Below are 57,671 nucleotides of genomic sequence, written 5' to 3' on the forward strand. Positions count from 1 at the left end.
CGGACGCTTCCTTTGTACTCACCCGAGAGACTCTCTCAGGCTTTCCTCCGGGCGCTTCCCTTCGGTCTTGCGTTTCCGACTCTATCAGACCGTTTCCCGATCCGATTTCCTCGGTGCTTTCCAGGCCCCCGCTTTTCCTTCGCGGTTTCCTTTCCGGCGGTTCCGACTTTATCAGAAGTTCTGAGTCGGTTTTCCCGGCCCCTCCCGGTAGGCGGTCCGGCGCACAAGGCGTGGGGCGCTTCCCGTTCAGGCGGAGCCGTAAACGTACTGGAGCGGGGCGCCCCGATGCAAATCGAGGTGCCCCGCCCCAGGTTGACGCCTGTTCGGCGTCGTCCGACCGTCAGACCTCCACGACGACCGGGAGGATCATCGGCCTGCGCCGGTAGGTGTCGGAGACCCACTTGCCCAACGTGCGGCGGATGAGTTGCTGCAACTGGTGGGGCTCGACGACCCCGTCCTGGGCCGAACGTTCCAGAACCTCGTTGATCTTCGGAACGACGGCTCCGAAAGCGGAGTCGTCGATGCCGGACCCCCGGGCCTGGATGTGCGGACCGGCGGTGATCTTGCCGGTCGAGGAGTCCACGACCAGGAAGACCGAGATGATGCCTTCGTCTCCCAGGATCTTCCGGTCCTTCAGCGCCGGCTCGCCCACGTCGCCGACCGAGAGGCCGTCGACGTACACGTAACCCGCCTGGACCTTGCCCGAGATCCTGGCCCTGCCCTGGACGAGGTCGACGACGATGCCGTCCTCGGCGATGACGATGTGGTCGTGCGGGACGCCGGTGAGGGCGCCCAGCTCGGCGTTGGCGCGCAGGTGGCGCCATTCGCCGTGGACCGGCATCAGGTTCTTCGGCCGGCAGATGTTGTAGAAGTACAACAGCTCGCCCGCGGAGGCGTGGCCCGAGACGTGCACCTTGGCGTTGCCCTTGTGGACGACGTTGGCACCCCAGCGGGTCAAGCCGTTGATCACGCGGTAGACCGCGTTCTCGTTGCCGGGGATGAGCGACGACGCCAGGATCACGGTGTCGCCGTCGACGATGCGGATCTGGTGGTCGCGGTTGGCCATGCGGGACAGGGCCGCCATCGGTTCGCCCTGGGAGCCCGTGCAGACCAGGACCACCTCGTGGTCCGGGAGGTCGTCCAGGCTGCGGACGTCCACCACCAGGCCCGGCGGGACCTTCAGGTAGCCCAGATCCCGGGCGATGCCCATGTTGCGGACCATCGAGCGGCCCACGAAGGCGACCCTGCGGCCGTACTCGTGAGCCGCGTCCAGGATCTGCTGGATGCGGTGGACGTGGCTGGCGAAGCTCGCCACGATGATCCGCTTGCGGGCGTTCGCGAAGACCGTGCGCAGGACGTTGGAGATGTCGCGCTCGGGCGGGACGAAACCAGGGACCTCGGCGTTCGTCGAGTCGGAGAGGAGAAGGTCGATGCCCTCCTCGCTGAGCCGGGCGAACGCGTGCAGGTCCGTGAGGCGGTTGTCCAGCGGGAGCTGGTCCATCTTGAAGTCGCCCGTGTGGACCGCCATGCCGGCCGGGGTGCGGATGGCGACCGCGAGGGCGTCCGGGATGGAGTGGTTGACCGCGATGAACTCGCAGTCGAACGGACCGATGCGCTCGCGGTGTCCCTCCGCCACCTCGAGGGTGTAGGGGCGGATGCGGTGCTCCTGGAGCTTGGCCTCGATCAGGGCGAGGGTCAGCTTGGAGCCGATCAGCGGGATGTCCGGCTTCTCCCGGAGGAGGTAGGGGACGCCGCCGATGTGGTCCTCGTGGCCATGGGTGAGGACGATGCCCTCGATGTCGTCGAGACGGTCCCGGATGGACGTGAAGTCCGGCAGGATCAGGTCGATTCCCGGCTGCTCCTCCTCTGGGAAGAGCACTCCGCAGTCGACGATCAGCAGACGACCGCCGTACTCGAAGACCGTCATGTTGCGGCCGATCTCGCCGAGGCCGCCGAGCGGGGTGACCCGCAGGCCTCCCTCGGGGAGCGGCGGAGGCGGGCCCAGTTCGGGGTGCGGATGACTCAAAAGATTCTCCTCAAACACGCGCGCCACGTACCGGTCGGGCACGTGGCGCGCGTGACGTTCGTGCAGAAGCAGTTGTCGATGGGCGCAGGCACCGGTGGCCTGCCGTATTCAGTTGTGAAGTCTGGTGTCAGAGCTGTACCCCGCCGGCGGCAAGATCGATCTTGAGCTGGGCGGTCTCTTCCGCGCTCAGTTCCACCATGGGCGACCGCAGCGGGCCCGCGGGCAGGCCCTGGAGGGTGAGCGCGGCCTTCGTGGTCATGACGCCCTGAGTGCGGAACATGCCCGTGTAGACCGGGAGCAGCTTCTGGTGGATCTCCGTGGCCTTCTGGACGTCCCCCGAGGTGAACGCGTCCACGAGGGCGCGCAGGTCCGGGGTGACGATGTGACCGACGACGGAGACGAAGCCGACCGCGCCCACGGAGAGGAGCGGCAGGTTCAGCATGTCGTCGCCGGAGTACCAGGCCAGTCGCGAGCGGGCGATGGCCCAGCTCGCGCGGCCGAGGTCGCCCTTGGCGTCCTTGTTGGCGACGATCCGCGGGTGCTCGGCCAGGCGGACCAGCGTCTCGGTGCTGATCGGCACGCCGCTGCGACCGGGGATGTCGTAGAGCATCACCGGCAGCTCGGTGGCGTCGGCGATCGCCGTGAAGTGCCGGTGGAGGCCCTCCTGCGGGGGCTTGTTGTAGTACGGCGTCACGACGAGCAGGCCGTGTGCGCCGGCCCGCTGGGCCGCGCGTGCCAGCTCGATGCTGTGGTGGGTGTCGTTGGTGCCGACTCCGGCCACCACGTGGGCCCGGTCTCCGACGGCCTCCAGGACGGCCCGCACCAGATCCGATTTCTCCGCGTCGCTGGTGGTGGGCGACTCACCGGTGGTGCCGTTGACGATCAGGCCGTCGTTGCCCGCGTCCACCAGGTGGGTGGCGAGCCGCTGTGCGCCGTCGAGGTCGAGTGCGCCGTCCGCCGTGAAGGGCGTGACCATGGCGGTGAGGACCCGCCCGAAGGGGGTCTGCGGAGTGGAGGTCGGAGCCATGGGGAACACGCTACTCGTTGCTCAGGGCGGGGTCTGCCCTCGGGGCGGACGACAAGTGGTGACAAATGCGGAGCCCGGCACTGCCTGCTCGGGGGTTCAAGCAGTGCCGGGTCCGTTTGATCAGGCTAGATGAACTTCCCTAAATGCCGCAATACGGACACTTCAGGCGGATGATCCGCACATACGTCTCCGTCGCGGAGCGGCTTACGGGGCGACCCTGCCGTTGGCGTTGAAGGCCGCGTGGGTGAGGGGCATGAGCTTCGCCCACTCGGCCTCCATCTTCTCGCCGACCATCTCGATCTCCCGCTGCGGGAAGGAGGGCACCTTGGCCAGTTCGTGCTGGGTGCGCAGGCCGAGGAAGTGCATCAGGGAGCGGGCGTTGCAGGTGGCGTACATCGAGGAGAACAGACCGACCGGGAGGACCGCGCGGGCGACCTCGCGGGCGACGCCCGCGGCGAGCATCTCCTGGTATGCGGAGTAGGCCTGGCGGTAGGAGTCCTCCATCGTGCGGTTGACCAGTTCCTGCTGCTCCTCGCTGCCCTCCACGAAGACGTACTTGCCGGGGCGGCCCTGCTGCACGAGCTTGCGGGAGGCGTCCGGGACGTAGAACACCGGCTGGAGCTCCCGGTAGCGGCCGGACTCCTCGTTGTACGACCATCCGACTCGGTGCCGCATGAACTCGCGGAAGACGAAGATCGGGGCGCTGACGAAGAAGGTCATCGAGTTGTGCTCGAAGGGGCTGCCGTGGCGGTCCCGCATCAGGTAGTTGATGAGCCCCTTGGAGCGCTCGGGGTCCTTCTGCAGCTCCTCCAAGGACTGCTCGCCGACGGTCGAGACGCGGGCGGCGAACAGCACGTCGGCGTCGGACGCGGTGTGCTTGACCAGTTCGACGGTGACGTCGCTCCGGAAGTCGATCTTGAACTCGTCGTCGGGGGTGGGGGTCACGGTTCGGGGGTCCTTCCATCGCGTCTTCGGAGCGGCGTCAACTTTACGACGGCCGGAGAGCCCGGAGTTCACGGGCGCCGCGGGATTCCCGGGTGACGTCTGCCGATATGGGGCACGTTTTCGGGCACTCGCTCGTCTGTACCGGTGACGACGACAACGTCACGTGAAGTCCAGCAGGAGGAAGCACCCGTCATGTTCCGCCGGCGCGAGCCCGTACCCTTCGCCTTCCTCGCCGAGGCCGAGGGGTTCCGTAGCAATGTCGCTCCCCCGCCCCCGGAGCGGTCCTCTCTCGGGCAGCTGGCCGGGCGCTGGCTGCTGGGGCTCACCATCGTGGCCGCCCTGGTCGGCTCGCTGGTCATCGGGATGCCGGCGCTGTCCGCGGACCACTCCGTCCCCGACCAGCAGTCGCAGGCCGCCCAGGGCCGCTGACCTCATCCGGACCCCCGGAGGTGGTGAGCGGGGACACAGGCGGATAGCCTCACCGGCACAGCCCACGCATGGACGAGTGAGGACCAGCCGTGCCCCTGCCCTTCCTGACGGCCGACCGCGCATTCGAGGCAGCGGACGAGGTCGCGCTGCCCTTCGACGACCGTGAGCACTGGCGGCGGCCCTACCGGCCCGGCCCGTGGCGGGTCGCGGCGGCCGCGCTGTGCCTGCTGCTGGCGTCGTACGTGCTGTTCGCGGCGGTGATCATCGCGTTGACCGGCTCGGTGTCCGAGGCCGGGATCGTCTTCGGTCTGTCGCTGCTGGTGATCGGCGGGGCGCTGCGGATGCTGCGGATGGGGGTGTGGGTGAGCGCGCGCGGGGTGCGCCAGGTGAACTTCCTCGTCACGCGGACGGTGACCTGGAACCGCGTCGTGGCCGTGCGGACCGTGCAGCAGCCCGTGCGCTGGATGGGGCTGCCGCGCACCGTGCAGGGCCAGGCGCTGACCCTCGTACGGCGGGACCGGGCCGCGGAGGGCGCGATGCCGCTGCTCACCACGCACGGGGCCGACTTCCTGGCGCGGCCGGAGGCGTTCAACCGGGCCGCGGACTCGGTGGAGACGTGGGCCGACGAGTACCGGCGGCCCTGACCCCGGGGACACGCGTGAGGAGGCCCGGTCCGGATGTCCGGACCGGGCCTCCTCACGTCCGCCCTCATCGGGCCTCCTCGTGCACGGCCCCGGGGCGAGTGCGGCGCCTCGGGAGGAGTGCACGGCCTCAGGACGGGGCGGGGGCCTCAGGGACGGTGCACGGCCTCAGGAGGAGGCCGGGTGGTGTGGGGTGCCGTGCAGGCTGATGGCGCGCTGCATGGCCTTGCGGGCACGCGGGGTGTCCCGCGCGTCGTGGTAGGCGACGGCGAGACGGAACCAGGTGCGCCAGTCGTCGGGGGCCGCTTCCGTCTCGGCCTTGCGCCGGGCGAACACCTCGTCGGCCGAGTCGCGGTCGACGCGGCCGCTGGGCGTGCGCTTCAGCTCGTCGACGGGCAGGCCGCCCTCGGCGTCGAGTTCGGCGGCGAGCTGGTTGGCCCGGCGGACGAACTGGGTGTTCTTCCACAGGAACCAGACGCCGATGACCGGCAGGATCAGCACCGCCACGCCGAAGGTGACGGTCAGGAGTGTGCCGGCCTGGATGAGCATGACGCCGCGGCTGCCGACCAGGACGAAGTAGAAGACCAGGACGGCGGCCGTGAGGGCGTAGGAGAGTTTCGCGCGCATGGCAGTCAGGGGTTCAGTTCAGGTCCAGGAAGTGTTCCAGGCCGAAGGTCAGGCCCGGGGTCGTCACCACGCGGCGGACGCCCAGCAGGATGCCCGGCATGAAGCTGCTGTGGTGCAGGGAATCGTGCCGGACGGTCAGGGTCTCGCCCTCGCCGCCCAGCAGGACCTCCTGGTGGGCCAGCAGGCCGCGCAGGCGGACGGCGTGGACGGGGACGCCGTCGACGTCCGCGCCGCGGGCCCCGTCCAGGGCCGTCGTCGTGGCGTCCGGGGCGGGGGCGCAGCCGGCGGCGCGGCGCGCCTCGGCGATGAGCTGGGCGGTGCGCGTGGCGGTGCCGGAGGGGGCGTCCACCTTGTTCGGGTGGTGCAGCTCGACGACCTCGACCGACTCGAAGTAGGGCGCCGCGATCTGCGCGAACTTCATGGTCAGTACGGCCCCGATGGAGAAGTTCGGCGCGATGAGCACGCCCGTTCCCGGGGACCGCTCCAGCCGGCCGGTCAGCTGCGCGAGGCGCTCATCCGTCCAGCCGGTGGTGCCGACGACGGCGTGGATGCCGTGCCGTACGCAGTAGTCGAGGTTGTCCATGACCGAGGCCGGGGTGGTCAGTTCCACCGCGACCTGGGCGCCGGTCTCGGCCAGCGTCTCCAGCTTGTCGCCCCGGCCGAGGGCGGCCACCAGCTCCATGTCCTCGGCGGCCTCGACCGCCCGGACCGCTTCGGCGCCGATACGGCCCTTGGCACCCAGGACCGCCACGCGCAGCTTGCTCATCTGTTGCTTCCTTTACGGGAGGGATCGGTGCCTGTCCGGCGGGTCGTGCCGGACAGCCCCTAGGCGACGGCCTCGTGCAGTCGGGACGCCTGCTTGTCCTTGAGCGGGCCGATGACCGACAGCGACGGGCGCTGTCCCAGGATGTCGCGGGCCACCTCGCGGACCTCGTCCGGGGTCACGGCCTCGATCCGGGTCAGCATGTCGTCGACGGACATCTGCTCGCCCCAGCACAGCTCGCTCTTGCCGATGCGGTTCATGAGCGCGCCGGTGTCCTCCAGGCCGAGGACCGTGGAGCCCCGCAGCTGGCCGATGGCGCGGCCGATCTCCTCGTCGGAGAGGCCGTGCTCGGCGACGGTGTCGAGTTCGTCGCGGCAGATCTTCAGCACGTCGTGCACCTGGCCGGGCCGGCAGCCGGCGTAGACGCCGAACAGTCCGCAGTCGGCGAAGCCGGAGGTGTAGGAGTAGACGCTGTAGGCCAGGCCGCGTTTCTCGCGGACCTCCTGGAACAGCCGGGAGGACATGCCGCCGCCGAGGGCGGTGTTCAGCACGCCGAGGGCCCAGCGGCGTTCGTCGGTGCGGGGCAGGCCGGGCATGCCGAGGACGACGTGCGCCTGTTCGGTCTTGCGGCCGAGCAGTTCGACGCGGCCTGCGGTGCGGATGGTGCGCCGGCCGTCGCGCGGGGCGATGGGGGTGGCGTCGGTCTCCTTGAGCGCGCCGGCCTTCTCGAAGGCGGCGCGGACCTGCCGTACGACCTTGTTGTGGTCGATGTTGCCCGCGGCGGCGACCACCAGGTGGGTGGGGTCGTAGTGCTTCTTGTAGAAGCGGCGGATGCGGTCCGCGGTGAGGGCGTTGACGGTGTCGACCGTGCCGAGGACGGGGCGGCCGAGGGCGTTGTCGCCGAACATCGTGTGCGCGAACAGGTCGTGCACGCAGTCGCCCGGGTCGTCCTCCGTCATCGCGATCTCCTCGAGGATCGCGCCGCGCTCGACGTCGACGTCCTCCTCGCGGATCAGGGAGCCGGTCAGCATGTCGCTGACGACGTCGATGGCGAGCGGCAGGTCGGTGTCGAGCACGCGCGCGTAGTAGCACGTGTACTCCTTCGCCGTGAAGGCGTTCATCTCGCCGCCGACCGCGTCGAGGGCGGAGGAGATGTCCAGCGCGGACCTGCGCCGGGTGCCCTTGAAGAGCAGGTGCTCGAGGTAGTGGGTGGCGCCGTTCAGTGCCGGGGTCTCGTCGCGGGAGCCGACGTGTGCCCAGATGCCGAAGGTCGCGGAGCGGACCGAGGGGAGGGTCTCGGTGACGATGCGCAGGCCGCCCGGGAGGGTGGTCTTGCGGACCGTGCCGATGCCGTTCTCGCCCTTGATGAGGGTTTGGGTACGGGCGACGGCCCGCGCCTCCGAAGAGGGGCGGGCCGTCACCTGGGAGCTACGGGACGTCACTGCTCGGCGTCGTCCTTCTTGTCGTCGTCGGACGCTTCGCCCTCGATCACGGGGATGAGGGAGAGCTTGCCGCGGGAGTCGATCTCGGCGATCTCGACCTGGACCTTGGCGCCCACGCCGAGGACGTCCTCGACGTTCTCGACACGCTTGCCGCCGGCGAGCTTGCGGATCTGCGAGATGTGCAGCAGACCGTCCTTGCCCGGCATCAGCGACACGAACGCGCCGAAGGTGGTCGTCTTCACGACCGTGCCCAGGTAGCGCTCGCCGACCTCGGGCATCGTCGGGTTGGCGATGCTGTTGATCGTGGCGCGGGCGGCCTCGGCGGACGGGCCGTCGACGGCACCGATGTAGATGGTGCCGTCGTCCTCGATCGTGATGTCGGCGCCGGTGTCCTCCTGGATCTGGTTGATCATCTTGCCCTTGGGGCCGATGACCTCGCCGATCTTGTCCACGGGGATCTTGACGGTGATGATCCGCGGGGCGTTGGGGGACATCTCGTCCGGCGTGTCGATCGCTTCCATCATCACGTCGAGGATGTGGAGGCGGGCGTCACGGGCCTGCTTGAGGGCGGCGGCCAGGACGGAGGCGGGGATGCCGTCCAGCTTGGTGTCGAGCTGGAGGGCGGTGACGAACTCCTTGGTGCCGGCGACCTTGAAGTCCATGTCGCCGAAGGCGTCCTCCGCACCGAGGATGTCGGTGAGGGCGACGTAGTGCGTCTCGCCGTTGATCTCCTGGGAGATCAGGCCCATGGCGATGCCGGCGACGGGGGCCTTCAGCGGCACACCGGCGTTCAGCAGCGACATGGTGGAGGCGCAGACGGAGCCCATGGACGTCGAGCCGTTGGAGCCGAGGGCCTCGGACACCTGGCGGATCGCGTAGGGGAACTCCTCGCGCGTCGGCAGCACCGGCACGATGGCGCGCTCGGCGAGGGCGCCGTGGCCGATCTCGCGGCGCTTGGGGGAGCCGACGCGGCCGGTCTCGCCGACGGAGTACGGCGGGAAGTTGTAGTTGTGCATGTAGCGCTTGCGGGTCACCGGGGAGAGGGTGTCCAGCTGCTGCTCCATGCGGAGCATGTTGAGGGTGGTGACGCCCAGGATCTGGGTCTCGCCCCGCTCGAACAGCGCGGAGCCGTGCACGCGCGGGATGGCCTCGACCTCGGCGGCGAGCGTACGGATGTCCGTGACGCCGCGGCCGTCGATCCGCTTCTTCTCCTTGATCACGCGCTCGCGGACCAGCTTCTTGGTGAGCGAGCGGTACGCGGCGGAGATCTCCTTCTCGCGCCCCTCGAACTCCGGCAGGAGCTTCTCGGCGGCGAGCGCCTTGACGCGGTCCAGCTCGGCCTCGCGCTCCTGCTTGCCCGCGATGGTCAGCGCGGCGGAGAGCTCCGGGCGGACGGCGGCGGACAGCGCCTCCAGGACGTCGTCCTGGTGGTCGAGGAAGATCGGGAACTCGCCGGTCGGCTTGGCGGCCTTGGCGGCGAGGTCGGCCTGGGCCCTGCAGAGAACCTTGATGAAGGGCTTCGCGGCGTCCAGACCGGCGGCGACGACCTCCTCGGTCGGCGCCTCGGCGCCGCCCTCGATCAGCTTGATGGTCTTCTCGGTGGCCTCGGCCTCGACCATCATGATCGCGACGTCGCCGTCCTCCAGGACGCGACCGGCGACGACCATGTCGAAGACGGCGTCCTCGAGCTCGGTGTGCGTCGGGAACGCGACCCACTGGCCGCGGATCAGCGCGACGCGGACGCCGCCGATCGGGCCGGAGAAGGGCAGGCCGGCCAGCTGCGTGGACGCGGACGCGGCGTTGATCGCCACGACGTCGTACAGGTGGTCGGGGTTGAGCGCCATGATGGTGGCGACGACCTGGATCTCGTTGCGCAGGCCCTTCTTGAAGGACGGGCGCAGCGGGCGGTCGATCAGGCGGCAGGTGAGGACGGCGTCCTCGGAGGGGCGGCCCTCGCGGCGGAAGAAGCTGCCGGGGATCTTGCCGGCGGCGTACATCCGCTCCTCGACGTCCACCGTGAGGGGGAAGAAGTCGAGCTGGTCCTTGGGGTTCTTGGAGGCGGTGGTGGCCGACAGCACCATGGTGTCGTCGTCCAGGTAGGCCACGGCCGAGCCGGCGGCCTGGCGGGCCAGGCGGCCCGTCTCGAAGCGGATGGTGCGGGTGCCGAAGGTGCCGTTGTCGATGACGGCTTCGGCGTAGTGGGTCTCGTTCTCCACTAGTGTTTTCTCCTCGTCTTCGTCCCCTGGGCTGCCCGTGTGGCAGGGGGACGGTGGCGGAGAGGCGCTCCGTGCAGTGCGGGCCGGTCTTCGATCGAAGCACCCGGGGCTCACTGTCTCCCGGGGGCCACTACCGAGGACCGGCGGCGGCTACGCGCGCCTCTCCTCGTCCGTGTCGTGCGTATTGCGTTCTGCTACCACACTACAAAGCGTGGGTGACACTCCGCACGTTTGCGTACGTACGGCAAAGGGAGCGGTCCCCGATGACGACGGGAACCGCTCCCTTCACGGCGTCCTACTTGGCGCCGCCGGCCGCACCGCGGCGGATGCCGAGGCGGTCGACCAGGGCGCGGAAGCGCTGGATGTCCTTCTTGGCCAGGTACTGCAGCAGCCGGCGGCGCTGACCGACCAGGATGAGCAGACCACGGCGGGAGTGGTGGTCGTGCTTGTGCGTCTTGAGGTGCTCGGTCAGGTCGGAGATCCGACGGGAGAGCATGGCGACCTGGACCTCGGGGGAGCCGGTGTCGCCCTCCTTCTGGCCGAACTCGGCGATGATCTGCTTCTTCGTAGCGGCGTCGAGCGACACGCGTACTCCTCGTAGTCTTCGGTGGGCCACCGAGTGCCCCCGGTCTGTGTCTCGGGGGAGCTTCCGTTACTCGGGAGGCGGGGATCCGCTGGGCGCGGCCTCCAGGGCCATCGGGGTCTCCTGGGGAGGGTCTCCTGAGGGCGGTCCGGGGGCGCGTACACAAACGGCCGTCCATCAGGGTACCAGGAGGTGGCGGGGGCTCCGGCCGCGGTCCGCGAACCCCCGAGGGGGCGCCCGGGCGGCCACTAGGGTGAGCGCTCGGATCGTTCTTTCGTCGGGTACGTCGGGAAGTCGGGAAGGGGTCGCTGCGGCATGGCGGAGACGGCAGAGGAGACCAAGGCGCGCAAGGAGCGGGAGAGGGACGAGCTGTACGCCCTCGACATCTCCGGTGTCGAGTGGCACAGCGCGCCGGGCACGGAGGAGCACGAGGAGCGGGTGGAGATCGCCGATCTCCCCGGCGGTGCCGTGGCGATGCGGTCGTCGCTCGACCCCGGCACCGTGCTGCGCTACACGGAGGCGGAGTGGCGTGCCTTCGTCCTGGGCGCGCGGGACGGCGAGTTCGACCTGGAGCCGGCGCCGCACGACGGCGGGCCGGCGGAGCGGTAGGCGGCGCGCGTCCGCGCCGTCGTCACCTCCCCGCCGCCGTGCCCTGCAGGCCGAGGACCAGGTAGGTCCACTTCGGCCGGCCGGCGGCGGGGCCCTCGGCCTTCTTGGCGCCGAAGAAGAGGCGGCCGTTCTGGACGACGACGTCGTTGTGGTCGGTCATCGTCATCAGCTCGGCCTCGGCCGGCAGGTCGAAGTAGAAGTACGGCGTCTCGCGGCCGGTCTCCGGGTCCAGGGCGATCAGCGCGTTGGGCGCGATGTGGTCGGCGCTCACGCGTACGGCGAGGAGCCGGCTGCCGCTGGTGCGCACCGGGTAGAGCAGGGAGCCGGGTCCGGAGTCGAACTTCTCGGTGGTGTTCCCGGTGGCCAGGTCGAAGCCGATGATCCAGTTGGCGTCGGCCCGGTCGCCCGTCTCCTTGCTGCGCAGGAAGACCTGGCCGGCGCCGACGGCGATGGTCGGGCAGTCGTCGACGACCAGGTAGTCGTCGTAGGAGCACTCCCCCACGTAGGTGCCGTTCTGGAGGCGGATCGTGGCGCGGTTCCTGCCCTTGTCGTCGAGGGAGAGCATCTCGGAGATCCCGATCTCGCCGGCCTGGACGGCGAGGACGGCGGGTTCGGCGGAAGGGATGTGCAGGTCCCGGACGCCCTTGGCGGCGGAGTGGGTCCACAGGACCTCGCCGGTTTCCGGGTCCACCTTGCGCGCCTTGTAGGCGAGGCGCTCCAGCGAGTCGACGGGCAGGCCGTCGTCGTCGTTCCAGCACTGCTGGCGGACGATCAGCGCGCGTCCGCCGGCGGCACCCATGTCCTGGCAGGCGCCCGTGGACGTGGTGCGCCACAGGCGTCTGCCGGTGTCCATGCCGTACGCGTCGGTGCCGCCGCCCCAGGTCACGACGACCGTGCCGTGGGTGAGGGTCACGCTCGGGGTGTCCTGCTCGTCGCCGCTCCTGGGCAGGCCCGGGGAGGCGGCGTACTTGGAGTAGGGGAAGTCGCTCTCCCAGACCTGTCGGCCGTCGTCGAGATCGAAGAAGGCGACGTGGTTGCAGTAGGCGCCGCCGCGGTCGTTCGCGCGGAAGAGGACGGCGGTGCGGTTCTCGCCGGTCACATGGCGTGTGTAGCCGCAGATCGGGCCGTCGAGGGGGAGCTTCCACCTCTCGTCGCCGGGTGCGGCGTCGGTGCCGAGGGAGAGGCCGACGACGGTCTTGTTGATGCCCTTGGCGAGGATCTTGTCGGTGGCCCACATGCCGGGCATCTCGTACTGCTCACCGGGGCCCATGTCGTCCACGGAGAAACGGAGGGCCATGGTGCCGACGGTGCTCGCGGGCGGCTTCTCGACCGTCTCGCGGACGTCGAGGCGACCCTGGGCGGAGGCGGTGCTTCCGTTCCCTCCGGTCCGGCCGCCGTCGCCGTCGCCGGACAGGAGGAACCAGCCGCCCGCGCCCAGCGCGACGGTGAGCACGACCGCGAGGGACCGTCCCAGCAGCCTGCGGCGGCGCTTCGTCCGGGCGGTCGTCGCCGTCACGGAGGACTGGGTGTACACGGACGGGGGCGGGCCGAAGCTCACGCTCGACGTTCCTTTCCTACGGTTGCTGCGGCGGCTGCGGCTGCGGCTATGACGCGGCTGCGGCTGGGGTGATGGTCGGACGGCCTGCGATCCGGTGGCCCGAGGCCCGGCCGCCCGAGGTCCGGCGACCCGAGACCTGATGATCGGACGGCCCGACGGTCGGACGACCCGACCACCGGACGGCCCGATGACCGGACAGCCCGACGGTCGGACGACCCGACCACCGGACGGCCCGATGACCGGACAGTCCGGTCGATCCGACGGCCGGACCATCGGGTCGTCCGGCGATCCGATCACCCGACGATCCCCACACCGGACGATCCGGTAGCCGGACGATCCAGCGGTCTGACCGTCCGACGGTCTGACCGTCCGACGGCAGTGGCGGCCTGCGGCGTCCCGGAGGGGCGAGTCCCGCGGTGCCCGGGCGGGCGGCGGAGGGCGGCGCCCCGGCGGGGTGCCGTGACGGCGGCCGGCCGGCCCGGTCAGCTCGTCATCGCGCGGGCGGCCGCGTAGACGTCGAAGACGGCCAGCGCCAGGGGCACCAGGGTGAGCAGGACGAAGCCTTCGGCGATCTCCGTGAACCGTCCCCAGAACGGCGTGAGACCGCCGCGCGAACCGATCAGGCCGATCGCGGTGATGAGCGCGGACGCCGCCGCGATCGCCGCGACCAGCCAGATCGTCCGCACGTCCAGGTCGGTGCGGTCGCCCATGAGGGCGTCGCGGAACACCGACACGGGCGGGTTGAGCGCCAGCCCGAGGCCGAGCAGCACCAGGGAGGCGAGGCCGGCGGCGAGGACGGGGGCGACCTGCGCGGTGTAGCGGAAGAGGTGGGCGCGCATCAGCAGGGCGACGCCCACGGCCAGGGCGAGCAGCTGGGCCCAGAGGTCGTCGGAGAAGCCGAGGACCGAGCAGGCGCCGACCGTGATCAGGGCGCAGCCGCCGACCAGCCCGACGAGCAGTTCGTGGCCGCGGCGGGCCTGGGCGGTGATCCGCTCGACGTCGACGGGTTCCTGGGGGGCGGGATCGGCGCCGTACGCGCTGCGCCGGGTGGTGTCGGGGGCGTCGAAGCCGATCGGCAGCCGGGCGAAGCGCATGGAGAGGCCGGGCAGGAAGGCGAGCGCGCCCACGGCGACGGGCGCGCACAGGGCGGCGGTCTCGGACGGCGTCCAGTGCGCGAGGATCGCCGCGAACACCGCCGCGAGGCCGGCGCCGGACGCCACGACGAAGGCGACGAACGGGCCGTCCCCGCCCGGTGAGCACAGGGTGAGGAGCACCGCGGCCAGCAGGACCGCCGCGCAGGCCAGGAGGAACTGGAGTTTGCCGATGCCCTGGCCGTCGGCGAGCGGGAGGAGCCCGGAGCCGGCCACGCCGACGTTGGGCAGCGCGCCGAGTCCGAGGGCGACGGCCGAGGGCCGGTCGTCGTAGACGCGGGCACGGACGCAGGCGAGGGCGACCAGCAGGACGCCGACGACCGCGGCGAGGACGCCGGGCAGGGAGTGCATGTCGTGCCGCGGGTCGCCCGTCCAGGCCACGAAGGCGAGCAGGACCGGCAGGACGCCTCCCCCGACCAGGCCCGCGGCCCGGGTCAGGTCGCCGCCCCACAGGGCGTGTTCGCGGGTCACGGCCGCGGCGACCGCCTCGGAGACGTCGTCGAAGACGGCGGGCGGCAGCGACTCCGAGAAGGGGCGCAGCGTGAGGAGTTCGCCGTCGAGGATGTGCTGCGCGGCGAACGAGCGGGAGCCGTCGAGGACGGTGCCGTCCCGGCGTACGAGGTGGTAGCCGACCGGGGCGCCCTCGGCGGGGCTCTGCCGGGAGAGCCGGAGGATCTCCGGGTAGAGGTCGACGACCGGGATGTCGTCGGGCAGCGCCACGTCGATCCGGCTGTCGGGCGCGACGATCGTGACCCGGCAGAAGCCGAGGCCCGTCCCGGAGGCGCCGCCCGATCCCTGCCCTCCTCCAGTGGCTGCCGCGGAGGCCGTGATGCTCACCTGCTGCTCCCCCTCAGTGATGGTTCCGCGTCGGCGGTGTGAAAATTTCCGGTCCGTGCCGTGCCGCGTGGGATGGGGCGGTCCGGCCGGGCGGCGAAACGGACGCCGCCGGGCGGCCGGAGAGCGCCGAACCGTTCCCGTTCTCACGGAATGTCCCGGCTCACCCGGACCGGGTCGCATGTGCTCACGCGAACATCCGGCACCCTACCGCCCCCTCGTCGCGCGAGAAGTCAGTAGGATCACGCGGCGGCCCGCGTCCGCCTGACACGGGGTGGCGGACGGTACTTTCCCGGGGCCGGCAAGGGAATTGGTGAGCAGTGAGCCACATCGTCGTGAAGCGCCCTCCCCGGGCCCTGCCGTCCGAGGTGCCCACGGGCGAGATCGCCGTGCAGCCTCCGCCCGAGCTGCCGCGGGGGCATCAGGAGAGCGTGCTGATGCAACTGCTGCCCACGCTGGGCATGGGCGGTTCGGTCGTCTTCTTCTTCACGAGCGGCCAGCCGTTCATGCGCATCATGGGCATGGTCATGATCGCCTCGACGGTGGCGATGTCCATCGCGATGGTGGTCCGCTTCCGCCGCGGCACGCAGGGGCAGTTGGCGGACCTGCGCCGCGACTACCTGAGCTACCTGGCGCAGACCCGGCTGACGACGGTCGCCACCGCGAAGGCGCAGCGGGACGCCCAGTACTACCTGCACCCCTCCCCCGAGCAGTTGTGGGCCCTGGTCGCCGAGGGCAGCCGGGTGTGGGAACGGCGGCCCGGGGACGAGGACTTCGCCCAGGTCCGCGTCGGCCTCGGCGCCCAGTCGCTGGCCACCCCGCTCGTCAGTCCCGAGACCGGCCCCGTGGAGCAGCTGGAGCCGCTGACCGCGGGCGCGTTCCAGCGTTTCCTCGCCGTCCACGGCACGCTGGACGCCCTGCCGATGGCGGTGTCGCTGCGCGCCTTCTACCACGTCACGGTGAGCGGCGATCCGCAGTCGGTGCGGTCCTGCGCCCGTGCCATGGCCGGTTCGCTGGTCGCGCTGCACTCGCCCGAGGACCTCGTGCTCGTGGTCGCGGCGGGCCGGGACGAACTCCCGCACTGGGAGTGGGCCAAGTGGCTGCCGCACGTGCAGGCGCCGGGCACGGTGGACGGCGCGGGCAGCCGCAGGCTGATCGGCGGGGACACGCGCGAACTGGAGAACCTGATCGCCCCCCGGCTCAGCGGCCGGCCGCGGTTCCACCCGGACGCGGCCCCGCTGCCGGAGGAGCCGCACATCGTCGTCGTCCTGGACGGCGTCTCGCTGCCGCCCGACTCGTTCCTGGCCAACCCCGAGGGGCTCCAGGGCGTGACGGTCCTCGAGGTCGTCCCCGGTGAGCCGACCGGGCCCGGCGGCGAGCTGTCCATCGTCGTGGAACCCGGGATGCTGCACCTGGAGTCGGGGCACGGGACCGTCTACGAGGGGACGCCCGACGCGCTGTCGTACGAGTCCGCCGAGGTGCTCGCCCGGCAGCTGGCGCCGCTGCGGATGGCCTCCGGCGGCGACGACGACGAACCGCTGCTGGCCAACCTGGAGTTCACCGACCTGCTCGGTCTCGGTGACGCGGCGTCCGTGGACCCGAGGCGCACCTGGCGGCCGCGTTCGCTGGCCGAGCGGCTGCGGGTGCCGATCGGCGTCGGCGAGGACGGGCGTCCGGTGATGCTGGACCTCAAGGAGGCGGCGCAGGAGGGCATGGGCCCGCACGGTCTGTGCGTCGGCGCCACCGGCTCCGGCAAGTCCGAACTGCTGCGCACCCTGGTGCTGGGCCTGGCCGTCACCCACTCCTCGGAGACCCTGAACTTCGTCCTCGCCGACTTCAAGGGCGGCGCGACCTTCGCGGGCATGGCGCAGATGCCGCACGTCGCGGCCGTGATCACCAACCTGGCGGACGACCTGACGCTGGTCGACCGGATGGGCGACTCGATCCGCGGCGAACTGAACCGCCGCCAGGAGATGCTGCGCGACGCGGGCAACTACGCCAACATCCACGACTACGAGAAGGCGCGCGCGGCCGGCGCTCCGCTCCAGCCGATCCCCTCCCTCGTCCTGGTGATCGACGAGTTCAGCGAACTGCTCACCGCCAAGCCCGACTTCATCGAGATGTTCGTGCAGATCGGCCGTATCGGCCGGTCGCTCGGCGTGCACCTGCTGCTGGCCTCGCAGCGTCTGGAGGAGGGCCGGCTGCGCGGCCTGGAGACGTACCTGTCGTACCGCATCGGTCTGCGCACCTTCTCTGCGGCCGAGTCGAGGGCGGCGCTGGGCGTGCCCGACGCGTACTCGCTGCCCAACGTGCCGGGTTCGGGCTTCCTGAAGTTCGGCACGGACGAAATGCTGCGGTTCAAGGCGGCGTACGTCTCCGGCGTCTACCGCTCCGGACCGCAGCGGGCCGCGTCGGGTGGCGGTCGGCTGCCGGTGGACCGGCGGCCGGTGCTGTTCACGGCGGCCGAGGTGCCGGTGCGGTACGCGCCCGTGCCCCGGCAGCGTCCCGACGGGGACGATCCCGAGGTCGACGAGGCCCTCGCCGACACCGTCCTCGACGTCGTCGTGCGCCGGCTGGAGGCGCAGGGCCCGGCGGCCCACCAGGTGTGGCTGCCGCCGCTGGACAGTCCGCCCTCGCTCGACGCGCTGCTGCCGGGCCTCACGGCGGTGCCGGGCCGCGGGCTCACCCAGCCCGGTTACGAGGGCGCGGGCCGCCTGGTCGTCCCGGTCGGCCTGGTGGACAAGCCGTTCGAGCAGCGTCGTGACGCCCTGTGGGTGGACTTCTCCGGCGCCGCGGGCCACATGCAGATCCTCGGCGGCCCGCAGTCCGGCAAGTCGACGCTGCTGCGCTCGCTGATCTCTTCCTTCGCCCTCACCCACACCCCGCACGAGGTCCAGTTCTACGGCCTCGACTTCGGCGGCGGCGGCATGGCCTCGCTGGCCGGGCTGCCGCACGTCGGCGGGGTGGCCTCGCGGCTGGACCCGGAGCGGGTGCGGCGCACGGTGGCCGAGGTGTACGGCGTGCTGGTCCGCCGCGAGGAGTACTTCCGCTCCGCGGGCATCCCCTCGATCACCGAGTTCCGCAGCCGGCGGGCCCGGGGCGAGATCTCCGTCACCGACCAGCCGTGGGGCGACGTCTTCCTCGTCATCGACGGCTGGGGCAACTTCCGCTCCGACTACGAGGCGCTCGACCAGGTCATCCACGAGATCGCCGCCCGCGGTCTCGGCTACGGCATCCACCTGGTCCTGACGGCCTCCCGCTCCATGGAGGTCAGGGCCGCCCTCAAGGACCACCTGATGAACCGCCTGGAGCTGCGGCTCGGCGACACGATGGACTCCGAACTGGACCGCAAGGCCGCCGCGAACGTCCCGACGGGTGTTCCCGGCCGGGGTCTGTCCCCGCAGAAGCTGCACTTCATGGCGGCGGTGCCGCGCATCGACGGCCTCGCCTCCGACACCGACCTCGCCGACGCGACCCAGGCGCTGTCCGCCGAGGTCTCCCGCCACTGGGAGGCGCCCGGTGCTCCCGAGGTACGGCTGCTGCCCCGCGAGTTCCCGGCCGGTCAGCTGCCCGCGGGCGACCGGTTCCCGCGGCGCGGGGTCGCCTTCGCCCTCGACGAGGACAACCTCGAACCGGTGTACCTCGACTTCGAGCAGGACCCCTTCTTCCTCGTCTTCGGCGAGAGCGAGTCGGGCAAGTCGAACCTGCTGCGCCTGCTGATCAAGCAGCTCTCGGAGCGGTACGCGGGCGACGCGTGCAAGTTCTTCGTGGTCGACAACCGGCGCTCCCTGCTGGATGCGACCCCGTCCTCGCACCTGGCCGAGTACATCCCCATGTCCAACGCGATGGACCACCACATGTCCGCGCTGGCCGACCTGATGAAGCGCCGCTCCCCGACGGCCGACGTGACGGCACAGCAGCTCCGGGACCGCAGTTGGTGGCGCGGACCGACCGTGTTCGTCGTCGTCGACGACTACGACCTCGTCGCCACGTCCAGCGGCAACCCGCTGGCGGGACTGACGGAGCTGCTCCCCTTCGCCCGGGACGTCGGCGTCCGCTTCATCGTCGCCCGCTCGACGGCGGGCGCCGGCCGTGCCTCGTACGAGGCGTTCATGCAGCGCATCAAGGAACTCGGCGCCCAGGGCGTGGTGCTGGCCGGCGACCCCGGGGAGGGCGACCTCCTCGGCGGGGTACGGCCGCGTCCGATGCCCGCGGGCCGGGGCATCTTCGTGTCCCGACGGCGGGGGAAGCCGTTGGTCCAGGTGGGGTTGATGGCGGACCCGACAAGCTGAAGTTCCTTACGGAGAGCCGGATTGACCTGCCCGGTGCGGCCGGGGTGTGGTGTCTGGCATCGGAAGGGGTGCACTGATGGCCGGCGTGGGAATGATCATGCTCTTATCGGCTCCGGTGATGATCGGGCTCGGTTCGGCCGACCAGCGGGCGCTGTGGTGGCGCTTCCAGGCGAAGCGGTTCCGGGACCCGGCGGCGAACGAGCCGTCGGACTCGGCCTACCGGTCGCAGCGGGTCGTGGCCTTCCTGTGCGCGGCGCTCATGGTGGGCATGGCCATCTGGACGTTCTCGCTGGCCGCCGAGATGTGAGACCAGGCCGGTACGACCACGGGCCGCGCGCACCCCGTCGAGAACCACCACCACGAAAGGTGTTCACGTATGGCGTGGGAGGAATGGGAACAGCTGAAGGCGGAGACTGCCGCGGGTGGCGCACCCCACATGCGGCTGAACCAGCTGGACCCCGGCAGCGGCCCGGTGCGCCCCGCGCCGGATCCCGGTCAGTACGGCGAGTTGAGGGCGGGCCAGACCGACCTGGCGAACATCGGCAGCCACGCGTTCGATCTGTACAACGACCTCTGGGACAAGGGGCGTCGGGCTGTCCCCACCAGCGAGAGCGCCGCCGCCGGGCTCACCGGTGACGGGTTCTCCCTGGGCGGCGCGCTCCAGCACGTCGCGCTCCGCTGGGACGAGCAGTTGGGCTCCCTCCGGGACGCGTGCGCGCACATCTCGAACCACATGACCGTCACGAAGAAGCTGCATTCCGAGGACGACCACTACATCCGCCGCCAGATGAGCAGCATCGACCTGTTGGACGCGGGCTTCGACGAACGCGTCGGTGTCCCGGGCGAACCGAACCCGGTGTACGGCGAGAAGGACGACAAGAAGGGCGAGAAGGACTGATGGACCTCGACGCCCTGCGCAAGGCCGACTTCACTCTGCTCGACGACGCCGTCGACGACTGGTCGACGATGGTCGGGGACCTGGAAACGTTGATGGAATCCGCCGAGAAGGGCCTGCACGCTGCCGCGAACAAGGCCGACTGGGCGGGGTACAACGCCACGGTGTCCAGGGAGTTCATCGGCAAGACCGCCGGCGAGTTCGCCGACGCGCACAGCCAGGCCTCCTCCATCCACAAGATCCTCGCGGACACCCGGGACGAGCTGAAGCTCTACAAGGGGCGGCTGGCCGACGCCATCGAACGAGGTCGGCGGAAGAATCTCACGGTGATCGGCTACGAGGGCGGCTTCACGGTCACCACGAACGTCCCGCCGGAGGGCCGCTCCCAGGAGGACCGGGAAGACAAGGGTGACATCACCGCGCTGCGCGACGAGATCCAGGGGATCCTGGACAAGGCCACCGAGAGCGACACCACGGCCGGCAGCGTCCTGACGGCCATCGCCGACCGGAGCAGGCTGGGTTTCTCGGACGTCGACTACTCCGACCGGGACTCCGCGGCCAAGGCGCTCAAGGACGCCGAGGAACTGGCGGATCTGGCGAAGCAGAGCCCCGAGGACCTGTCACCCGAGGAGTTCGACCGGCTCGGCAAGGGTCTCAAGGAGCACGCCGGCGACGGACTGTTCGCGGAGCGCTTCGCCGACCGCCTGGGTGCGCGGGGGACTCTGGACTTCTGGACCGGCCTCAGCGACCCGCACAGCGCTTGGAGGGTCGGACAAGCGCGGCTCGACCAGTACGACGACCTCCAGAAAAACCTCGGCCTCACACTCGCCACGGCCACGCAGAGCGACAACGCCGCCATGACGACGTGGAAGTCGGACATGATCGACCTCGTCGACAAGCCGGTCGGCCGCGGCGGCGGCTTCCCGCTCGGCGGTCAGGTCATGTCCAACCTCATGCGCTGGGGCGACTACGACGACCGCTTCCTCGTCGACTACGGCGAGAAGCTGATCGAGACGGAGAAGAAGTTCACGGGCAACGGCCGCCACGGCGCCTGGGGCCGCGGCGGTGGCGACCCGCTGCTCAACCGCACGGGCACCGACTCCGGCTGGGACCCGATGACGGGTTACCTCAAGGCCCTCTCCAACAACCCCGACGCCGCGACGGACTTCTTCAACGGCACCTTCGTCACCAAGGACGAGGACCACGACTTCACCCACGACACCGACGGCGACGGCAAACAGGGCCGGCGGACCCTGAGCAACTTCGACTACCTCTTCGAGGAGCGGGACTGGCCCCAGGACCAGGACAGCAAGGGCGAGGAGAGCATCGCCGGGCGGAACTACCTGGCCGCGGCGCTGGAGGCGGCCACTACGGGACATCCGGCCGGGGAGATGCCCACAGCGGACACGCCTGCCCACAACGCGGGGCAGACGAAGCTGTTCGAGAACATCGTGGCTTCCGTCTCGGAGGACACCGGACGCCTCACCGATCACAGTTACATGTCCGACAGCATTGGTCAGATCACGTCGGAGTATCTCCCGGACATCAATCGGGCAATGACAGACGACGCCGATGAAGACACAAACAAACTGTTCCCCGTGGGCGGAACAGCCGCCTCGCTCAATCATCGGGACGTGGCGGCGCTCCTTGTCTCTGTGGGGCAGAACCCCGAGGGCTATGCGGCCGTAGAGGTAGGGAACAAGGCCTATATGGCAAACCTGATGGATTACCACATGAACCCGGATCTGGCAGCGGACGACCGGTACTCCCAGGACACACATTTCACCGTCGAACAGCTTGCTCACGGTTCGGGTGAAATCTCGGGCACCCTCGCCATCGGACGTCAGGAGGCGGTCGCCGGCCCCGCCAAGGAATCCGACGACGCCTACGACGAGTCCGTCTCGCAGTGGAAGAACGCCGTCTCGGGCGGTGTCGGAACGGGTATCGGCGTCGGAGTCACGTTCATCGCAAGTCCGGTCGGCGGCGCGGTGGCCGGCGGCGTGGCCAGTACGGTCAGCAGCATGATCCTCGAGGAATTGTTCCAGAACGCGAAGGGCCATGCGCAGGATGACGCCGGAGCCGTTATGGGTGAGAAGTGGGAGAGCGGCCTCGAAACGAACGCGGCGTACACCGAGCGTGCTGCCGAACTCGCGGCGAAAACTCATGGCCGCGCCGACCTGTTGGACCACAGCATCGACGAAAAGGCGCGTGCAGCGACGCAGCAGGGCTTCCGGGACGCAGGAACGAACACCGAGTACATGGCGCCGCATCTAAAGACCGACATCTGACCTACGCGAGAGGGCCTCTTTTTGTTCCAGCTGCGACCGAACCATCCCGCACGAATCGCCCGAGCGTCGGCTTATGCCACCATGGCGCTTGCTGGGGCACTGACAGTTTCTTCATGCTCAGGCGGAGGGGAAAGCGGAAAAGAGGAAAGAAAGTATACGACGCCCAGCGCCCTCTGTGGCGTTTCAATGGACCCCGAACTGCTCGACGCTTTCCTCCCGGGAGGTGATTCCATTTCCGTGAAGCCTTCGTCTCCCAACGGGGGGACGAAACGCTGTGACCTCGCTGTCGATGGCGATGTCTCAGTTCGGCAGACCCGGACGTGGTGGAGCAACGGGGAGAGCGCATCCACTGTCGCCACCGCGTACGACAAGATGGATGACGGCCAAGTGACCGACGACAGCCGCTATCTCTACTCAGGTACGGGTGCCGTGGGGAAGACCACGACGTCGTGCAAGTCCTCGGAGCACCCCGGTCAGAACCTTTACGCCGTGATCCAGGTGTTTACCCCCGACCGATCCGACTCCGGCGCGATGAAGAAACTGATCACGGCCTACACGAAGGCGCTCGAAGACTCCGATGAGTGCGGCTGATCGCTTTACCCTGCCTCTCGCCACAATGCGCGGCGGAAGCGTATATCAACCTGAAGTGACGCTATACAGCACCAGGGTGGGCACCTCCCGTGCGTGCCCACCCTGGTGTCGTGTCTGCGCGTTCCCCTACTGGAAGTAGCTCGCGCCCTTCAGGTCGCCGCCGCGGTAGTCGCCGCCGGCGGTGTGGACCTTCTGCGAGATCTGGACCAGCGCCGCGTGGATGCCCCGCGCGTGCTTGTTCCACTCCTCGCTCTTGCCCTGGAAGGTCTGGAACGCCTCGCCGCCCCAGCCCGCGGACACGTTGAGCACGGCCTGCCTGAGGGCTTCGAGGTCCTCCTCGAGCTTCTTGGCCTGGTCGCCGAGCTCGGTGGCGAGCGCGTCCATGGTGCCGTACGTGACGGCGAGGTCGTCGTAGTGGGCCCCGGTCATGTTTCCTCGTTTCCTTGAAGGTTCCCGCCGGACTGCTCAGCCCGGACAACGGTGCGGCTCAGTGCCGCCACCGACCCGTCAGTAGCTGTTCAGCGCCGACGTCTTCCCGCCCAGGTCCTCGACCGAGATCTGCTTGAGGTCGGCCTCGATCTGGTCTTCGAGGTTGCGCTTGTCGGTCTTGTTCATGTGGATGCCCTCGAGGAAGTCGTCGAGCATCTTGCCGATCGCGACCATATGGCCGTTGATCTCGGTCTGCTTGGTGTTGAACGCGTTGGCGCCCTGACCCGTCCAGGCCTTCTCGATCATGTCGATCGTGCCCTGCAGCTTCGCCAGCGAGGCCCGGATGTTGTCGTACCGGTCGATGACTTCCGTCTGGAGCTTCTGTACGTCGCCGTCATTAAGCTTGCGGTCGACCATTTCGGCACCCCTTTTCGTATGAGCTGTGGTTCGTTTCCGCGTGCGTCACCGCACCGGAACGGTTGTGTGTGGCTGGTGGTGGTACGTCGTCCGTCACGCGCCGCGCCGTGAACGCACCACCGCGAAGGCGCCGCCGCCGATCACCAGCACGGCCGCCGCGGCTCCGAGGGCCATCCACGTCGTGGTGTCGTCGTCGGAGGAGTCCGCGCTCGATCCTGCCGCCGAAGTCCGGCCGCCTGAAGGGTTTTCCGAGGGCTGTGACGAGGTTGATGCGGACGGGGAGGTCGAGGTGTCATCGCCTGTGACGCCCACCGTGTTTTCCCTGGCGAGGGGGTCGGTGTCGGCCGCGCCGGGGTTGAAGTTCTTGTTCTCCAGCACCTTGCGGGGGCGGATCAGTCCGTAACCGAGGTACGTGCTCGGATCGTCCTTCGCCCAGTCGCGGCCGGCGGTGTCGATCAGGCTGGCGAGGACCTGGTTCGCGGTCCAGTCGGGGTGGGCGGACCAGATCAGGGCGGCAGAGGCAGAGGCGATGGCGGTGGCTTGGCTGGTTCCTTGGCTTGTGCAGTAGGAGCGGAAGGTGTTGTCACACCATGTGGGGACGTTCAGTCCAGGGGAGGCCAGATCCACATAGTTGCCGTATTCGGAGAATTTGCCGACAGTTCCCTTTTCGTCCGAGGCTGCGACTCCGACGACGTATGGGTAGGCGGCCGGGTATCCGATGCGGTTATTCTTCTCCGCATCGTTACCGGTGGAAGCCAGCATCAACTTTCCCTTTGATTGGGCATACTTGATGGCAGCAAGCACGTCTGGTCTTTCAACGGACTCACCGAAAGACATGCTAATTATCTTGACGTCGCTGTCGGCGATTTTCCTGATCACATTCGGAAGGGTCGGAGATTTCGCTTTCTCGCCCTCATCCTTCATGCTCTTCATGCCGATCCGATAAGGAACAATCTTCGCTCCCGGAGCAAGACCCTTCAAGCCACCACCAGCGCCTGTTCCGGCGATAAGTTCTGCCATGCTCGTCCCGTGGCCCAGGTAGTCTTCAGTCGCCTTGTAGCCGACAGCTTTCGATACCTCGTCGGTAAGTACCTGTCCCTTCAGCGAAGGCGTGTTCGGGTTGACCCCCGTATCGACAACGGCGACCTTGACACCCTTGCCAGTACTCACCTTCCACATTTCCTCGGTCTTCATCGCCGACAGGTACCACTGCTCTGACTGAACGTCAGTGGCCGATGCGCTCGGAGCCAGACCTGCCGAGAGAACCGCCAAGGCGCCTAGCGCTGAACAGACGGCGGACACCCGTCTCCCGTTTCGCCCTGCGGAGGACGCGCTTCGCTCGCCGCGCCGGCTGATCCCTGCCACCATGCCTCTGCCTGTCCTCGCTCTTGTCGGTCAGTCGGTCGACGACGCGTCATCGCGCCGCTGGTCCTTGCGCGAACGCTTATCGCCGGAACGCTGATTGCGTGCGGCAGCACGGATCCCGACCGGACCACCGGATGTGTTTCCACCGCCCCTGCTGCCGGGATTTCGGCCCTTCGGCGTTCCGACCACGCCATCACTGCTGCCAACAGGGCGTCGAGCCGCTTGTCCCGAACCCGTACCCGCCATCGGGCCGGGCTTCCCGATCACCCCGCGCTGGCCGGGCTTCTCGCCCATGGCGCGCGAGGTCGCCGCACCTTCACCGCCGACGACCGTGCCGCGCGGCAGTCTGGAACGGTTGGTGCCGGAAGCGCCACCCGTCACGGGTCTTCCGCCGACGACGCCATCGCCGGTACGCCCGGCCCCGGTACGTCCGGCCCCGGTGCGCCCGGGATTGATCGCACCTGTGCCGGTGACCGGGCTCCGGGGAACGCCCGCGGTACGTCCGGCTGCCTGCTCGCTGGCTTTGGGTACTCCACCAACAACGCCGCGCCCCATAGGGCCCGTGCTGCGTCCGCTCGCTTGACCTGGCGTGGACGTACGTCCCGTCGGCCCCATGGGACCTGTTGCCGTACGTCCTGCCGCGGCGCCGCCCGGCGCACCACCGACCCGGCCCTGGGCCGAGACAGGAAGCTTGTTTGCCGGGACACCTCCGAACCCCGACGCTCGCCCCGCCTGTCCTCGGAGGGTCGGAGGAACCCCAGCAGGGCTGAAGGAAGGAAATGCTCCCGCTGTAGTCCCGTTCGTGCCTGCCACCGAGGGTGGTGCGACGGTTGCCGGTTTTACGGCGTCCTGAGGCGGCAGAGTACCGACACTGTCGATCTCCGTGCCCACGTGACGTTCAGGAGTCACCACAGGAACATCCACGCCCCTGTGGGATGTCGGCAATTCTGCCGCTCGCGGTCGTTCCGTCCCGGTGTCTGCAGACTGACGATGGGCGAATCCTGAATTGTTCGTAGCCTGTAGAAGAGTTTTCCCCTCTGGCTCTTCCCTAGGGTCAAAGCCCGGCGGTGGCGGAGGCACCCCCACATCCGGCATCTTAGGAAATACCGGCTCCTCCGCCAGTTGCATCATCCCGCTCGACACCGTGTAGAACGACGCCAGTCGGTACATCTGGTTGATCGCCTCTTGGCGGTCCTTCTCGGCCTTGACCGCTGCCGCGTAGTCCTTGTTGGAGTCGACCTGGGCGGGTACCGGGAAGTCGTCGGCCGTCTTGCGGACGGTGCGGGTGTCGCGCGGCGGCATGGACTTGCGGACGGAGGCGAGGCCGGAGCCTGCCGCCAGGACCTGCGTGCCCACCTCGTCGGCGTAGCCGGCCAGGGCCAGGGCCGTGGTGGTGAGGTCCATGCCCCAGGTGTAGAAGGCGGTGTGGGCCTCGCCCTCCCAGTCGACGGCGCCGAGGTTGCGGCTGAGTTCGTTGGCGGCCTCGTTGATCGCGTCCCGCGCGTCGACGAGGGCCTTGGCCGCGCTCTCCAGCTTCTCCGGGCTCGCCGACTCCACGATGTCGATCATCTCGTTGAGGTCGTAGCCCTCGAAGCTGGTCCTGCCGAAGTTCACGGGAGCGCCGACGTAGAACGGGCTGACCGCGGCCGCCACGTTGCGGACGGTGTCCACGGTGGAGTTCTGCTGGGCCGCGTCCTGGCGTTCGGTCTGGTAGTGGTCGGGCTTGCCGTTGCCGCCGCTCATCAGTACCCCGCGTCCGTGTGGTCGGCCTCGTTGTCGCGCTTGAGGTGCTCGTTCAGCATCTCGGTGCGGTCCCGGTTGACCTCGGTCCGGATCTCGTGGAACCGGTAGCGGAGGTCGTCCTCGAGGTTGTCGAAGGTGACGTCCACGCCGTGGACGGCGATCTGCATCGCCTCGAGTTGGAGGCCGAGCGACTTGGAGAGCGTCGTGATGCGCTCGTGGACGCGCTCGTACTCCAGGTGGAGTGTCTTCGCTTCCGGGAAGTTGCCCGTCCCGAAAGCGGTCTCCGAAAGGCTGTGCGACGCCACCTTGGACGAGCCGCCCGCCGAGTCCTCGAAGGCGGTCAGCAGGTCGTCCACGCGCTTCTTGAACGTCGAAAGCGCCATCAGGCCACGCCGTACGTCGGCGGCACCGCCGCCCATGTCTGCAGGAAGCACGAAGCCATCCCTCCCCGTTCCCCGTTGTCGGCGGCCGTCCTCGGGCAGCACACGCTCCTCAGGCGTTCATGACCGCAACGTGTCCACTGTAATGACTTCCTCCGACAGCCCCAACTGTCATATGAAACAGCCCTGCTACTACCCGACAGGGCTTCACCGATTCTTCACGGCCGGCACCCGGCCACCGGCACCCGGCGACCGGCCACCGGCAACCGGCCACCGGCGCGGCCCGCTACCGCGTACCCGCGACCCTCCGTGCCCGGCGCCGTGCGTCGCGGATCGCCACCGCCGTGCCGCCGAGGCCCGCGACGAGGACCGCCGCGGCCACGGCCACGTACGTGGCGAGGCGGGCGTTGCGCTCGTCGGGGGTCTCGCCCACCTGGAACTTCGCGGCCGTCGGGGCCTTGGCCCGGGTGAGGCCGCCCTGGGGGCTCGGTGATTCGATCGGGTGATCGTCCTCCGTCAGGGCGCGGACCGGGTCGACGACGCCCCAGCCGACCAGGCGGTCGTGGCCGTCGATCGTGCGTTCGGCGGTCTGTTCGATCTGGGCGACGACCTGGGCGGCGGTCCAGTCGGGGTGCCTGGCCTTGATCAGGGCCGCCACGCCCGCGACGTACGGCGCCGAGAAGCTCGTGCCGTTGTCGGAGCAGTGGCCGCCCTGCGGGACCGTGGAGATCATGTCGACGCCGGGCGCCGCCACGCCGACGAAGTCGCCGGACTGCGAGAAGGAGGCGCGCTCGTTGTTGCGGTCCGAGGCGGCGACCGCGAGGACGCCCTCGTAGGACGCCGGGTAGGTCTTCTTGGTGTTGCCGCCGGCGCCGTCGTTGCCGGCCGAGGCCACGACCACGACCTTCCGGGCCAGCGCCTCGTCGATCGCCTTCTTCAGGTCGGGGTCGGGCTCGGCCGCCTGGGAGGTGTCCTGGGAGATGTTGATGACCTGGGCCTCGGCCTGGACGGCGTAGCGGATCGCGGCGGCCAGGGTCCCCGTGTCGCCGTGGCCCTCCGCGTCGTTCTGCTGGATCGGGATGATCGTCGCCTCGGGCGCGAGGCCCACGAAGCCGCTGCCGGCGACGGGGCGGGCCGCGATGATGCCGGCGACCTTGGTGCCGTGGCCGACGGTGTCGGTCGTGCCGTTCTCGGCGCCGCGTTCGATCGGTTCGCCGTCCTCGTCCTTGAGGTTCTTCGGCAGGAGGTTGCGGCCGCTCTTGGCGTCGACCGCGGCGGTGAGCTGCGGGTTCTTCACGTCCACGCCGGTGTCGACGACCGCCACCCGCACGCCTTCGCCCTTGGAGCGGCTCCACAGCTCGTCCAGGAGGACGCGCTGGAGGGACCAGGGGCGCCCCGGGTACAGGCCGTTGGGGAAGCTGCACTGGTCGGAGTAGGGCAGTTTGCCGGCCGCCTCGGCGGGGGGTGCGAGGACCGTGGCCGTCGTCAGGAGCGTCGCGGCCGCCGCCAGCGTCGTACGAAGCACTGCCGTCCCTCTCCTCACGAGCCCTGCGGCTGGCGTGCCGCGGCCGTCGACAGGCGCGGGCCCGTCGGCAGGAACTCCGACCAGGCGACGGGGACCGGCGCCGGGTCCACGTCCTTGTAGCCGAGCCGGTTCTGGGCCTGCTGCGCCTCGCGCTGGAGCTGCTCGCGTTCCTTGGCCGTGGTGCCGATCCCGGCGTCGTCCGTGGCGCTGTCGGCGTTGGACTGCAGGACGTAGCGCAGGCCCGTGTCGGTGACGAGGAACACCGGGCCGGTCTTGGTCTGCTCGCCCTGGAACTGGCGGTAGAGCTGGCCGGAGCCGGGGGTGACGTAGGCGCTGGAGGCTCCGGTGGGCAGCTTGGCCGGGTAGTCCGTGCCCGCCCAGGTGCTCAGGGTGGTGGCGCCCGAGCCGGCGTCCACGTCGCGCAGGACGTTGCAGATCGTGCTGCGGCTGCCGGAGGCGGCCGACGCCTCGTTGACGGGCGCGGGGTCCCCGGTCGGCCAGTTGTGCTCGGTGCCGAACGCCTGGCCCGGCACGATCGCGCCGGGGCTGACCTCGTGGGCCTGGCCGGCCTGGCCGAGGGGGGCCAGTTCCTCGCTGAACAGGAGCAGTTGGGCGATGAAGGCGGAGACCGGGGCGACCCGGCCGGGCAGGACGACGTAGTACTGCTCGGTGTTGTTGTCGAACGCCTTGAGGACCATGCCGACCTTGTCGACCGACGCGTCCAGCTGGCCCGGCGCCCCGGCCGCCGCGCCCGGCTGCCCGGTGATCGCCGGGAAGGTGACCGCGTCGCCCGGGTGCAGGGTGGCCAGCCACTCCGCGGAGACCCGCTGGGGCTCCCGGCCGGAGCCGACCACGGCGCGCAGCAGCAGTTCGTCGCTCTTGTCGACGGGGTAGACGGCGCCGCCCGCGTCCACGACGTAGTGCTTGCCGTCCGGGTCGGCGACGTAGAGCAGCTGGCCGCCGTGCAGGCGCCCCTTGCCGTCGGTGAGCTTCATGTCGCGCGAGGAGAGCACCAGCGCGGCCTTCTGGACGGAGCCGTCGCCGCCCGCGCCCGGACGCTCGCAGACCACCCAGCGCTTGCCTGTGCCGGCCTCGGACGCCGGGGGCAGCCGGTCGGGCGCGTACGGGATGCCGATGGTGACGCCGTGCGGGATCCTGCCGTTGTCGAGGACGGACTCGGCGACGGTCACGACGTCGCCCTGCCCGTCGGCGAGGAGCAGTCTGGCGGAGGCCATGTTGAGGACGGGGTGGAGCTGGACCTGGCCGTCGGTCTTCAGGACGACGTACCGCGTCGTGGACTTGCTGGCCACGATCACCTTGGCGTTGGGCTCGTCCCAGCCCTTGGGCGCGGTCGGCTTGAACATGCCCCACGCCCCGAAGACCGCCATGACGATCACTCCGACGACGATGCCCGGCAGGACGGAGCGCAGGGGGCGCGGCGCGCCCTCCTCCGAACCGTCGGGCGACGACTGCAGGAAGGCCGCGAGCATGCGGCGCTTCGCGAAGGTGTAGGCATTGAGCTGATCGCGCCGGGATGCCATCTGTCTGTGTCTCTCCCCGTTTTCCGTCCGGGCCGCACGCGCGGGTGACGCGGTCCCCCGCCCCCCATGTCGGAGCGGCCCCCTACTATGCCTGGTATCCGCGGGGACTTGGGGAGCGGGTAGGGTTCCCGGGCCGCCAAGTGCCCTGTGGGGTGCTGATTTACGGGCGAGTCGTGAGCAGAACGGGGAGATGGAGTGATGGCTTCGGGAACGCGCGTGCGCTCCGGTGGCCGGTCACGGACGCGGGGCTCCTCGCCGTCCGGGCCGCGGCCGCCGCGACCCCCGCGGGCGGCGCAGCGGTCGGCGGCGCCGGGGACGCTCCACCTCAAGGCGCGTTCGGGGCACGCCGGGGCATTCCGGCTGCAACGCCTCGTCCTGTGGGAGACCGCGGCCGCCGTCCTGCTGGTCGGCTGGGTGATCGGTCCCGTGGCCCTGGGCGCGGCTGGTGTCGTCGCGGCGGTGCTGGTGGTGCTCTCCGTGGCGCGCCGCCGGGGCCGTTCCCTCCCGGAGTGGCTGGCCACCGCGCGGGCGCTGAAGGTACGCCGCCGGCAGGCCGCCAGGCTGGAGGTACCGTCCGGGACCGAGCCGGGGTTCGCCCCGGCCCTGGAGTGCGACCCGAGCCTGCGCACCCACGAGTACGGCAGCCGTGACCGGCGGCCCGTCGGGATCGTCGGCGACGGCACGTTCGTCACCGCCGTGCTGCAGGTCGAGGCGGACGCCACCGCGCTGCGGGCCGAGCGCGGCCGGCAGCCGTTGCCGCTCGCCCTGGTGCACGACGCGCTCGACGTGGACGGCATCCGTCTGGAGTCCGCGCAGATCGTGCTGCACACCCAGCCCGCGCCCGCGCTGCACCTGCCGCGCCAGTCCGTGGCCGTCGCCAACTACGCGCCGCTGCAGGAGCAGACCGGCGCACCGGCGGTGCGCATCACGTGGATCGCGTTGAAGCTGGATCCGGAGCTGTGCCCGGAGGCGGTCGCCGCGCGCGGCGGCGGTCTCGTCGGCGCGCAGAAGTGCGTCGTGCGGGCGGCCGACCACCTGGCGAGCCGGCTGACCGGTGCCGGGTTCCGGGCGACCGTGCTCGACGAGGAGGGGCTGACGGCCGCCCTCGCCACCTCGGTGTGCGCCAACCCCCTGGTGACGGCGGAGGCCGGACGGACGGGGGCGGTGGACCGGCGTACCGAGGAGTCCGGCCGGAGCTGGCGGTGCGACAACCGGCGGCACACGACGTACTGGGTGCGCCGGTGGCCCGCGCTGGGCGGTGGCGGCGGTCCGTCGCTGCCGCAGTTCGTCGCCCTGGTCACCGCGGTCCCGGCGCTGGCGACGACCTTCAGCCTCACCCTCGCGCGCGGCGAGCGGCAGGAGGTGTCCCTGAGCGGCCACGTCCGGGTGACGGGACGCAGTGACGACGAACTCGTGGCGGCCAGGCGCGCGGTGCAGGGCGCGGCCCGGCACGCCGGCGCGGGGCTCGCCCGCCTCGACCGCGAACAGGTGCCCGGCATCCTGGCCACGCTGCCCCTCGGAGGTGTTCGATGACGGCGACGACGGCACGGACCGGCGCACCCGAGCCTTCTTCCGGCGACCCGGGGCCGCGGTCGCCGCGGTCCCCGCGGTCGCCGCGCGCCGGCTTCGGGCTGATCGGTCCGCGGCACGGCCGGCACTCGGTGTCCGTGGACCAACTGGAGTCGCTGGCACTGCCGATCGGGGACGACGGCGTCGTCATCGGCGTGGACGCCGAGGGGCGGCCCGCCGTCCTGGGCGTCAACCGGCCCACGCCCTACGACGTCGTCCTGATCGGGGGTCTGTGGACCGCCCAGGTGCTCGCGCTCAGGGCGGCGGCCACCGGAGCGCGGGTGGCCGTGGAGACGGGCCGGCCGCAGGCGTGGGCGCAGATGGTGCACGCCATGGGCGGCGGGCAGAACGGCCTGGCGGTGCACGAGGTCGGCCGGGTGCCCCCGCAGGGCGCGTCGGCGGGCACCCCGGTGCTGGTGGTGCGGGACTGCGGGATGCGTCCGCCGCGCGGGCGCGTCGCCTCCGGGCCCTGGCAGGCGGTGCTGACCCTGCTGCCGTACCTCTCCCCGGTCGCCCCCCGGCTGCTGCGGCAGGCGCGGCTCGTCGGCGTGCAGCGGATCTCGCCGGACGAGTCGGCGGAGCTGGGCCGCACGCTGGCGCTGCCGCGCGCGGACGTGGAGGCGCTGCCGACGCTCGCCGACGGCCTCACCCTGTGGTGCGCGGACCGCGACCGGCAGTACGTGATGACGCAGCCCACGGACGCGGAGATCGGGTTGCTGGGCACGCCCCGGCGCATGGACTGAGCCGGTCGCCGGATTCCCCGCCTCGCCCCTTTCCGGCTTCCCGGTACGGCAGTTGCGGGGTTATGGCCGTTTTGCGGGCGGGGGGCGCGCGTGAGCACACTCGTCGGGAAGCCGGTGACGTGATGGACTGGCGCCGAGGGTGGACGGGCCTGCCTGGGCGGGGCGTCCGATGATTAGGCTGGTGCCGGGCGCGATGCCGGAAAGCGTGGGGTGGGCGTCGGTGTCCCGGGGGAGAGCCGGCACTCGAGGCGCCCCCGGACGGCCTCGGACCACCGCGTACGACGAGAAACGGTCGCCCCGGCACGGCTTGAGGGTGCTCGACCACACCAGGAGGAACTGTGAGCAGCGATCGGGACGGGATCCGCGGGGGCTGGGCCACACCCGGCGATGACCAGACCGACGCGGAGTCCGCCGTCGACACGACGGGCGAGTTCACCATCGACTACGCGCCGCCCGCCTGGTACACGCAGAACGCGGCGGGCGATTCGGGGTCGGGGACCGAGACGGGCACCGGATCGGCGGCGGGTGCCGGCGGGCCGGTTCCGCCGCCCCCCGCGCACGTGACGCCCGGGGCGCCGTACGCGCCTCCGGGCCCGCCGGCGGCCGGGGCTCCCTTCGTCCCGCCAGCGCCGACGCCCGCGTCCGAGTCCGCGTCCTCGTCCTCGTCCTCGTCCTCGTCCGAACCGGCGGCCGGGGGCGGAGCGCCGTACCCGCCGCCCGTGGCTCCCGCTCCGGAAGCGCCGTTCGCTCCGCCCGCCGCTTCGCCGGCTCCCGTCGGCGAGCCGGTCGCCGTGCCCCGGCTGCCGGCGGCCGCCGGGTTCGAGCCGCAGCAGCCGGCCGCGGTGCCCGCCGCGGCGGAGGAGGGCGGTTCCGGGAACGGTGATCTCGAGAGCGGCGCGACCATGCGTTTCTCGGCGGTCGCCCTGAAGCGGCAGATCGAGGAGCGGGCCGGGGCGGACGACAGCGGGGCCGGGGCGGACGCCGCGGTCCCGGCGGACGACGCCCGGACCGACGCCGCGAGCGACGAGGTCCGCGAGGGCTCCCCCTCCGGGGCGGAGGCCGAGGGAACGAACGCCGGAACCGCGTCGTCCCCGGCGTCCGGGACCGCGTCCGAGGGCACCGTGCCCGAAGGAGCCGTACCCGAAGGAGCCGTGCCCGAGGGCGCTGCTCCCGACGCGGCGGACGGGGGCCGGCAGGACGCCGGACCGGCCGTCGGGGACGACGCGGCTCCCGCGGCCGTGTCCGCGGTCACGGCGGACTCCGTCACCGGGCCCGCCGACGCGGAGTACGAGGACGGGGGCCCCGCGGACGAGAACGCCGCGGACGAGAACGCCGCGGACGAGGCTCCCTCGGACGACGTGCCCGCCGGGTCGGACACCCCTGCGGAAGCCGAACCGCCGGCCGCCGCGCCCGCGGACGCGGTACCGGTCGTCCCGCCGTCGGACGCCGTCCTGCCGGACGCGGCCGCTCCGCAGGACGCCCCGCCGATGGGCCCGCCCGCCTGGACTCCCCCGCCGGCCCCGCAGAGCGGGCTGCCGCCGCTGCCGCCGTCGTACCAGCCCGCCGCGCCCGCGCCGGCGGCCGAGTGGCCGGCGCAACCGCTGCCGCAGCCGCCCGCGCCGCCGCAGACCCAGCCGCCCGCGCCGGCGGCCTGGACCCCCGCTCCGCCCGCCGCACCGGCAGCGGGGCCCACGCCCCAGCCTGCGTACGGTTTCCCCCAGCCCTCCGCCCCGCAGCAGCCGGGCACCCCGCCCGCGCCCGCCTCCCAGCCGGGCTACGGCTTCCCCCAGCCCCCGGCCCCCGTACCCGGCCCCCCGGCCGGTTACGGCTTCCCGCAGCCCCCCGCCCCTGCCGCCCCGCAGCAGCCGGGCACCCCGCCCGCGTCCGGCCCTCAGCCGGGTTACGGCTTCCCGCAGCCTCCCGCGCCCGGCTCCCAGCCGGGCCAGGGGTTCCCGCAGCCCCCCGCGCCCACGCCTCCCGCCGCTCCCGGTGGTCACGGCTTCCCCCAGCAGACCCCGGCCGCCCCGGAGCCGCCCGCGCCCGGCCCTCACCAGGGACCGGCCCCTCACTCCCCGCAGGCGCAGACCGCCCCGCAGGCACCGCCCGCTCCCGCCGGTCACGGCTTCCCGCAGCCGCCGCAGGCCCCCGACGCACCGCGGACACCGCAAGCACCGCAGCCCCTCCAGGACCCCCAGGCCTTCCAGGCCCCCCAGGTCCCGGCCGGTGTCCCCCACCAGGCGGGCGGCCACCCCCGGGCCGCCACGCCCCAGGGGTTCCCGCAGGGCTCTCCTCAGGGTTTCCCCGGACAGCCGCCGCACGCGGCACAGGCGGCCCAGCCCCAGGACGCTCCCGCGCCCCAGCCGCCGCAGGCCCCCGTCGACCCGCGGGCCGGCGCCGCCTGGCCGCAGCCGATCCAGCACGACCAGCGGCAGCCGGTCAACCCCGGTGCCGCACCGCTGGGTTACACCGCGGCCGTCGAACTGTCCTCGGACCGGCTGCTCAACAACAAGAAGCAGAAGGCGAAGAGCAGCCGCCCGACGGCCGGCGGCAGCCGGTTCAAGATCGGCGGCAAGAAGGAGGAGGCGGAGCGGCAGCGGAAGCTGGAGCTGATCCGGACGCCGGTGCTGTCCTGCTACCGCATCGCGGTCATCAGCCTCAAGGGCGGTGTCGGCAAGACGACCACGACCACCGCGCTCGGCTCGACCCTCGCCACCGAGCGGCAGGACAAGATCCTCGCGATCGACGCGAACCCCGACGCCGGCACGCTCGGCCGCCGGGTGCGGCGCGAGACCGGGGCCACGATCCGCGACCTCGTCCAGGCGATCCCGTACCTCAACTCCTACATGGACATCCGGCGGTTCACCTCGCAGGCCGCCTCCGGCCTGGAGATCATCGCCAACGACGTCGACCCGGCCGTCTCCACGACGTTCAACGACGAGGACTACCGGCGCGCGATAGACGTCCTGGGCAGGCAGTACCCGATCATCCTCACCGACTCGGGCACCGGTCTGCTCTACAGCGCCATGCGCGGGGTGCTCGACCTCGCGGACCAGCTCATCATCATCTCGACGCCGTCGGTGGACGGCGCGAGCAGTGCCAGCACGACGCTGGACTGGCTGTCCGCGCACGGGTACGCCGAGTTGGTCTCGCGGTCCATCACCGTCATCTCCGGCGTCCGCGAGACCGGCAAGATGATCAAGGTGGAGGACATCGTCAGCCACTTCGAGACGCGGTGCCGGGGTGTCGTCGTGGTGCCGTTCGACGAGCACCTCGCCGCCGGCGCCGAGGTCGACCTCGACATGATGCGGCCGAAGGTGCGGGAGTCGTACTTCAACCTGGCGGCGATGGTCGCGGAGGACTTCGTCCGGCACCAGCAGATGCACGGCCTGTGGACCAACGACGGCAACCCGCCGCCGGTCGCCGCCCCGCCCCTGCCGGGCCAGGCCCAGCCGTATCAAGCCCAGCCGTATCAGGCCCAGCCGCCGTACCCGGCCCAGCCGCAGCCCGGCCCGCCGTATCCCGCCGCGCCCCAGCAGCCGGGCGGACCCCACCCCCCGCAGGGCCGGTCCCCGCAGCCGTACCCGCAGGCGCCGCAGCCCGGCCCGCCGTACCCGGGCCATGACCAGCAGTACCAGCAGCCCGCCTTCCCGCCCCAGCCCCAGCCCCAGCCCCAGGGCGGCCCGGACGGACGGACTCCTCCGCCGCCCCCTCAGCAGTAACGGCGAGGGGGGGGGGGGGGGGGGGGGGGGGGGGGGGGCCCCCCCCCCCCCCCCGCGGGGGGGGGGGGGGGGGGGGGGGGGGGGTGTGGGGGGGGGGGGGGGGGCCCCCCCCCCCCCCCCCAGCCCCCGCCCCGGGGCGCCCCGCCCGCACGGACTCCCCCGCCGCCCCCAAAGCATAAACGCCCCGGCCCGTCGGGGGCCCGGTCCCATGGCCCCCGGCCCCCCCTTCGCGCGTCGTGGGAGCGGGCGGGCCAGGTTCTTTCGTTCGGATCAGGCCGGCCCCCGCGAGCCCGGCATGATCCGGACGAGAGGCCCTAGCGGCCCGCCTCCGCCACCAGTTCCCGGCAGCGCTTCACGTCCACCGCCATCTGCTCGAGCAGTCCCTCCAGGGACTCGAACTTCGCCTGGCCGCGGACGAAGGCCAGGAAGTCGACCGCCACGTGGAGGCCGTACAGGTCGAGGCCGACGCGGTCGATGGCGTACGCCTCCACCGTGCGCTCGGTGCCGTCGAACTGCGGGTTGGTCCCGACGGAGATGGCGGCCGGCATCGCCTCGCCGCCCACGTGCAGCCAGCCGGCGTAGACGCCGTCGGCCGGGACCGCGGTGTGCGGGAGGGTCTCCACGTTCGCCGTGGGGAAGCCGAGCTCGCGGCCGCGCTGCGCGCCCCGCACGACCACGCCCTCGACGCGGTGCGGGCGGCCCAGGATCTCCGCGGCGCCCCCGACGTCGCCCTCGGCGACCAGGCGCCGGGTCAGCGTCGAGGAGAACGGCTCACCGCCGCCCGCGTCACCGCAGACGAACAGGTCGACGACCTCGACCTCGAAGTCGTAGACCTTGCCCTGCTCGGTGAGGAACGCGACGTCGCCCGCGGCCTTGTGGCCGAAACGGAAGTTGGGGCCCTCGACGACCGCCCTGGCGTGCAGCTTGTCGACCAGGACCTTGACGACGAAGTCGGCGGGCGACAGCTTCGAGAACTCGGTGGTGAAGGGGAGGACGAGGACCGCTTCCACGCCCAGGTCCGCCATCAGCTCGGCGCGGCGGTGGTGCGGGGCGAGCAGCGGCGGGTGGCTGCCGGGGCGCACGACCTCGCTGGGGTGCGGGTCGAAGGTGACGACGACGCAGGGCACGCCCAGTTCGCGGGCCCGGTCCACGGCGTGCCGGACGATCAGCTGGTGTCCGCGGTGGACGCCGTCGTAGGAGCCGATGGTGACGACGCTGCGCCCCCAGTCCTGGGGGATGTCCTCCAAGCCACGCCAGCGCTGCACTGTGACCGCTCCTCGAACCCGTGTCCGGTGTTTGTCGTGTGTTCGTGTGTTCCGTTGACCGCGTACGCAGCTCTAAGGGTGCCATGCCGGGGGTCCGCGGCCCGCATCGGGCTTGGGCGCTGTGACCCGCCCCACCCCCGCCCCACTGCCCCGCCCCACTGCCCCAAAGCCTTCGGCGCGGCCCTCTGGTCGGGCGGCCCTGATCAGACGGGGACCCGCGCACCCGCCAGGTGCTCGATCGTGCGGCGGGCGCTCGGGCCGACCAGTGCCGCCCACTCCGCCGGCCGTCCGGTGAGCCAGTCCGCGAGCTGTGCGGCAAAGCCGGGGGTGTGGCGGGCCAGGTCGAGCAGGCCGCGGTCGAAGCGGGCGGCGCCCTGCGGGGTGCGGCCGAGCAGGAGGCCGGTGCGGTGGACGAGGACGCGCAGGTCCGGGCCGCTGAGCCGGCCGGCCGCGTGCAGCACGGCGTCCAGGACGGCGACGTCGTGCTCGTGGGCGAGCACGGCGTCCAGCAGGTCCCGGCGGAGGGCGCCGGGCCCGGCCAGGACCCCCGCCAGGGCGGCCCGTACGGCCTCGGACGCCCCGTCCAGCAATCCGGTGACCAGGGGGAACAGCACGTCCGAAGCGGGCCGGCCGAGGTCGAGGCACTCGTCGAGGCAGACGGCGAGGTGGCCGGCGGCCTCCGGGCGCCGCTCCACCGCCTCGCGCAGGAGCGGTGCCACCCGGCGGGCCAGGGCCGGCGGGGTGGCGTCGACCAGGGCGCGCAGCAGGGGTCCGGTGTCCGTGCCGGGTCCGTCCAGCCGGGCGCGGCAGGCGTCGAGGACCGCGTCCGGGTGGTCGGCGAGGGCGGTGAGCAGCGCGCTCGGGGGCAGCGCCGGGTCGTCCCGCGCGAACCGCTCCAGGGCGGACGGCAGATGCCGGTCGCGGGTCTCGGGGTCACGGACGAGGAGGGCGAGGGCGGCCCCGTGGAGGTCCCGGTCGGCGGGGCGGGCGAGGACCGTGAGGGCGGCGTGCCGCAGCAGCTCGCGGTCGGGGCGGGTGTGCGCGTGCGCCGCCGCGCGCTGCCCGTGCGCCATCGCCGCGGCCCGCCGCCGCGGTCGTCCGTCGCGCGCCCACCGGTCCACGGCCCGGCACAGCGCGGAGGGTTCCTCCTCGGCGAGCACGGCGAGGAGTTCGTCGGCGCGCGGGTGCGCGCGGTCCACGAGGACCTCGGTGAGGTCGTCCAGGCCGCGGTGCCGGTGGGTGTGCAGCAGGGCCTGCGCGGCCGTCGCCACGGTGGCGTGCGGCATCGCGGGAAGCGGCCGCTCGTCGTCGAACCAGAGCGCGAGCAGCGGCTGTACGGCGCCGGCGTCGTCGGCGAGCAGCCGGGCGACGGCGTCGAGGTGGCGGGGCGCGTCCTCGGCGTCCGGGGCCGGGTCCGCGAGGACCAGCCGGCGCAGCAGGTCGAGGCGGAGGCCGGGCGGGAGCGACAGGGCGGCCCAGAAGTCCGGGCCGAACCCGGCCGTCCGGTCCGGCCGGTCGCACCGGCCGACGACGAGGTCGGCCAGACGGCGCAGGACGTCCGCGTAGGGGGTCGCGTCCGGGACGCGCGGCAGGGTCCCGGCGAGCAGCCGGGCGGCCCACCAGGAGTCCGGGTCGGCCTCCAGCGCGTGGGTCAACTCCTCCAGGCGAGGGCCGAGTCGGCGGGCCCCCTGCTGCCGACCGAGATGCAGCAGCGCCTGCACGACGGGGCCGATGCGGTGGTGCGGGACGGGCAGCGGGTGGGCGCCGGCGGCGGTCCGCGGACGGTGGACGAGGGCGTGCAGGGCCTCGTCCAGGTCGAGGTGCAGGCCCTGGAGCCAGTCGGAGACCTCCTCGTGGGCGAAGCGGTAGCCGCCGCCGGCGGGCACCAGGAGTCCCTCGGCGAGGACGGCGGACGCCCAGCCGGTGCCGCCGCCGAGCCGGACGGGCGCGGGCCCCCACGGGAACACCGCCTCGAACGACGTCCGGTCCAGCTCGCCCTGGCCCGGCCCGAGGCAGCGCCGGGCGGCCTCGTGGACCTGTCCGGAGACCTTCGCGGCGAGCAGGCGCACGGCGGTGCCGCGCACGCCGTTCTCCGCGGCCAGCCGGACCGCGATCCGCAGGCACATCAGGTCCAGGTGGGCGGCGAGGACGTCGTCGCGGCCGACGGGCGTGGTGCGGTCGGGGTCGGGGAGGGCGGCGCGGACCTCCGCGTACAGGCGGAGGGTGAGGGGGTGCCGGGCGTCGGGGCCGGTGAGGGCGTCGTCCGGGATGCCGAGCCGGGCACGGGCCTGTCCGGCCTCGGCCGAGGTGAGGTCGTCGAGCGGGACGCGGGGCGGCAGGTCCCGGTCCGCGCGGCCGTACAGCGCGTCCGCCGGGACGTGCGGGCCGGCCTGCTCCCAGTGCTCCGCCCGGCACGCCACCACCAGCCGGGCTCCGGTCTCCCGCAGCCAGCCGACGGTGCCCTCGGTCCACTCGGGGAGGCGGTGGGCGAGCAGGGGCGGCATCTCCTCGGGGCCGTCGAGGAGGAGCAGCATCGGGCGGCCGGCGGCACGGGCGAGGTGGGCGAGCCGTTCCGGGGTCGGGGCGTCGAGGGCGGGGACGGGGCGGGACGCGGCGACGATCCGGGCGGCGCGGGTCAGTGCGCGGCGGGCCGCGTCGGCGACGGAGCGGTCCGCCTCCCGCAGGTCGGCGCCACGCAGCCACAGGGTGGGCGCCGGTCGCGGGCCGCGGGCGCGCCGGCCGGCGAGGGCCGCGAGTTCGGTGGTACGGCCGCTGCCGGGGGCGCCGACCAGGGCGAGGACGGTGGCCCGGCTCTCGGCGAAGGCGGCGAACTCTCCTGCGGGCAGGGCGCGTTCGACCGCGGCGTGGAGGTGGGCGGGCGGTCCGCCGGAGCCGACGGAGGTGGCCGCGAGTTCGAGGACGCCCGCCAGGTTGAGGTCGGCGCCGTAGGCGGGGACGGTGGCGGCGTTGCGGGCGAGCAGGTCGGCGAGGGGGCCGCCCGGCGGGCCGGGGCGCAGGGGGACGGCGAAGCCGGTGTCGTGGTGGTCGGAGCGCAGGGCGGTGCCCAGGACGGCGACGACGGCGCCGGTCTCCGCGTCGAGCACGGGCCCGCCGGCCGCGCCCCCGCCGAGCCGCAGCGCGTCCCGCCCCGCCGTGCCGATGGCCAGCTCCAGGCAGTGCGCGAGGCGGTGGAAGCGGTCCGTGGCCGTGTACGTCGCGGAGGTCGCCGCCAGCACCCGCGCCTCGCGCCAGCAGCCGGCGGCCAGCCGGACGTAGGTGCCGTTGCCGACGCCCTCGCGCACGGTGACCGGCAGGGGGTCCGCGTCGAGGCCCTCGGTGCGCACCAGGGCCAGGTCCAGTTCCGGGAGCGGGGTGACCGCGTCGGCGGTGACGACGCGGCCGTGCTCGCCGGCGCCGTACAGGACGAGGCGGGTCAGGCCGTCGACGGCCTCGTGGCTGGTGACGACGGTTCCGTGGTGGTCGGCCAGGAAGCCGGTGCCGCGGGGGCGGCCGGCGAGGTCCTGGACGCGGACCAGCGAGGGGCCGGGGAAGGGGCGCGGGTCGTCCTCGTGCGCCGCCCGGGGGCCGTACCGCGGTGTCCCGCGGCCGCCTTCGGTGCGCGGGCCCCGTCCCGCCATCGCCGTACCTCCCCGCCGCGCCCGCGTGTCCTCGGGTCGACGGTAGGCGTGCGGTGATCGGCGGGACAGACCGTGACGCGAACGCGCCCCCGTGCACTCCCTCGGTTCACTCCGAGCGCCCGTCCGGACGGGTGAATGAACGGGGCCCGTCGGACACATCCTGGAAGGGGGGGAACCGAGGGGGGACCGTGGAGCGGCGGCGGAGCGGGACCCCGTGACCGCCGCTCCACGGGCCGGGCGAGGCGTCTTCGGCAGGGGGTCCCGCCGGGGACGCCCCGGGAGGCCTCAGCCGAGGACGGCCAGGCTCTTGGCCTTGCCCTTCTGTTCCTCCACCAGCGCCAGGAAGCGGCCCTCGGGGCCGAAGACGCCGACCGCGCCGGCGCCCGCGTACTCCTCGGGCATCTCCAGCCGCACGCCGTTGAGGAGCAGCCGGGCCCGCTTGTCGTCCACGTCCCAGCGGGGGAACGCGGCCGCGGCGGCCTCCGCGATCGGCATCACCGTCAGCTCCTCCTGGAGCTGGTCGAGGGTGCGGGCGGAGTCCAGCTTGTAGGGGCCGACGCGGGTGCGGCGCAGGGCCGTGAGGTGACCGCCGACGCCCAGGTCGGCACCCAGGTCGCGGGCGAGGGCGCGGATGTAGGTGCCGGAGGAGCAGACCACCGAGACGATCAGGTCCAGGACGGGGGTGCCGTCCTCGGCGACGGCGTCCCGGACGTCGTACACGGTGAACGAGGAGATGGTCACCGGGCGGGCGGGGATCTCGAAGTCCTCGCCGTCGCGGGCGCGCTTGTAGGAGCGCACGCCGTCGATCTTGATGGCGCTGACCTTGGACGGGACCTGCATGATCCGGCCGGTCAGCTTGGCGATCCCGGCGTCGACGGCGTCCCGGCCGGTCCCGGAGGCGTCGGTGGCGGAGGTGATCTCGCCCTCGGCGTCGTCCGTCAGGGTGTTCTGGCCCAGCCGGATCGTCCCCAGGTACTCCTTCTCGGTGAGCGCGAGGTGCCCGAGGAGCTTGGTGGCCTTCTCCACGCCGAGGACGAGGACGCCCGTCGCCATGGGGTCGAGCGTGCCGGCGTGGCCGACGCGGCGGGTCCTGGCGATCCCGCGCATCTTGGCCACGACGTCGTGCGAAGTGAAGCCCGACGGCTTGTCGACGATGACAAGGCCGTCGGGCGGGGGCTGCTTGCGGTTCATTCGGCGGCGTCGTCCGTCTCGTCGTCACCGGGCTTCTTGTAGGGGTCGGCGCCGGCGGCGTACCCGGCGCCCGCGGACGCCTCGCGCACCTTCTCGTCGGACTGCCGCGCCCGGTCGAGGAGGTCCTCGATGGTGCGGGCGTTGTCCGGGAGGGCGTCGGCGACGAAGCTCAGCGTGGGCGTGAACTTCACGCCCGCCGCACGGCCGACCTCGGAGCGCAGGACGCCCTTGGCGCTCTCCAGGCCGGCGGCCGCGGCCGCCCGCTCCTCGTCGTCCCCGTACACGGTGTAGAAGACGGTCGCCTCCCTGAGGTCACCCGTGACGCGGGTGTCCGTGATGGTGACGTGGGAGCCGAGCCGCGGGTCCTTGATCCCGCGCTGTAGCTTCTGGGCCACCACCTCTCGGATGAGGTCCGCCAGCCTCTTGGCGCGCGCGTTGTCGGCCACTGGTCCGTCTCCCGTTCTTTCTTCTCTTGCGTTCTCTGGTGTGGTCAGTCGTCGTCTTCGCCGTGGAGGCGGCGTCGGACCGACAGCAGCTCCACCTCGGGGCGGGCGGCGACCAGCCGTTCGCACCGGTCCAGTACATCGGTCAGGTGCTCCGTGTCCCCGGACACCACGGCCAGGCCGATGACCGCCCGGCGGTGCAGGTTCTGATGGTCCACCTCGGCCGCGCTCACCGGGTACTTGCGCTGGAGCTCGGCGACGATCGGGCGGACGACGGAGCGCTTCTCCTTCAGCGAGCGTACGTCGCCGAGGAGGAGGTCGAAGGACAGAGTCCCCACGTACATGAGTAACCGGTTCACCCGCCGGTACGGGATCGACGACCCTGCCCTGGACGGACAGGGGCATCACGAACGGTACAACGATCCCGGCCGCGGCTCGACGGGGTTTTATCCCCGCTCACCGCCGCCGGAACGCCGCACCGGCCGGCGGGGGCAGCGCCCCGCCGGCCGGTGCGAACCGGGGGTGTCACACCCGCGGCTTCTCCCGCATCTCGTACGTCGCGATGACGTCGTCGATCTTGATGTCGTTGAAGTTTCCGAGGTTGATACCACCCTCGTAGCCTTCGCGGATCTCGGTGACGTCGTCCTTGAAGCGGCGCAGGCCCTCGATGTTGAGGTTCTCCGCGATGACCTTGCCGTCGCGGATGAGGCGCGCCTTGGTGTTGCGCTTGACCTCGCCCGAGCGGACCAGGACACCGGCGATGTTGCCGAGCTTGGACGACTTGAAGACCTCGCGGATCTCCGCCGTGCCCAGCTCGAACTCCTCGTACTCCGGCTTCAGCATGCCCTTCAGGGCCGCCTCGATCTCCTCGATCGCCTGGTAGATGACCGAGTAGTACCGGACGTCCACGCCCTCGCGCTCGGCCATCTGCGCCGCGCGGCCGGCCGCGCGGACGTTGAAGCCGATGACGATGGCGTCCGAGCCCATCGCGAGGTCCACGTCGGACTCCGTGACCGCACCGACGCCGCGGTGCAGGACGCGGATGTCGACCTCTTCGCCGACGTCCAGCTGGACCAGCGAGGACTCGAGGGCCTCGACCGATCCGGACGCGTCACCCTTGATGATCAGGTTCAGCTGCTGGACCTCGCCGGCCTTCAGGGCCGCGTCCAGGTTCTCCAGGGAGAACCTGCGCGTGCGCTTGGCGAAGGCGGCGTTGCGCTCGCGGGCCGCGCGCTTCTCGGCGATCTGACGGGCCGTACGGTCCTCGTCGACCACCAGGAAGTTGTCGCCGGCGCCCGGGACGTTGGTGAGACCCAGCACCTGGACCGGGGTCGAGGGGCCTGCCTCGGCGACGTTGTTGCCGTTGTCGTCGAGCATGGCGCGCACGCGGCCGTAGGCGTCGCCCACGACCATCGTGTCGCCGACCCGCAGGGTGCCTCGCTGGACGAGGACCGTCGACACGGCACCGCGGCCGCGGTCGAGACGGGACTCGATCGAGATGCCCTGCGCGTCCTGGGTCGGGTTGGCCCGCAGGTCGAGCGAGGCGTCGGCCGTGAGGATCACGGCCTCCAGCAGCGAGTCGATGTGCAGACCCTGCTTGGCGGAGATGTCGACGAACATCGTGTCGCCGCCGTACTCCTCGGCCACCAGACCGAACTCGGTGAGCTGACCGCGCACCTTGGTCGGGTCGGCGCCCTCGACGTCGATCTTGTTGACCGCGACGACGATCGGGACCTCGGCCGCCTTCGCGTGGTTGAGCGCCTCGACCGTCTGCGGCATGACGCCGTCGTTGGCCGCGACGACCAGGATCGCGATGTCGGTCGACCGGGCACCGCGGGCACGCATGGCGGTGAACGCCTCGTGACCCGGGGTGTCGATGAAGGTGATCTTGCGCTCTTCGTCGTTGACCTCGGTCGACACCTGGTAGGCACCGATGTGCTGCGTGATGCCGCCGGCCTCGCCCGCGATGACGTTCGTCTTGCGGATGGCGTCGAGCAGGCGGGTCTTTCCGTGGTCGACGTGGCCCATGACGGTGACGACCGGCGGACGGACCACCAGGTCCTCCTCGTCGCCCTCGTCCTCGCCGAACTCGATGTCGAAGGACTCGAGCAGCTCGCGGTCCTCCTCCTCCGGGCTGACGATCTGAACCGTGTAGTTCATCTCGTCGGCGAGGAGCTGGAGCGTCTCGTCGGAGACGGACTGCGTGGCCGTGACCATCTCGCCGAGGTTCATCATGACCGCGACGAGCGACGCCGGGTTGGCGTTGATCTTCTCCGCGAAGTCGGTGAGGGACGCACCGCGCGACAGGCGAATGGCTTCGCCGTTGCCGCGAGGCAGCATCACGCCGCCGACCGACGGGGCCTGCATGGCCTCGTACTCCTGGCGCCTCTGCCGCTTCGACTTGCGACCGCGACGCGCGGGACCGCCGGGACGGCCGAAGGCGCCCTGCGTGCCACCGCGGCCACCGGGACCGCCGGGACGGCCGCCGAAGCCGGGACGGCCACCGCCGCCGCCCGGACCGCCGGGACGGCCGGCGAAGCCGCCACCACCGGCACCGGGAGCACCGGGACGGCCGGCGAAGCCGCCGCCGCCACCGGGACGGCCGGCGAAGCCGCCGCCACCGCCGGGACGACCGCCGCCGCCACCGGGACGACCGCCGCCGCCGGGACCGCGACCGCCGGGGCCGCCGCCGGGACGGGGACCGGCAGCCGGACGCTGCGGCATCATGCCCGGGTTGGGACGCGGGCCGCCCGGACGCGGAGCGCCGCCCTGCGGGCGGGGCATGCCGGACGGGGACGGACGCGCGCCGCCCGGAGCCTGCGGACGCGGACCGCCGCCCTGGGCGCCGCCGGGCGCCTGGGGACGGGGACCGGCGCCGGGGGCACCGGGGCCGCCGGGACGCGGAGCGCCGGGGCCGCCCTGCGGGCGCGGGGCCTGCGGACGGGCCATACCGGCGTTGCCGCCGGAGGTGAAGGGGTTGTTGCCGGGACGCGGACCGGCCGGACGGGCACCGCCCGGACGGGGGGCGCCGCCACCGGGACGCTGACCCTGCGCGGCGGCCGGGCGCTGGCCCTGACCGCCCTGCTGGCCCTGACCACCGGCCGGACGGCCGGCGGGACGGGGCGCGCCGGGACGCGGGCCCTGGGAGGCCGGCTTCTGGGCGGCCGGGGGCGCCGGCGGAGCGGTGAACTCCGGGGCGGCCGGGGCCGGGCGCGGGGCGGGCCGGGGGCCCGGACGCGGGCCGGAGGCCGACGGCGCGGGGGCCGACGGGCCGGAGGCCGACGCAGCGGCCGGAGCCGCGGGCGCGGCGGGTGCCGCGGGTTGCGGGGCCGCCGGAGGCTTGGGGGCGGCCGGCCGCGGTGCGGCCGGTCCCGGACGGGCCGCCTGCGCCGGCGAGGGCGCCGCGGGCCTGGGGGCCGCCTTGCGCGGGGCGGGCTTGGCGGACTTGCCGCTGCCACCGCCCTGGAAGGCGTCAGTCAGTTTGCGGACAACGGGCGCTTCGATGGTCGAAGACGCCGAACGGACGAATTCACCGAGTTCCTGGAGCTTGGCCATGACGACCTTGCTCTCCACCCCGAACTCCTTGGCGAGTTCGTATACCCGGACCTTAGCCACTTCGCTCCTTTTAGGTCCGGGTGTGTCCGGACCGTCGCTACTTCATGGGCGTACTCATCGCGTGCTCATCGAGTGCTCATCGCAATCTCGACCTACTTCCAACTCGCGGGGTACCAGAGCCGCACGGAGGTTCCGCGCGACGCCTTCTTACGGTGTCGCCTGCTCGGCAACGGTCGTCTGCTCGACGTACTGGCGCAACACCTTTGTGTCGAGCGCTCCCGGGGCTCGCAACGCCCTCGTGAACGCCCGGCGGCGTACCGCCTGGTCGAGACAGACCGGGGCGGGATGCAGATACGCACCCCGGCCGGGCAGCGTACCGCGAGGATCGGGGACGCAGGCGTCCTCGATCGCCACGATGCGCAGCAGTTCCGTCTTGGCCGCCCGCTCCCTGCATCCCACACAGGTGCGCTCGGGGCATGCTCGGGCTTGCGTCCGGCCAGACACAGTTAAGTCTACCTCCCCGCGGCGACCTCACCCCTTCGGGGCAGCGGTCGCACGGTTGCCGCGCGTACAACTGACGTGATCTGAGCGTGCTACGGCTTGGATCCATTCCCGGGGACGTCACCGCACCGGTCCTCCGGTTCGTCCACGGGGGTGATCCCCCGGCTCACTCGCCGGGCTGCTCGGTGTCCGGCCGGATGTCGATCCGCCAGCCGGTCAGACGGGCGGCGAGGCGGGCGTTCTGGCCCTCCTTGCCGATCGCCAGCGACAGCTGGTAGTCCGGCACCGTCACGCGTGCGGAGCGGGCCGCCATGTCGACGACCTCCACCTTGGACACCCGGGCGGGCGACAGGGCGTTCGCCACCATCTCGGCCGGGTCGTCCGACCAGTCGACGATGTCGATCTTCTCACCGTTCAGCTCGCCCATGACGTTGCGCACCCGGCCGCCCATCGGGCCGATGCAGGCGCCCTTGGCGTTCAGGCCGGAACGGGTGGACCGTACGGCGATCTTGGTGCGGTGGCCGGCCTCGCGGGCGATGGCGGAGATCTCGACGGACCCGTCGGCGATCTCCGGCACCTCGAGCGCGAACAGCTTCTTCACCAGGTTGGGGTGGGTCCGCGAGAGCGTCACGGACGGACCGCGCACGCCCTTCGCCACCCGGACGACGTACGACCGCAGGCGCATGCCGTGCGGGTACGTCTCGCCCGGGACCTGCTCCTGCACCGGCAGGATGGCCTCGAGCTTGCCGATGTCGACGAGCACGTTCTTCGGGTCGCGGCCCTGCTGGACCACGCCGGTGACGATGTCGCCCTCCCGGCCCGCGTACTCGCCGAGCGTCGCGTCGTCCTCGGCGTCGCGCAGACGCTGGAGGATCACCTGCTTGGCCGTGGTGGCGGCGATGCGGCCGAAGTCGGACGGGGTGTCGTCGAACTCGCGGGGCTCCTGGCCCTCCTCGAGGTCCTCGGGGTCCTCCTTCGCCCACACGGTCACGTGACCGGACTCCCGGTCGAGCCGCACGCGCGCGTGGCGGCGGCTTCCCTCGGTGCGGTGGTAGGCGATGAGGAGGGCCGACTCGATCGCCTCGACCAGCAGGTCGAAGGAGATCTCCTTCTCCCGCACCAAGCCCCGCAGGGCGCTCATGTCGATGTCCACGGCTACGCCTCCTCCTCTTCCTTCATGTCCTTCTCGTCCTGCACGTCCTGCTTGTCCTTGCGGTTGAACTCGACCTGGACGCGGGCCTTGTCGATGTCGCCGAAGGCGAGCCTGCGCGTGGTGGCCCTGCGGCCCTTCACGCCCGGCACCTCGACGTCGAGGCCGTCGTCGTCCACGCCGAGGACGCGGGCGACGACCTCGCCGCCCTCGTGGAGCTGGAACTTCACCAGGCGGTCCGTGGCGCGGACGTAGTGGCGGCGCTCGGTGAGGGCGCGCTCCGCGCCCGGGGTGCCGACCTCGAGGGTGTACTCCCCCTCGCCCATCGCGTCCGTCTCGTCGAGCTTCGCCGAGAGCGCGCGGCTCACATCGGCGATCCGGTCCAGGTCCGCTCCGGTGTCGGAGTCGACGACCACGCTCAGCACTCTCTTGCGGCCGACGGAGTCCACGGTGATCTCTTCGAGGTCCAGCCCCTGAGAGGTGACGAGCGGTTCGAGCAGTTCTCGCAGCCTCTCGCTCTGGGTGGTGCTCATCCGGGTGACTCCTCGGCCGCGTGTGCTGTTGTGGGACGGTGCGCGTGTCTGGTCAAAGGGTATCCGGTCGCGGGGTGTGTTGCCGTCCACCGAGTGGCCCACCGGTGCCCGGCGGCCCCCGCCGGCGCCCTCCGGGGCACGGGCGGTGCCGGTGAGTGGTGCCGGCCCGGGGCGCGGGTACGGTGATCACGGGCCTGCACGCGCGTGAGCGGCCCTGATCGGTTCCTTTCGTACGAGATTCCCCGAGGACGTCTGCCGTGCCGTTCCCGCCGCCTGTGCGCACCCTCCGGGGGCCGCGCCGAAGAACTCTGCTCGCCTCGGCCGCCGGGGCCGCCCTGCTGGCCGGGTGCTCCTCCGGCGAGGGGGGCGACGGGAGGGCCTCCGGCGAGGGTCCGTCGGCCTCCGCCCAGGAGCGCGCACGCGCGCGTGCCGCCGCGGACAGCGCGGGGCTGGTGGAGCGCTACGACGCCGTCCTCGCCGCCCATCCGGCGCTGGCGGCGCGGCTGGCACCGCTGCGGGCGGAGGTCGTGCGGCACGTGACGGCGTTCGGCGGCGCGGAGGGGGGCGCGAAGGCGTCCGCGTCGGCCACGGCGTCCGTCCCGTCGGCCGCTGCGCCGTCGGCATCGGCGTCGGCGTCGGTCCCGGTCTCCGGGGCGGTCCCGTCCGCGTCGTCCCCGGTCGTCCCCCTGACGGCGAAGGGCGCGCTCGCCGACCTGGCCGGCGCGGAGCGGACCCTCGCGGACCGCAGGGTCGCCGCCCTGGCGGACGTGCCGGGCGAGCTGGCCCGGCTGCTGGCCTCGGTGGCGGCGGCCGGGGCGGCGCACGCGTACCTGCTGACGGAGGAGGACCGATGAGCGGGCGGGACACCGGTGAGGTCACGGCGCTCCAGGCCGCGCTGACCGCCGAGCACGCTGCGGTGTACGGCTACGGGGTGGTCGGCGGCCGGATCCGCGAGGAGCGGCGCACGGAGGCCCGGGCGGCGTACGACGCGCACCGGGCGCGTCGGGACGCGCTGGCACGCGAGGTGCGCGACCTGGGCGTCCAGCCCGTCGCCGCGAGCGCCGCGTACGCGCTGCCGTTCGCGGTGCCGGACTCCGCCGCGGCGCTCCGGCTCGCCGTCGAGCTGGAGGAACGCGTCGCCGGGGTCTACTCGGACCTGGTGCGGGCGGCCACCGGCGCCCGGCGCCGCGAGGCGGCCGGGGCGCTGCGGGAGGCCGCGGTCCGTGCGGTGCGCTGGCGCGGCGGGAGCGTAGCCTTCCCTGGTCTCGCCGAGCGGGCCGGCGCGGAGACGGACCCGGCCGCCACCGGGGCCGGTGCCGCGGCGACTAAGGCGGGCTCGGCCGCACCGGCGCCCGCCTCGACCCCGACCCCCACACCGACGGCGTAGGCCGGCGCAGGAGAGGACGACTCGCGTATGGCTTTCGAACCGCCGCAGCGTCTGGTCAGGGCGCTCGGCGAGAACGCGCCGGACGGGGACGACTGGCTGGAGAGGCTGCCGGAGACGGCCGGCCGGGCCGTGGCGCTGTGCGAGTCGACCGTCGAGCGGGTGCAGGTGCCCGGCGGCCGCAGCAGCCTGGTGGTGCTGGTGCGGCGTGCCGACGGGACGCCGGCCGTGCTGAAACTGGCCCCGCCCCGGTTCCGGCCGGAGGCGGAGCGGGCCGCGCTCGCCCACTGGGACGGCCTGGGCGCCGTACGGCTGGTGGCGGGCCCGGCGGGGGAAGGGGTGCTCCTGCTGGAGCGGCTGCACCCCGACGTGTCGGTGCGGTCGCTGCCGGAGGCGAAGGCGCTGCTGGAGGCGGCGGGGACGCTGCGCCGGCTGTGGGTGCGGCCGCCCGCCGGGCACTCCTTCGAGACGGTGGCCGAGCGGACCGGGCGGCAGGCCGAGGTGATGCGCGCGCGGGCCGGCGCGGACGTGGCGGGGCTCGTCGACGCGGCGCTCGCGGCCCGCGAGGAGCTGCTGGCCGCGCCGCCCGAGCACCGGCTGCTGCACGGGACGTTCCGGCAGAGCAAGGTGCTCGCGGGTGAGCGGATGCCGTGGCTGGCGGTGGGGCCGGACCCGGTGGTCGGCGAGTGCGCCTTCGATCTGGCGCGGCTGGTCCGGGACCGGGTGGAGGACCTGATCGCCTCCCCGTCGGGGGCGGCGACGACCCGGCGGCGGGTGAAGCGGCTCGCGGAGTCGCTGGAGGTGGACCAGGAGCGGCTGCGGGGGTGGACCCTGTTCCGGGCGGTGGAGTCGGGTGTGCGGGCCCTGCGCGTGGGGCGTCCCAAGGACGCGGAGTTGCTGCTGGAGTTCGCCGGGTGGTTCTGAGGCCCGTCCGGCGGGTTCCCGCGGGGCGGGGTGGTCCGGGGCCGCGGGGGCGTCGGCGCGGGGAGCGCGGCTCCCCGCGCCCCGGGAGCGGGCCGGACAGGGTGGGCCGCCGGGCCGCCCGCGGTCGTCACGGCCGTTCCCCCGCCGCCGGACGTCTGTCACGTCCTGCGCCGGGGGAACGGGTCCGCGGATGATCCGGGACGTGCTCAGGCGGTCGTGAGGCGGGCGACGGCCTCGTCCACCGTCAGCTCCTCGCGCTCGCCGGTCCTGCGGTCCTTCAGCTCCAGGACGCCCTCGGCGGAACGGCGGCCCGCGACCAGGATCTTCGGTACGCCGATCAGCTCGGAGTCGGTGAACTTCACGCCCGGCGAGACCCCGGCCCGGTCGTCGACCAGGACGCGCAGACCGGCCGCCCGCAGCTTCTCGGAGACGTCGAGGGCCAGTTCGGTCTGGAGGGCCTTGCCGGCGGCGACCACGTGCACGTCGGCCGGGGCGACCTCGGCGGGCCAGCACAGGCCCTTGTCGTCGGCGCTCTGCTCGGCGAGGGCCGCGACCGCGCGGGAGACGCCGATGCCGTACGAGCCCATGGTGACGCGGACCGGCTTGCCGTTCTGGCCGAGGACGTCGAGCTTGAGGGCGTCGGCGTACTTGCGGCCCAGCTGGAAGATGTGGCCGATCTCGATGGCGCGGTCCAGCTTGAGGCCGGTGCCGCAGTTCGGGCAGGGGTCGCCCTCCCGCACGACCACGACGTCGACGTAGGCGTCGACGTCGAAGTCACGTCCCGCGACGACGTTCTTCGCGTGCGTGTGCTCCTTGTTGGCGCCCGTGATCCACGCGGTGCCCGGCGCCACGCGCGGGTCGGCGATGTAGGTGACCTTCTCGCCCAGGCCCTGCGGGCCGACGTAGCCGCGGACCAGGTCGGGGCGGCCGGTGAAGTCCTCGGCGGTGACCAGCTCGACGGCGGCCGGCGCGAAGTGCGCCTCGACCTTGTCCAGGTCGACCTCGCGGTCACCGGGCACGCCGACGGCGACGATCTCGCCGTCCACCTTGACCAGGAGGTTCTTCAGGGTGGCGGAGGCCGGCACGCCGAGGGAGGCGGCGAGGGTCTCGATGGTCGGGGTGTCCGGGGTGGGGATCTCCTCGGCCGCGGGCACGGCGGAGGCGTCGACCGGCTGCGACGCGTAGGTGATCGCCTCGGTGTTGGCGGCGAAGTCGCAGTTCGGGCAGTCCGCGAAGGTGTCCTCGCCGGCCTCGGCCGGGGCCAGGAACTCCTCCGACTTCGAGCCGCCCATGGCGCCCGCGGTCGCCGCGCAGATGCGGTAGTCCAGGCCGAGGCGCTCGAACACCTTCTGGTAGGCCTGGCGGTGCAGGGCGTAGGACGCGGCCAGGCCCTCGTCCTCGGTGTCGAAGGAGTAGGAGTCCTTCATCAGGAACTCGCGGCCGCGCAGGATGCCGGCGCGGGGGCGGGCCTCGTCGCGGAACTTGGTCTGGATCTGGTACAGGATGACCGGCAGGTCCTTGTAGGACGTGCACTGGTCCTTGACCAGCAGGGTGAAGATCTCCTCGTGGGTGGGGCCGAGGAGGTAGTCGCCGCCCTTGCGGTCGTTCAGGCGGAAGAGTTCGGGGCCGTACTCCTCCCAGCGGCCGGTCGCCTCGTACGGCTCCTTCGGCAGCAGGGCGGGGAGCAGGACCTCCTGGGCGCCGATCGCGTCCATCTCCTCGCGGACGATCCGCTCCACGTTGGCGAGGACCTTCTTGCCCAGCGGCAGCCAGCTCCAGACGCCGGCGGCGGTGCGGCGGACGTAGCCGGCGCGGACGAGGAGCTTGTGGCTGAGGACCTCGGCGTCCGCCGGGTCGTCGCGCAGCGTCTTCGCCATCAACTGGGACATGCGCTGGACCGGTGCGTTGGCCATGGTGTACGAACTCCTGCCGATCGGGATATTCGCCCCGCTCGGAACGGGCCGAGGGTGGGGAGGGTGCTGCCTGTTGCGGCACTAGGAGGTTAGCCGGGAGCCCCGCGCGGCCGGAAATCCGTTTACGCCCGGCGGAGCGGGAGGGGGGCGCCCATCACGGCGTACGGGCGGGGGGCGCTGGGGAAGAGGACGCGGCGGGCCAGGTCCCGGTAGCCCAGGGAGTGGTACAGCGCGCGGGCCGGGCTGTCGACGTCGATCGCGGAGAGGATCGAGCGCGGCTGGGTCGCGGTGTCGGTGATCGTGGTGATCAGGGAGCGGCCCGCGCCGCGGTTCTGGTGGGCCGGGTGGACGTGGAGCTCGGTGATGACGAAGGAGTCGTCGAGCCAGAAGTCGGTGCCGTCGGCGCGGAGGTAGGGCTCGACGACGGTGGACCACCAGTGGGAGCGGTCGTTGGGCATGCCGTAGACGAAGCCGACGAGTCGGTCCCCGGCGGTCGCCCCGTACGCACGCGCGCCGGGGCTGGTCATGTGACGCAGGACGATCTGCCGGCGGACGGCCACCTCGTCGGGACCCAGTCCGAAGGCCACGGCTTGCACTGCGAGAGCCTCGTCCACGTGGGCGGGAAGGTCCAAGGGGCCGATGACGAGGTCCATGGCGGGAGCCTACAGGGGGGTTCCGGCAGGCCGGGCGGGCGCGGAGGGCACGGGGCGGGCCGGCGCCCCCGCGGCGGAGCCGGACGCGCCCCTCGGGAGAGGCCGCTGCGGAACGGGACGCCTCAGAACAGGACGCTCATGAACGCGCCGGTCTCCTCGAAGCCCACCCTGCGGTACGTCCGCCTCGCCGCCGTGTTGAAGTCGTTGACGTAGAGGCTGACCACGGGGGCGACGTCGGCGAGCGCGTAGCGCAGTACGGCGGCCATGCCGGGGGCGGCCAGGCCCTTCCCCCGGTACTCGGGGGCCACCCAGACGCCCTGGACCTGGCAGGCCCGGGGTGTGGCGGCGCCGATCTCCGCCTTGAAGACGACCCGGCCGCGGTCGTCGAGGCGGGCGAACGAGCGTCCGGAGCCGACGAGTTCGGCGACCCGTGCCTGGTAGAGCAGGCCGCCGTCACCGGTCATCGGGGAGACGCCGACCTCCTCGGTGAACATCGCCACGCACGCCGGCATGATCGTGTCCATCTCGTCCTTGCGGATGCGGCGTACGTACGGGTCCGGGGCGATGTCGTCCGGCATCCGGTCGGTGACCATCAGGGGCTGGCGGGCGCGGACCTCGCGGGCGGGACCCCAGTGCGGTTCGAGGAGCCGCCACAGCAGGGCGGTGGCGTCGACGGGGCCCACGATGGAGGAGCAGCGGCGGCCGGCCCGGCGGGCGCGGTCGGCGAAGGCGCGGACGGCGCGGGGGGTGGCGCATATCGGGACCAGGTTCGCGCCGGCGTAGCAGAGGGACGTCAGCATGCCGTCCTCGTACCAGCCCCACATCTCGCCGCCGAGGCGCCACGGGTCCAGGCCCGCCACCTGCACCCGCGAGGTCACGAAGGCATTGGTGACCGGCTCGCGGTCGAGGACGGCGAGGGCGGCGTCCAGGTCGCTCGGTTCGAGAACCCGGGAGGTGGTCTGCGTCAACACGTGCGGGGCCTCACACTGGGGTCTGCCTGATCTCCGCACTGTACCTGCCGGGGTTGTGCGGTGCCGCCCGTCGCAGGGGGCCCCTGTGCTGTCAACGGGTCCATGATCTTGCGAACCGGGAGAAGCGACGCCCGCGCGTGGCGTCCGGAGCAGCTCGCGGAGCTCTTCAGCGAGGGCTTTCCCGCGTTCATCACCGCCGATCCCGTGAGCAGGGAGTACATCGGCCGGGTCCGGGAGTGGTTCGCCGACCTCGATCTCCTGCTCGTCGACGAGGGCGGGGTGCCGGTCGCCGGTGGGTGGGGCGTGCCGATCCGCTGGGACGGGCGGGTCGACGGCCTCCCCTCCGGGTACAGCCGGAGTCCGGCCAGGGCCGTCGAGGGGCGGGAAGGGGGCGTCGCGCCGGACACCCTGGTGATCTGCGGGGCGATCGTCAGCCCGTCGCTCAAGGGACGGGGGTTGGCGGGGCGGGCGCTGGGCGCTCTGCGGGAAGCGGGCCGGGAGGCCGGCCTGAGCCGGGTGATCGCACCGGTGCGGCCGACGACGAAGGCACGGTACCCGCTGACGCCGATCGACTCCTTCCTACGGTGGCGGCGTGCCGACGGCACGGCGCTGGACCCGTGGATCCGCACGCACGAACGTCTCGGCGCGGAGATCCTCGCGGCGGCGCCGGCCTCCCAGATGATGACCGGGACGGTCGCCGAGTGGGAGGACTGGACCGGCCTGGCGCTGCCCGAGTCGGGCGACTACGTCATCCCGGACGGTCTGAGTGTGCTGCGGGTCGACCGCGAGGCGGACGAGGGGGTGTACCGGGAGCCCAACGTGTGGATGCGGCACCGCTGACGCGGGCCGCCTGCGCGGGATCGGCAGGGGGCGGCGGTGCGGGCCGGTGGGGCGGGGGTGGGTGAGGGCTGGTCGCGCGGTTCCCCGCACCTCTGGACGCCTGCGGCGGTCCAGGGCGCGCGTGCGGCAAGGCGCCCTGCCGGGGTGCGGCAGGGCGCCTCGGGATCTGGTGGGCTCGGGGACCGGGCGGGTCAGCCCGCCACCGACACCTGGGGTTCGCCGGAGGTGACGCCGTCGGATTCCATCTGTTCGGCGATCTTCATGGCCTCTTCGATGAGGGTCTCCACGATCTTGGACTCGGGGACGGTCTTGATGACCTCGCCCTTGACGAAGATCTGGCCCTTGCCGTTGCCGGAGGCCACTCCGAGGTCGGCCTCGCGCGCCTCGCCGGGGCCGTTGACCACGCAGCCCATGACCGCGACCCGCAGCGGGACCTCCATGCCCTCCAGGCCCGCGGTGACCTCCTCGGCCAGTTTGTACACGTCGACCTGGGCGCGGCCGCAGGACGGGCAGGAGACGATCTCCAGTCCGCGCTGCTTGAGGTTGAGGGACTCCAGGATCTGGTTGCCGACCTTGACCTCCTCCACCGGCGGGGCGGAGAGGGAGACGCGGATGGTGTCGCCGATGCCCTGGGAGAGCAGGGCGCCGAAGGCGACGGCCGACTTGATGGTGCCCTGGAAGGCGGGGCCGGCCTCGGTGACGCCGAGGTGGAGGGGGTAGTCGCACTGGGCGGCGAGCTGGCGGTAGGCCTCGATCATCACGACCGGGTCGTTGTGCTTGACGGAGATCTTGATGTCGCGGAAGTCGTGCTCCTCGAACAGCGACGCCTCCCACAGCGCCGACTCCACCAGCGCCTCCGGGGTGGCCTTGCCGTACTTCTGCAGCAGCCGGCGGTCCAGCGAGCCGGCGTTGACGCCGATGCGGATCGGGGTGCCGTGCTCGTTGGCCGCCTTCGCGATCTCCTTGACCTTGTCGTCGAACTGCTTGATGTTGCCCGGGTTGACCCGCACCGCCGCGCAGCCCGCCTCGATCGCGGCGAACACGTACTTGGGCTGGAAGTGGATGTCCGCGATCACCGGCAGCTGCGACTTGCGCGCGATCGTCGCCAGCGCGTCCGCGTCGTCCTGCGTCGGACACGCCACCCGCACGATCTGACAGCCCGCCGCCGTCAGCTCCGCGATCTGCTGCAGCGTCGCCCCGATGTCCGAGGTCCGCGTCGTCGTCATCGACTGCACCGAGACGGGAGCGTCCCCGCCCACCGCCACGGACCCGACCTGGATCTGCCGGCTCTTGCGGCGCTCGGCGAGCTTGGTCGGAACGGACGGCATGCCGAGAGAAATCGCAGTCATCTGCTGTGCAACCCCAAGTCGTGGATCAACGTCCAGGTCCCGTCGATGGCGGGCTCCAGGCTTCGAGATTACGGCACGGGCGCCCCTGCGCGGGCACTCCCCCGTCCTCGGAACACTCGGGGAACACGCGGGCGGGCACCCTCACCGGCGGCCGGACCCCGCTCGTGGGAGGGCGGCCCGGCACGGATCGTGCCGGGCCGCCCTGAACGCGGTACGGCTAGGAGATCTTCACGGGATTGACGACGTCCGCGATCAGCACGAGGACGGTGAAGCAGATGAAGATCCCGGCCACCACGTAGGCCACCGGCATCAGCTTCGCCACGTCGAAGGGGCCGGGGTCGGGGCGGCGCAGCACCCTGGCGAGGTTGCGGCGCAGCGACTCCCACAGGGCGCCCGCGATGTGGCCGCCGTCGAGGGGCAGCAGCGGGAGCATGTTGAACAGGAACAGGGAGAGGTTGAAGCCGGCGAGCAGCATCACGAACATCGCGAGCTGCTGCGAGGCCGGGATGTCGAGGGTGGCGATCTCGCCGCCGACCCGTGCCGCGCCGACGACGCCCATCGGGGAGTCCGGTTCGCGGGGGCCGTCGCCGAAGGCCGCGTCCCACAGGGCGGGGATCTTGGAGGGCAGGGCGGCGAGGGAGTCGACGGCGTCGCCGACCCGTTCGGTCATCCAGACCGTGGACTCGCCGAAGTCCTGCTTGACGACCCCGGTGGCCGCGCTGAAGCCGAGGAAGCCGGCCTTGACGTACTCGCCCTGGACGTAGGAGCCGCCGGCGTCCTTCTTCGCGACCAGGTTGGTGGCGATCTTCGCGTTCAGGGTGACCTCGCGGCCGTCCCGGTCGACGACGATCGCGACCTGCTTGCCGGCGCTGACCCGGATGAGGTCGGAGAGGGTGTCCCAGTCCTCGGTGGGCCGGCCGGCGAAGGAGAGGATCCTGTCGCCCTTCTGCATGCCGGCGGCCGCCGCCGGGGAGGCCGGGTCGCCCTTCTCGCAGGTGTCGCGGTTCTCGCTC

At 72.2% G+C, this 57,671-nt stretch carries 46 protein-coding genes (1 of these 46 running past the window's edge); 15 read left to right on the top strand and 31 right to left on the bottom strand.

Going from position 1 to position 57,671, the window contains the following annotated elements; all coding sequences use genetic code 11:
* Positions 1–340 precede the first annotated feature (340 nt).
* From ACZ5FU_RS00005 to thyX, 3 genes are all read right to left on the bottom strand, one after another.
* Positions 341–2,026 carry a ribonuclease J gene (locus ACZ5FU_RS00005; protein WP_451530764.1) on the bottom strand — a complete coding sequence of 562 codons (1,686 nt, stop codon included), beginning with the start codon at positions 2,024–2,026 and terminating at the stop codon, positions 341–343.
* Between the two features lie 127 nt (positions 2,027–2,153).
* Complete coding sequence (gene dapA, locus ACZ5FU_RS00010; protein WP_451530765.1) at positions 2,154–3,053, bottom strand: 4-hydroxy-tetrahydrodipicolinate synthase; 900 nt, start codon at positions 3,051–3,053, stop codon at positions 2,154–2,156.
* A gap of 204 nt (positions 3,054–3,257) precedes the next feature.
* On the bottom strand, positions 3,258–3,998 hold the full coding sequence (gene thyX / locus ACZ5FU_RS00015; RefSeq protein WP_451530766.1) for an FAD-dependent thymidylate synthase: 741 nt from the start codon (positions 3,996–3,998) through the stop codon (positions 3,258–3,260).
* Between the two features lie 192 nt (positions 3,999–4,190).
* Between thyX and ACZ5FU_RS00020 the strand changes: the two genes are divergently transcribed.
* On the top strand, positions 4,191–4,427 hold the full coding sequence (locus ACZ5FU_RS00020) for a hypothetical protein (protein ID WP_451530789.1): 237 nt from the start codon (positions 4,191–4,193) through the stop codon (positions 4,425–4,427).
* Positions 4,428–4,516: 89 nt separating this feature from the next.
* The gene (locus ACZ5FU_RS00025) at positions 4,517–5,071 is read left to right on the top strand and encodes a hypothetical protein (protein WP_451530767.1); all 555 of its coding nucleotides are present in this window, start codon (positions 4,517–4,519) and stop codon (positions 5,069–5,071) included.
* 165 nt (positions 5,072–5,236) lie between these two features.
* Here ACZ5FU_RS00025 and ACZ5FU_RS00030 read toward each other — a convergent pair whose 3' ends face one another.
* The 5 genes from ACZ5FU_RS00030 to rpsO all read right to left on the bottom strand — a co-directional run bounded on the left by ACZ5FU_RS00030 (position 5,237) and on the right by rpsO (position 10,702).
* Positions 5,237–5,695, bottom strand: a complete 459-nt coding sequence (locus ACZ5FU_RS00030; RefSeq protein WP_451530768.1) for a tetratricopeptide repeat protein — start codon at positions 5,693–5,695, stop codon at positions 5,237–5,239.
* Positions 5,696–5,708: 13 nt separating this feature from the next.
* Positions 5,709–6,461, bottom strand: a complete 753-nt coding sequence (dapB, locus tag ACZ5FU_RS00035) for a 4-hydroxy-tetrahydrodipicolinate reductase (RefSeq protein ID WP_451530769.1) — start codon at positions 6,459–6,461, stop codon at positions 5,709–5,711.
* Between the two features lie 59 nt (positions 6,462–6,520).
* Positions 6,521–7,900, bottom strand: coding sequence for a M16 family metallopeptidase (locus ACZ5FU_RS00040; protein WP_468646735.1), 1,380 nt, complete (start codon positions 7,898–7,900; stop codon positions 6,521–6,523).
* Complete coding sequence (locus tag ACZ5FU_RS00045; protein WP_451530771.1) at positions 7,897–10,116, bottom strand: polyribonucleotide nucleotidyltransferase; 2,220 nt, start codon at positions 10,114–10,116, stop codon at positions 7,897–7,899. The genes ACZ5FU_RS00040 and ACZ5FU_RS00045 overlap by 4 nt, the downstream gene beginning before the upstream one ends.
* Positions 10,117–10,411: 295 nt before the next feature.
* Positions 10,412–10,702 (bottom strand): 30S ribosomal protein S15, encoded by a 291-nt coding sequence (gene rpsO / locus ACZ5FU_RS00050; RefSeq protein WP_363092053.1) that lies wholly within the window; start codon positions 10,700–10,702, stop codon positions 10,412–10,414.
* A gap of 312 nt (positions 10,703–11,014) precedes the next feature.
* On the opposite strand from rpsO, the gene ACZ5FU_RS00055 reads away from it, so the two are divergent.
* The gene (locus ACZ5FU_RS00055; RefSeq protein ID WP_451530772.1) at positions 11,015–11,308 is read left to right on the top strand and encodes a DUF397 domain-containing protein; all 294 of its coding nucleotides are present in this window, start codon (positions 11,015–11,017) and stop codon (positions 11,306–11,308) included.
* A 22-nt stretch (positions 11,309–11,330) separates the two neighbouring features.
* Here ACZ5FU_RS00055 and ACZ5FU_RS00060 read toward each other — a convergent pair whose 3' ends face one another.
* On the bottom strand, positions 11,331–12,866 hold the full coding sequence (locus ACZ5FU_RS00060; RefSeq protein ID WP_469043985.1) for an outer membrane protein assembly factor BamB family protein: 1,536 nt from the start codon (positions 12,864–12,866) through the stop codon (positions 11,331–11,333).
* 482 nt (positions 12,867–13,348) lie between these two features.
* A complete protein-coding gene (eccD, locus tag ACZ5FU_RS00065; protein WP_451530774.1) occupies positions 13,349–14,854 on the bottom strand; it encodes a type VII secretion integral membrane protein EccD in 1,506 nt (501 codons plus the stop codon).
* A 317-nt stretch (positions 14,855–15,171) separates the two neighbouring features.
* Here eccD and eccCa point away from each other — a divergent pair, with 317 nt between their 5' ends.
* From eccCa to ACZ5FU_RS00090, 5 genes are all read left to right on the top strand, one after another.
* On the top strand, positions 15,172–19,143 hold the full coding sequence (gene eccCa, locus ACZ5FU_RS00070; RefSeq protein WP_451781888.1) for a type VII secretion protein EccCa: 3,972 nt from the start codon (positions 15,172–15,174) through the stop codon (positions 19,141–19,143).
* Between the two features lie 76 nt (positions 19,144–19,219).
* Positions 19,220–19,450 carry a DUF6199 family natural product biosynthesis protein gene (locus ACZ5FU_RS00075; protein ID WP_469043987.1) on the top strand — a complete coding sequence of 77 codons (231 nt, stop codon included), beginning with the start codon at positions 19,220–19,222 and terminating at the stop codon, positions 19,448–19,450.
* Positions 19,451–19,519: 69 nt separating this feature from the next.
* Positions 19,520–20,041, top strand: a complete 522-nt coding sequence (locus tag ACZ5FU_RS00080; protein WP_451530777.1) for a hypothetical protein — start codon at positions 19,520–19,522, stop codon at positions 20,039–20,041.
* Positions 20,041–22,326, top strand: a complete 2,286-nt coding sequence (locus tag ACZ5FU_RS00085) for a DUF6571 family protein (RefSeq protein WP_469043989.1) — start codon at positions 20,041–20,043, stop codon at positions 22,324–22,326. Before ACZ5FU_RS00080 ends, ACZ5FU_RS00085 begins: the two co-directional genes overlap by 1 nt.
* A gap of 186 nt (positions 22,327–22,512) precedes the next feature.
* Positions 22,513–22,917, top strand: coding sequence for a hypothetical protein (locus tag ACZ5FU_RS00090; protein ID WP_468835876.1), 405 nt, complete (start codon positions 22,513–22,515; stop codon positions 22,915–22,917).
* A 126-nt stretch (positions 22,918–23,043) separates the two neighbouring features.
* Here the strand turns inward: ACZ5FU_RS00090 and ACZ5FU_RS00095 are convergent, their stop codons facing one another.
* The 7 genes from ACZ5FU_RS00095 to eccB form a co-directional block, all read right to left on the bottom strand.
* Positions 23,044–23,346, bottom strand: a complete 303-nt coding sequence (locus ACZ5FU_RS00095; protein WP_451530780.1) for a WXG100 family type VII secretion target — start codon at positions 23,344–23,346, stop codon at positions 23,044–23,046.
* Positions 23,347–23,424: 78 nt separating this feature from the next.
* Entirely contained in the window at positions 23,425–23,763 is a 339-nt protein-coding gene (locus ACZ5FU_RS00100) for a WXG100 family type VII secretion target (RefSeq protein ID WP_366061613.1), read from the bottom strand.
* 93 nt (positions 23,764–23,856) lie between these two features.
* Positions 23,857–24,957, bottom strand: coding sequence for a S8 family serine peptidase (locus ACZ5FU_RS00105; RefSeq protein WP_468646724.1), 1,101 nt, complete (start codon positions 24,955–24,957; stop codon positions 23,857–23,859).
* A 201-nt stretch (positions 24,958–25,158) separates the two neighbouring features.
* On the bottom strand, positions 25,159–26,871 hold the full coding sequence (locus tag ACZ5FU_RS00110) for a WXG100 family type VII secretion target (protein WP_468646723.1): 1,713 nt from the start codon (positions 26,869–26,871) through the stop codon (positions 25,159–25,161).
* Positions 26,871–27,305, bottom strand: coding sequence for a hypothetical protein (locus ACZ5FU_RS00115; RefSeq protein WP_451530783.1), 435 nt, complete (start codon positions 27,303–27,305; stop codon positions 26,871–26,873). The genes ACZ5FU_RS00110 and ACZ5FU_RS00115 overlap by 1 nt, the downstream gene beginning before the upstream one ends.
* A gap of 232 nt (positions 27,306–27,537) precedes the next feature.
* A complete protein-coding gene (mycP, locus tag ACZ5FU_RS00120; protein WP_469043991.1) occupies positions 27,538–28,776 on the bottom strand; it encodes a type VII secretion-associated serine protease mycosin in 1,239 nt (412 codons plus the stop codon).
* A gap of 14 nt (positions 28,777–28,790) precedes the next feature.
* Positions 28,791–30,317: a type VII secretion protein EccB gene (gene eccB / locus ACZ5FU_RS00125; RefSeq protein WP_451530785.1), complete on the bottom strand. Its 1,527-nt coding sequence runs from the start codon at positions 30,315–30,317 to the stop codon at positions 28,791–28,793.
* Positions 30,318–30,515: 198 nt separating this feature from the next.
* On the opposite strand from eccB, the gene eccE reads away from it, so the two are divergent.
* The 3 genes from eccE to ACZ5FU_RS00140 all read left to right on the top strand — a co-directional run bounded on the left by eccE (position 30,516) and on the right by ACZ5FU_RS00140 (position 36,348).
* The gene (eccE, locus tag ACZ5FU_RS00130; protein WP_451781902.1) at positions 30,516–31,850 is read left to right on the top strand and encodes a type VII secretion protein EccE; all 1,335 of its coding nucleotides are present in this window, start codon (positions 30,516–30,518) and stop codon (positions 31,848–31,850) included.
* Positions 31,847–32,629 carry a hypothetical protein gene (locus ACZ5FU_RS00135; RefSeq protein WP_451530787.1) on the top strand — a complete coding sequence of 261 codons (783 nt, stop codon included), beginning with the start codon at positions 31,847–31,849 and terminating at the stop codon, positions 32,627–32,629. Before eccE ends, ACZ5FU_RS00135 begins: the two co-directional genes overlap by 4 nt.
* 338 nt (positions 32,630–32,967) lie before the next feature.
* Positions 32,968–36,348, top strand: a complete 3,381-nt coding sequence (locus ACZ5FU_RS00140) for an SCO5717 family growth-regulating ATPase (protein ID WP_469043993.1) — start codon at positions 32,968–32,970, stop codon at positions 36,346–36,348.
* A gap of 314 nt (positions 36,349–36,662) precedes the next feature.
* Here the strand turns inward: ACZ5FU_RS00140 and ACZ5FU_RS00145 are convergent, their stop codons facing one another.
* The 9 genes from ACZ5FU_RS00145 to rimP all read right to left on the bottom strand — a co-directional run bounded on the left by ACZ5FU_RS00145 (position 36,663) and on the right by rimP (position 48,624).
* A complete protein-coding gene (locus ACZ5FU_RS00145; RefSeq protein ID WP_469043995.1) occupies positions 36,663–37,613 on the bottom strand; it encodes a bifunctional riboflavin kinase/FAD synthetase in 951 nt (316 codons plus the stop codon).
* A 203-nt stretch (positions 37,614–37,816) separates the two neighbouring features.
* Positions 37,817–41,251: a trypsin-like peptidase domain-containing protein gene (locus ACZ5FU_RS00150; protein ID WP_469043997.1), complete on the bottom strand. Its 3,435-nt coding sequence runs from the start codon at positions 41,249–41,251 to the stop codon at positions 37,817–37,819.
* A gap of 285 nt (positions 41,252–41,536) precedes the next feature.
* Positions 41,537–42,442: a tRNA pseudouridine(55) synthase TruB gene (gene truB / locus ACZ5FU_RS00155; RefSeq protein ID WP_451531262.1), complete on the bottom strand. Its 906-nt coding sequence runs from the start codon at positions 42,440–42,442 to the stop codon at positions 41,537–41,539.
* The gene (rbfA, locus tag ACZ5FU_RS00160) at positions 42,439–42,888 is read right to left on the bottom strand and encodes a 30S ribosome-binding factor RbfA (protein ID WP_469043999.1); all 450 of its coding nucleotides are present in this window, start codon (positions 42,886–42,888) and stop codon (positions 42,439–42,441) included. Before rbfA ends, truB begins: the two co-directional genes overlap by 4 nt.
* Positions 42,889–42,932: 44 nt before the next feature.
* The gene (locus tag ACZ5FU_RS00165; protein ID WP_451531264.1) at positions 42,933–43,229 is read right to left on the bottom strand and encodes a DUF503 domain-containing protein; all 297 of its coding nucleotides are present in this window, start codon (positions 43,227–43,229) and stop codon (positions 42,933–42,935) included.
* Between the two features lie 181 nt (positions 43,230–43,410).
* A complete protein-coding gene (gene infB / locus ACZ5FU_RS00170) occupies positions 43,411–46,500 on the bottom strand; it encodes a translation initiation factor IF-2 (protein WP_468644917.1) in 3,090 nt (1,029 codons plus the stop codon).
* 147 nt (positions 46,501–46,647) lie between these two features.
* A complete protein-coding gene (locus ACZ5FU_RS00175; protein WP_451531266.1) occupies positions 46,648–46,944 on the bottom strand; it encodes a YlxR family protein in 297 nt (98 codons plus the stop codon).
* A 163-nt stretch (positions 46,945–47,107) separates the two neighbouring features.
* The gene (nusA, locus tag ACZ5FU_RS00180; protein ID WP_382792148.1) at positions 47,108–48,094 is read right to left on the bottom strand and encodes a transcription termination factor NusA; all 987 of its coding nucleotides are present in this window, start codon (positions 48,092–48,094) and stop codon (positions 47,108–47,110) included.
* 2 nt (positions 48,095–48,096) lie between these two features.
* Positions 48,097–48,624, bottom strand: coding sequence for a ribosome maturation factor RimP (gene rimP / locus ACZ5FU_RS00185; protein WP_451531267.1), 528 nt, complete (start codon positions 48,622–48,624; stop codon positions 48,097–48,099).
* A 257-nt stretch (positions 48,625–48,881) separates the two neighbouring features.
* On the opposite strand from rimP, the gene ACZ5FU_RS00190 reads away from it, so the two are divergent.
* Genes ACZ5FU_RS00190 through ACZ5FU_RS00200 form a run of 3 tightly spaced genes read left to right on the top strand, consistent with a single transcriptional unit; the run spans position 48,882 to position 50,932 of the window.
* A complete protein-coding gene (locus ACZ5FU_RS00190) occupies positions 48,882–49,478 on the top strand; it encodes a hypothetical protein (RefSeq protein ID WP_451531268.1) in 597 nt (198 codons plus the stop codon).
* On the top strand, positions 49,475–50,011 hold the full coding sequence (locus ACZ5FU_RS00195; RefSeq protein WP_451531269.1) for a ferritin-like domain-containing protein: 537 nt from the start codon (positions 49,475–49,477) through the stop codon (positions 50,009–50,011). The genes ACZ5FU_RS00190 and ACZ5FU_RS00195 overlap by 4 nt, the downstream gene beginning before the upstream one ends.
* A 27-nt stretch (positions 50,012–50,038) precedes the next feature.
* Positions 50,039–50,932: an aminoglycoside phosphotransferase family protein gene (locus ACZ5FU_RS00200; protein WP_451531270.1), complete on the top strand. Its 894-nt coding sequence runs from the start codon at positions 50,039–50,041 to the stop codon at positions 50,930–50,932.
* A 206-nt stretch (positions 50,933–51,138) separates the two neighbouring features.
* On the opposite strand, the gene ACZ5FU_RS00205 is transcribed toward ACZ5FU_RS00200, so the two are convergent.
* The 3 genes from ACZ5FU_RS00205 to ACZ5FU_RS00215 all read right to left on the bottom strand — a co-directional run bounded on the left by ACZ5FU_RS00205 (position 51,139) and on the right by ACZ5FU_RS00215 (position 54,469).
* Positions 51,139–52,845 (bottom strand): proline--tRNA ligase, encoded by a 1,707-nt coding sequence (locus ACZ5FU_RS00205; RefSeq protein ID WP_451531271.1) that lies wholly within the window; start codon positions 52,843–52,845, stop codon positions 51,139–51,141.
* Positions 52,846–52,967: 122 nt separating this feature from the next.
* Positions 52,968–53,498, bottom strand: coding sequence for a GNAT family N-acetyltransferase (locus ACZ5FU_RS00210; RefSeq protein WP_451531272.1), 531 nt, complete (start codon positions 53,496–53,498; stop codon positions 52,968–52,970).
* A gap of 122 nt (positions 53,499–53,620) precedes the next feature.
* Positions 53,621–54,469 (bottom strand): GNAT family N-acetyltransferase, encoded by an 849-nt coding sequence (locus ACZ5FU_RS00215; protein WP_468835858.1) that lies wholly within the window; start codon positions 54,467–54,469, stop codon positions 53,621–53,623.
* 102 nt (positions 54,470–54,571) lie between these two features.
* On the opposite strand from ACZ5FU_RS00215, the gene ACZ5FU_RS00220 reads away from it, so the two are divergent.
* Entirely contained in the window at positions 54,572–55,309 is a 738-nt protein-coding gene (locus ACZ5FU_RS00220; RefSeq protein WP_469044002.1) for a GNAT family N-acetyltransferase, read from the top strand.
* Positions 55,310–55,500: 191 nt separating this feature from the next.
* Here ACZ5FU_RS00220 and ispG read toward each other — a convergent pair whose 3' ends face one another.
* Together ispG and ACZ5FU_RS00230 are read right to left on the bottom strand one after the other, a co-directional pair.
* Positions 55,501–56,658 carry a flavodoxin-dependent (E)-4-hydroxy-3-methylbut-2-enyl-diphosphate synthase gene (gene ispG / locus ACZ5FU_RS00225; protein ID WP_468644924.1) on the bottom strand — a complete coding sequence of 386 codons (1,158 nt, stop codon included), beginning with the start codon at positions 56,656–56,658 and terminating at the stop codon, positions 55,501–55,503.
* A 217-nt stretch (positions 56,659–56,875) separates the two neighbouring features.
* Positions 56,876–57,671, bottom strand: partial view of a M50 family metallopeptidase gene (locus ACZ5FU_RS00230; RefSeq protein WP_451526356.1) — the 3' portion only. Its footprint extends 509 nt past the window's final position; the window shows 796 of its 1,305 coding nt (coding positions 510–1,305); the start codon falls outside the window, past its right edge — the gene reads right to left on this strand; its stop codon occupies positions 56,876–56,878.

The organism is Streptomyces sp. NPDC031554 (genome assembly GCF_055580685.1).

Bases quoted from the DNA above. Each gene is read 5' to 3' on its own strand.
- ACZ5FU_RS00195 (WP_451531269.1), top strand. From the start codon at position 49,475: ATGAGCGGGCGGGACACCGGTGAGGTCACGGCGCTCCAGGCCGCGCTG.
- ACZ5FU_RS00220 (WP_469044002.1), top strand. From the start codon at position 54,572: ATGATCTTGCGAACCGGGAGAAGCGACGCCCGCGCGTGGCGTCCGGAG.
- ACZ5FU_RS00055 (WP_451530772.1), top strand. From the start codon at position 11,015: ATGGCGGAGACGGCAGAGGAGACCAAGGCGCGCAAGGAGCGGGAGAGG.
- ACZ5FU_RS00085 (WP_469043989.1), top strand. From the start codon at position 20,041: ATGGACCTCGACGCCCTGCGCAAGGCCGACTTCACTCTGCTCGACGAC.
- ACZ5FU_RS00030 (WP_451530768.1), bottom strand. From the start codon at position 5,695: ATGCGCGCGAAACTCTCCTACGCCCTCACGGCCGCCGTCCTGGTCTTC.
- ACZ5FU_RS00075 (WP_469043987.1), top strand. From the start codon at position 19,220: ATGGCCGGCGTGGGAATGATCATGCTCTTATCGGCTCCGGTGATGATC.
- ACZ5FU_RS00080 (WP_451530777.1), top strand. From the start codon at position 19,520: ATGGCGTGGGAGGAATGGGAACAGCTGAAGGCGGAGACTGCCGCGGGT.
- ACZ5FU_RS00165 (WP_451531264.1), bottom strand. From the start codon at position 43,229: ATGTACGTGGGGACTCTGTCCTTCGACCTCCTCCTCGGCGACGTACGC.
- dapA (WP_451530765.1), bottom strand. From the start codon at position 3,053: ATGGCTCCGACCTCCACTCCGCAGACCCCCTTCGGGCGGGTCCTCACC.
- truB (WP_451531262.1), bottom strand. From the start codon at position 42,442: ATGAACCGCAAGCAGCCCCCGCCCGACGGCCTTGTCATCGTCGACAAG.
- ACZ5FU_RS00090 (WP_468835876.1), top strand. From the start codon at position 22,513: ATGGACCCCGAACTGCTCGACGCTTTCCTCCCGGGAGGTGATTCCATT.
- eccE (WP_451781902.1), top strand. From the start codon at position 30,516: ATGGCTTCGGGAACGCGCGTGCGCTCCGGTGGCCGGTCACGGACGCGG.
- ACZ5FU_RS00150 (WP_469043997.1), bottom strand. From the start codon at position 41,251: ATGGCGGGACGGGGCCCGCGCACCGAAGGCGGCCGCGGGACACCGCGG.
- ACZ5FU_RS00110 (WP_468646723.1), bottom strand. From the start codon at position 26,871: ATGAGCGGCGGCAACGGCAAGCCCGACCACTACCAGACCGAACGCCAG.
- ACZ5FU_RS00205 (WP_451531271.1), bottom strand. From the start codon at position 52,845: ATGGCCAACGCACCGGTCCAGCGCATGTCCCAGTTGATGGCGAAGACG.
- ACZ5FU_RS00020 (WP_451530789.1), top strand. From the start codon at position 4,191: ATGTTCCGCCGGCGCGAGCCCGTACCCTTCGCCTTCCTCGCCGAGGCC.
- ACZ5FU_RS00135 (WP_451530787.1), top strand. From the start codon at position 31,847: ATGACGGCGACGACGGCACGGACCGGCGCACCCGAGCCTTCTTCCGGC.
- rimP (WP_451531267.1), bottom strand. From the start codon at position 48,624: ATGAGCACCACCCAGAGCGAGAGGCTGCGAGAACTGCTCGAACCGCTC.
- ACZ5FU_RS00105 (WP_468646724.1), bottom strand. From the start codon at position 24,957: ATGAAGACCGAGGAAATGTGGAAGGTGAGTACTGGCAAGGGTGTCAAG.
- dapB (WP_451530769.1), bottom strand. From the start codon at position 6,461: ATGAGCAAGCTGCGCGTGGCGGTCCTGGGTGCCAAGGGCCGTATCGGC.
- ACZ5FU_RS00210 (WP_451531272.1), bottom strand. From the start codon at position 53,498: ATGGACCTCGTCATCGGCCCCTTGGACCTTCCCGCCCACGTGGACGAG.
- ACZ5FU_RS00100 (WP_366061613.1), bottom strand. From the start codon at position 23,763: ATGGTCGACCGCAAGCTTAATGACGGCGACGTACAGAAGCTCCAGACG.
- eccB (WP_451530785.1), bottom strand. From the start codon at position 30,317: ATGGCATCCCGGCGCGATCAGCTCAATGCCTACACCTTCGCGAAGCGC.
- ispG (WP_468644924.1), bottom strand. From the start codon at position 56,658: ATGACTGCGATTTCTCTCGGCATGCCGTCCGTTCCGACCAAGCTCGCC.
- ACZ5FU_RS00200 (WP_451531270.1), top strand. From the start codon at position 50,039: ATGGCTTTCGAACCGCCGCAGCGTCTGGTCAGGGCGCTCGGCGAGAAC.
- ACZ5FU_RS00095 (WP_451530780.1), bottom strand. From the start codon at position 23,346: ATGACCGGGGCCCACTACGACGACCTCGCCGTCACGTACGGCACCATG.